This window comes from Undibacterium sp. Di26W (assembly GCF_049340265.1).
In the GTDB taxonomy this organism is placed as follows: Bacteria; Pseudomonadota; Gammaproteobacteria; order Burkholderiales; family Burkholderiaceae_D; genus Undibacterium.
The window spans coordinates 173,014-230,148 of the sequence record NZ_JBMPOR010000002.1 but is presented as its reverse complement, the minus strand read 5'-3'; the positions used below and the strand labels follow the sequence as shown (position 1 = coordinate 230,148).

General features: G+C 51.7%; 55 protein-coding genes (2 of these 55 cut by a window edge). 22 read left to right on the top strand and 33 right to left on the bottom strand.

The features are described 5' to 3' along the window. Positions 1 to 1,540, bottom strand: partial view of an MFS transporter gene (locus tag ACO0LM_RS03445; protein ID WP_423034360.1) — the 5' portion only. 125 nt of this gene lie to the left of the window's left edge; 1,540 of the gene's 1,665 nt are visible here — the first part of the coding sequence; it begins with the start codon at positions 1,538 to 1,540; its stop codon lies off the left edge, out of view. 454 nt (positions 1,541 to 1,994) lie between these two features. Here ACO0LM_RS03445 and ACO0LM_RS03440 point away from each other — a divergent pair, with 454 nt between their 5' ends. From ACO0LM_RS03440 to ACO0LM_RS03370, 15 genes are all read left to right on the top strand, one after another. Further along, positions 1,995 to 3,173: an acetyl-CoA C-acyltransferase gene (locus ACO0LM_RS03440; RefSeq protein ID WP_423034358.1), complete on the top strand. Its 1,179-nt coding sequence runs from the start codon at positions 1,995 to 1,997 to the stop codon at positions 3,171 to 3,173. Between the two features lie 195 nt (positions 3,174 to 3,368). Next, a complete protein-coding gene (locus ACO0LM_RS03435) occupies positions 3,369 to 5,186 on the top strand; it encodes an acyl-CoA dehydrogenase (RefSeq protein WP_423034356.1) in 1,818 nt (605 codons plus the stop codon). Positions 5,187 to 5,305: 119 nt separating this feature from the next. Beyond that, positions 5,306 to 6,100 carry an SDR family oxidoreductase gene (locus ACO0LM_RS03430; protein ID WP_423034354.1) on the top strand — a complete coding sequence of 265 codons (795 nt, stop codon included), beginning with the start codon at positions 5,306 to 5,308 and terminating at the stop codon, positions 6,098 to 6,100. An 11-nt stretch (positions 6,101 to 6,111) separates the two neighbouring features. Then, complete coding sequence (locus ACO0LM_RS03425) at positions 6,112 to 6,585, top strand: PaaI family thioesterase (protein WP_422986707.1); 474 nt, start codon at positions 6,112 to 6,114, stop codon at positions 6,583 to 6,585. A 105-nt stretch (positions 6,586 to 6,690) separates the two neighbouring features. After that, positions 6,691 to 7,947, top strand: a complete 1,257-nt coding sequence (locus ACO0LM_RS03420) for a serine hydrolase domain-containing protein (RefSeq protein WP_423034352.1) — start codon at positions 6,691 to 6,693, stop codon at positions 7,945 to 7,947. Positions 7,948 to 7,954: 7 nt separating this feature from the next. Then, positions 7,955 to 8,965 carry an NADP-dependent oxidoreductase gene (locus ACO0LM_RS03415; RefSeq protein WP_423034350.1) on the top strand — a complete coding sequence of 337 codons (1,011 nt, stop codon included), beginning with the start codon at positions 7,955 to 7,957 and terminating at the stop codon, positions 8,963 to 8,965. 50 nt (positions 8,966 to 9,015) lie between these two features. After that, complete coding sequence (locus ACO0LM_RS03410; protein WP_423034348.1) at positions 9,016 to 9,948, top strand: glutathione S-transferase family protein; 933 nt, start codon at positions 9,016 to 9,018, stop codon at positions 9,946 to 9,948. Positions 9,949 to 9,998: 50 nt separating this feature from the next. Further along, complete coding sequence (locus ACO0LM_RS03405) at positions 9,999 to 10,898, top strand: SDR family oxidoreductase (RefSeq protein ID WP_423034346.1); 900 nt, start codon at positions 9,999 to 10,001, stop codon at positions 10,896 to 10,898. 59 nt (positions 10,899 to 10,957) lie between these two features. Then, complete coding sequence (locus ACO0LM_RS03400; RefSeq protein WP_423034344.1) at positions 10,958 to 11,854, top strand: alpha/beta fold hydrolase; 897 nt, start codon at positions 10,958 to 10,960, stop codon at positions 11,852 to 11,854. Positions 11,855 to 11,859: 5 nt separating this feature from the next. After that, positions 11,860 to 12,303 carry an acyl-CoA thioesterase gene (locus ACO0LM_RS03395; protein WP_423034342.1) on the top strand — a complete coding sequence of 148 codons (444 nt, stop codon included), beginning with the start codon at positions 11,860 to 11,862 and terminating at the stop codon, positions 12,301 to 12,303. After that, positions 12,300 to 12,734 carry a GNAT family N-acetyltransferase gene (locus ACO0LM_RS03390; RefSeq protein ID WP_423034340.1) on the top strand — a complete coding sequence of 145 codons (435 nt, stop codon included), beginning with the start codon at positions 12,300 to 12,302 and terminating at the stop codon, positions 12,732 to 12,734. Before ACO0LM_RS03395 ends, ACO0LM_RS03390 begins: the two co-directional genes overlap by 4 nt. Positions 12,735 to 13,350: 616 nt before the next feature. Next, a complete protein-coding gene (locus tag ACO0LM_RS03385; RefSeq protein ID WP_423034338.1) occupies positions 13,351 to 15,099 on the top strand; it encodes a methyl-accepting chemotaxis protein in 1,749 nt (582 codons plus the stop codon). A 38-nt stretch (positions 15,100 to 15,137) separates the two neighbouring features. After that, positions 15,138 to 15,833: an adenylyl-sulfate kinase gene (gene cysC / locus ACO0LM_RS03380; RefSeq protein WP_423034336.1), complete on the top strand. Its 696-nt coding sequence runs from the start codon at positions 15,138 to 15,140 to the stop codon at positions 15,831 to 15,833. 29 nt (positions 15,834 to 15,862) lie between these two features. Next, complete coding sequence (locus ACO0LM_RS03375) at positions 15,863 to 16,873, top strand: hypothetical protein (RefSeq protein ID WP_423034334.1); 1,011 nt, start codon at positions 15,863 to 15,865, stop codon at positions 16,871 to 16,873. Positions 16,874 to 16,941: 68 nt separating this feature from the next. Continuing rightward, positions 16,942 to 18,012: a sulfotransferase family protein gene (locus ACO0LM_RS03370; protein ID WP_423034332.1), complete on the top strand. Its 1,071-nt coding sequence runs from the start codon at positions 16,942 to 16,944 to the stop codon at positions 18,010 to 18,012. A gap of 16 nt (positions 18,013 to 18,028) precedes the next feature. On the opposite strand, the gene ACO0LM_RS03365 is transcribed toward ACO0LM_RS03370, so the two are convergent. The 4 genes from ACO0LM_RS03365 to ACO0LM_RS03350 all read right to left on the bottom strand — a co-directional run bounded on the left by ACO0LM_RS03365 (position 18,029) and on the right by ACO0LM_RS03350 (position 20,556). Further along, positions 18,029 to 18,202, bottom strand: a complete 174-nt coding sequence (locus ACO0LM_RS03365; protein ID WP_423034330.1) for a hypothetical protein — start codon at positions 18,200 to 18,202, stop codon at positions 18,029 to 18,031. Positions 18,203 to 18,271: 69 nt separating this feature from the next. Continuing rightward, positions 18,272 to 19,078 carry an alpha/beta fold hydrolase gene (locus ACO0LM_RS03360; RefSeq protein WP_423034328.1) on the bottom strand — a complete coding sequence of 269 codons (807 nt, stop codon included), beginning with the start codon at positions 19,076 to 19,078 and terminating at the stop codon, positions 18,272 to 18,274. Between the two features lies 1 nt (position 19,079). Continuing rightward, on the bottom strand, positions 19,080 to 20,390 hold the full coding sequence (locus ACO0LM_RS03355) for an O-acetylhomoserine aminocarboxypropyltransferase (RefSeq protein ID WP_423034326.1): 1,311 nt from the start codon (positions 20,388 to 20,390) through the stop codon (positions 19,080 to 19,082). Then, positions 20,377 to 20,556, bottom strand: a complete 180-nt coding sequence (locus ACO0LM_RS03350; protein ID WP_423034324.1) for a hypothetical protein — start codon at positions 20,554 to 20,556, stop codon at positions 20,377 to 20,379. Before ACO0LM_RS03350 ends, ACO0LM_RS03355 begins: the two co-directional genes overlap by 14 nt. Here ACO0LM_RS03350 and ACO0LM_RS03345 point away from each other — a divergent pair. Further along, the gene (locus ACO0LM_RS03345) at positions 20,555 to 21,004 is read left to right on the top strand and encodes a CBS domain-containing protein (protein ID WP_186951531.1); all 450 of its coding nucleotides are present in this window, start codon (positions 20,555 to 20,557) and stop codon (positions 21,002 to 21,004) included. The genes ACO0LM_RS03350 and ACO0LM_RS03345 overlap by 2 nt on opposite strands. 85 nt (positions 21,005 to 21,089) lie before the next feature. Continuing rightward, complete coding sequence (locus ACO0LM_RS03340; protein ID WP_423034322.1) at positions 21,090 to 22,091, top strand: NAD(P)/FAD-dependent oxidoreductase; 1,002 nt, start codon at positions 21,090 to 21,092, stop codon at positions 22,089 to 22,091. 215 nt (positions 22,092 to 22,306) lie between these two features. Here the strand turns inward: ACO0LM_RS03340 and ACO0LM_RS03335 are convergent, their stop codons facing one another. The 6 genes from ACO0LM_RS03335 to ACO0LM_RS03310 form a co-directional block, all read right to left on the bottom strand. Beyond that, a complete protein-coding gene (locus ACO0LM_RS03335; protein WP_423034320.1) occupies positions 22,307 to 22,780 on the bottom strand; it encodes a cupin domain-containing protein in 474 nt (157 codons plus the stop codon). A gap of 66 nt (positions 22,781 to 22,846) precedes the next feature. Continuing rightward, on the bottom strand, positions 22,847 to 24,640 hold the full coding sequence (locus tag ACO0LM_RS03330; RefSeq protein ID WP_423034318.1) for an ABC transporter ATP-binding protein: 1,794 nt from the start codon (positions 24,638 to 24,640) through the stop codon (positions 22,847 to 22,849). Between the two features lie 167 nt (positions 24,641 to 24,807). Next, entirely contained in the window at positions 24,808 to 26,349 is a 1,542-nt protein-coding gene (lysS, locus tag ACO0LM_RS03325; protein WP_423034316.1) for a lysine--tRNA ligase, read from the bottom strand. A 91-nt stretch (positions 26,350 to 26,440) separates the two neighbouring features. Then, a protein-coding gene (gene prfB, locus ACO0LM_RS03320) for a peptide chain release factor 2 (RefSeq protein WP_423034314.1) occupies positions 26,441 to 27,545 on the bottom strand; the annotation gives its coding sequence in 2 pieces (ribosomal slippage) (positions 26,441 to 27,463 and positions 27,465 to 27,545; 1,104 coding nt in all). A 397-nt stretch (positions 27,546 to 27,942) separates the two neighbouring features. After that, the gene (locus ACO0LM_RS03315; RefSeq protein WP_423034312.1) at positions 27,943 to 28,224 is read right to left on the bottom strand and encodes a hypothetical protein; all 282 of its coding nucleotides are present in this window, start codon (positions 28,222 to 28,224) and stop codon (positions 27,943 to 27,945) included. A gap of 160 nt (positions 28,225 to 28,384) precedes the next feature. Further along, positions 28,385 to 30,724, bottom strand: coding sequence for a YgiQ family radical SAM protein (locus ACO0LM_RS03310; RefSeq protein ID WP_423034310.1), 2,340 nt, complete (start codon positions 30,722 to 30,724; stop codon positions 28,385 to 28,387). Positions 30,725 to 31,003: 279 nt separating this feature from the next. On the opposite strand from ACO0LM_RS03310, the gene dcd reads away from it, so the two are divergent. After that, the gene (gene dcd / locus ACO0LM_RS03305; protein WP_422982460.1) at positions 31,004 to 31,570 is read left to right on the top strand and encodes a dCTP deaminase; all 567 of its coding nucleotides are present in this window, start codon (positions 31,004 to 31,006) and stop codon (positions 31,568 to 31,570) included. Beyond that, positions 31,570 to 32,490, top strand: coding sequence for a glutaminase (locus tag ACO0LM_RS03300; RefSeq protein ID WP_423034308.1), 921 nt, complete (start codon positions 31,570 to 31,572; stop codon positions 32,488 to 32,490). The genes dcd and ACO0LM_RS03300 overlap by 1 nt, the downstream gene beginning before the upstream one ends. 93 nt (positions 32,491 to 32,583) lie before the next feature. Here the strand turns inward: ACO0LM_RS03300 and ACO0LM_RS03295 are convergent, their stop codons facing one another. From ACO0LM_RS03295 to ACO0LM_RS03200, 20 genes are all read right to left on the bottom strand, one after another. Next, positions 32,584 to 34,035: a DUF1501 domain-containing protein gene (locus ACO0LM_RS03295; protein ID WP_423034306.1), complete on the bottom strand. Its 1,452-nt coding sequence runs from the start codon at positions 34,033 to 34,035 to the stop codon at positions 32,584 to 32,586. Positions 34,036 to 34,047: 12 nt separating this feature from the next. Then, positions 34,048 to 36,540: a DUF1800 family protein gene (locus ACO0LM_RS03290; protein WP_423034304.1), complete on the bottom strand. Its 2,493-nt coding sequence runs from the start codon at positions 36,538 to 36,540 to the stop codon at positions 34,048 to 34,050. A gap of 318 nt (positions 36,541 to 36,858) precedes the next feature. Beyond that, complete coding sequence (locus tag ACO0LM_RS03285) at positions 36,859 to 37,785, bottom strand: flagellar brake protein (RefSeq protein ID WP_423034302.1); 927 nt, start codon at positions 37,783 to 37,785, stop codon at positions 36,859 to 36,861. A gap of 163 nt (positions 37,786 to 37,948) precedes the next feature. Beyond that, entirely contained in the window at positions 37,949 to 40,219 is a 2,271-nt protein-coding gene (locus tag ACO0LM_RS03280; RefSeq protein WP_423034300.1) for an Orn/Lys/Arg decarboxylase N-terminal domain-containing protein, read from the bottom strand. A 343-nt stretch (positions 40,220 to 40,562) separates the two neighbouring features. After that, a complete protein-coding gene (locus ACO0LM_RS03275; RefSeq protein ID WP_423034298.1) occupies positions 40,563 to 41,351 on the bottom strand; it encodes a MipA/OmpV family protein in 789 nt (262 codons plus the stop codon). A gap of 15 nt (positions 41,352 to 41,366) precedes the next feature. After that, complete coding sequence (locus tag ACO0LM_RS03270; protein WP_423034296.1) at positions 41,367 to 41,936, bottom strand: DUF4337 domain-containing protein; 570 nt, start codon at positions 41,934 to 41,936, stop codon at positions 41,367 to 41,369. Between the two features lie 7 nt (positions 41,937 to 41,943). Next, positions 41,944 to 42,426 carry a dihydrofolate reductase gene (locus tag ACO0LM_RS03265; RefSeq protein ID WP_423034294.1) on the bottom strand — a complete coding sequence of 161 codons (483 nt, stop codon included), beginning with the start codon at positions 42,424 to 42,426 and terminating at the stop codon, positions 41,944 to 41,946. Positions 42,427 to 42,468: 42 nt separating this feature from the next. Then, complete coding sequence (locus ACO0LM_RS03260) at positions 42,469 to 43,263, bottom strand: thymidylate synthase (RefSeq protein WP_422982442.1); 795 nt, start codon at positions 43,261 to 43,263, stop codon at positions 42,469 to 42,471. Between the two features lie 150 nt (positions 43,264 to 43,413). Continuing rightward, a complete protein-coding gene (locus ACO0LM_RS03255; RefSeq protein ID WP_423034292.1) occupies positions 43,414 to 44,925 on the bottom strand; it encodes a sensor histidine kinase in 1,512 nt (503 codons plus the stop codon). Between the two features lie 439 nt (positions 44,926 to 45,364). Further along, positions 45,365 to 45,556 (bottom strand): Fe-S cluster assembly protein IscX, encoded by a 192-nt coding sequence (gene iscX, locus ACO0LM_RS03250; RefSeq protein ID WP_423034290.1) that lies wholly within the window; start codon positions 45,554 to 45,556, stop codon positions 45,365 to 45,367. 78 nt (positions 45,557 to 45,634) lie between these two features. After that, complete coding sequence (gene fdx / locus ACO0LM_RS03245; protein WP_423034289.1) at positions 45,635 to 45,973, bottom strand: ISC system 2Fe-2S type ferredoxin; 339 nt, start codon at positions 45,971 to 45,973, stop codon at positions 45,635 to 45,637. A gap of 47 nt (positions 45,974 to 46,020) precedes the next feature. Further along, positions 46,021 to 47,886 (bottom strand): Fe-S protein assembly chaperone HscA, encoded by a 1,866-nt coding sequence (hscA, locus tag ACO0LM_RS03240; RefSeq protein ID WP_423034287.1) that lies wholly within the window; start codon positions 47,884 to 47,886, stop codon positions 46,021 to 46,023. A 73-nt stretch (positions 47,887 to 47,959) separates the two neighbouring features. Beyond that, complete coding sequence (hscB, locus tag ACO0LM_RS03235) at positions 47,960 to 48,463, bottom strand: Fe-S protein assembly co-chaperone HscB (RefSeq protein WP_423034285.1); 504 nt, start codon at positions 48,461 to 48,463, stop codon at positions 47,960 to 47,962. Between the two features lie 12 nt (positions 48,464 to 48,475). Next, the gene (gene iscA, locus ACO0LM_RS03230; protein ID WP_186945385.1) at positions 48,476 to 48,799 is read right to left on the bottom strand and encodes an iron-sulfur cluster assembly protein IscA; all 324 of its coding nucleotides are present in this window, start codon (positions 48,797 to 48,799) and stop codon (positions 48,476 to 48,478) included. Positions 48,800 to 48,873: 74 nt separating this feature from the next. Further along, on the bottom strand, positions 48,874 to 49,269 hold the full coding sequence (gene iscU / locus ACO0LM_RS03225) for a Fe-S cluster assembly scaffold IscU (protein WP_422982430.1): 396 nt from the start codon (positions 49,267 to 49,269) through the stop codon (positions 48,874 to 48,876). A gap of 51 nt (positions 49,270 to 49,320) precedes the next feature. After that, positions 49,321 to 50,574 carry an IscS subfamily cysteine desulfurase gene (locus ACO0LM_RS03220; protein ID WP_422982428.1) on the bottom strand — a complete coding sequence of 418 codons (1,254 nt, stop codon included), beginning with the start codon at positions 50,572 to 50,574 and terminating at the stop codon, positions 49,321 to 49,323. A gap of 16 nt (positions 50,575 to 50,590) precedes the next feature. After that, positions 50,591 to 51,073, bottom strand: coding sequence for a Fe-S cluster assembly transcriptional regulator IscR (gene iscR, locus ACO0LM_RS03215; protein WP_423011927.1), 483 nt, complete (start codon positions 51,071 to 51,073; stop codon positions 50,591 to 50,593). A 122-nt stretch (positions 51,074 to 51,195) separates the two neighbouring features. Further along, the gene (locus ACO0LM_RS03210; protein WP_423034283.1) at positions 51,196 to 51,492 is read right to left on the bottom strand and encodes a helix-hairpin-helix domain-containing protein; all 297 of its coding nucleotides are present in this window, start codon (positions 51,490 to 51,492) and stop codon (positions 51,196 to 51,198) included. A gap of 124 nt (positions 51,493 to 51,616) precedes the next feature. Further along, positions 51,617 to 53,128, bottom strand: a complete 1,512-nt coding sequence (locus ACO0LM_RS03205) for an aldehyde dehydrogenase family protein (protein ID WP_423034281.1) — start codon at positions 53,126 to 53,128, stop codon at positions 51,617 to 51,619. A gap of 168 nt (positions 53,129 to 53,296) precedes the next feature. Next, on the bottom strand, positions 53,297 to 54,397 hold the full coding sequence (locus ACO0LM_RS03200; protein WP_423034279.1) for a saccharopine dehydrogenase C-terminal domain-containing protein: 1,101 nt from the start codon (positions 54,395 to 54,397) through the stop codon (positions 53,297 to 53,299). Between the two features lie 171 nt (positions 54,398 to 54,568). Here ACO0LM_RS03200 and ACO0LM_RS03195 point away from each other — a divergent pair, with 171 nt between their 5' ends. Beyond that, a complete protein-coding gene (locus ACO0LM_RS03195) occupies positions 54,569 to 55,015 on the top strand; it encodes an Lrp/AsnC family transcriptional regulator (RefSeq protein WP_423034277.1) in 447 nt (148 codons plus the stop codon). Positions 55,016 to 55,122: 107 nt separating this feature from the next. Here ACO0LM_RS03195 and ACO0LM_RS03190 read toward each other — a convergent pair whose 3' ends face one another. Next, positions 55,123 to 55,467 (bottom strand): hypothetical protein, encoded by a 345-nt coding sequence (locus ACO0LM_RS03190; RefSeq protein WP_423034275.1) that lies wholly within the window; start codon positions 55,465 to 55,467, stop codon positions 55,123 to 55,125. Between the two features lie 78 nt (positions 55,468 to 55,545). Next, positions 55,546 to 55,860 (bottom strand): hypothetical protein, encoded by a 315-nt coding sequence (locus ACO0LM_RS03185; RefSeq protein ID WP_422982414.1) that lies wholly within the window; start codon positions 55,858 to 55,860, stop codon positions 55,546 to 55,548. Between the two features lie 123 nt (positions 55,861 to 55,983). On the opposite strand from ACO0LM_RS03185, the gene ACO0LM_RS03180 reads away from it, so the two are divergent. Further along, positions 55,984 to 56,199, top strand: coding sequence for a hypothetical protein (locus ACO0LM_RS03180; RefSeq protein ID WP_423034663.1), 216 nt, complete (start codon positions 55,984 to 55,986; stop codon positions 56,197 to 56,199). After that, positions 56,102 to 57,135, top strand: partial view of a hypothetical protein gene (locus ACO0LM_RS03175; protein WP_423034647.1) — the 5' portion only. 1,084 nt of this gene lie beyond the right edge of the window; 1,034 of the gene's 2,118 nt are visible here — the first part of the coding sequence; it begins with the start codon at positions 56,102 to 56,104; its stop codon lies beyond the right edge, outside the window. Before ACO0LM_RS03180 ends, ACO0LM_RS03175 begins: the two co-directional genes overlap by 98 nt.

The window sequence follows — 57,135 nt, the reverse complement described above, 5'->3', positions numbered from 1 at the left end:
CCAGCGCAAATGCCGTGGTTGGCAGCAAGCCACCAAACCAGCCGTTACCGATATGGTAAGGCAAGGACATGGATGTGTAGCGGATGCGGGTTGGGAACATTTCAACCAGCATGGCAGCGATAGGACCATATACCATTGTTACGTAGAGCACCAGGATGACCAGCAATAACAGCACCATAAGGTGGTTGATTTGCTCAGGGTCTGCCTTCGGAGGGTAGCCAGCGGCTTTGATGGCGTCACCCAGTTCTTTGGAGAAAGCCTTGTCTTTGGCAGTGGCTTCAGGTTTTGGCAAGCCATTAGCATTGTATGAAGCAATGACTTTGTCACCGACTTTGACGGAAGCGATGGTGCCTGCCGGAGCAATTTCGTTAGCGTAGTTGACCGAAGCGGCAGCCAGTTTTGCTTTAATGATATCGCATGAAGAGGTGAATTTCTTGGTGCCGGTAGGGTTGAACTGGAACTGGCAATCATCAGGATCAGCAGTAACCACGACTGGTGCGTTTTTCAGTGCTGCTTCCAGCGCTGGGTTGGCGTAATGCGTCAGTGCGCTGAAAATCGGGAAGTAGGTTATCGCAGCAATCAGGCAGCCTGCCAGAATGATTGGTTTACGGCCGATCTTGTCAGACAGGGAACCAAACACGAGAAAGAATGGGGTGCCGATGACCAGGGATATGGCGATCAGGATGTTGGCTGTCGGGCCATCCACTTTCAGGGTTTGCTGCAGGAAGAACAGCGCATAGAACTGACCTGTGTACCAGACCACTGCTTGACCTGCTGTCAGACCCACCAATGCCAGGATAACGATTTTCAGGTTTTTCCATTGTCCGAAAGATTCTGTCAAAGGTGCTTTGGAAGTTTTGCCTTCGGCCTTCATTTTGGCGAAAGCAGGGGATTCATTCATGGACAAACGGATCCACACCGAAACCGCCAGCAGGAAAACCGATACCAGGAAAGGAACACGCCAGCCCCAGGCGCCGAATGCTTCTTCGCCAATGGCAGTACGTGTGCCCAAAATCACCATCAGGGACAAAAACAGGCCCAATGTTGCTGTAGTCTGGATCCATGCAGTGAAAGCGCCACGCTTGCCATTTGGGGCATGTTCTGCCACATAGGTTGCTGCACCGCCATATTCACCGCCCAGCGCCAGACCTTGCAGAATACGCAGAGAGATCAGGATGACCGGCGCGACAATGCCGATGGTTTCATAGTTAGGCAGCAAGCCCACGCAGAAGGTGGAGCCACCCATGATCAGAATCGTGACCAGGAAAGTGTATTTACGACCTATCATGTCTCCAAGGCGACCGAATACCAGGGCACCAAAAGGGCGGACAATGAAACCGGCGGCAAATGCCAGCAGGGCGAAAATGAAAGCTGTATTGGGGTCAGTGCCGGCAAAGAACTGTTTGGCAATGATTGGGGCAAGTGAGCCGTATAGATAAAAGTCGTACCATTCAAAAACGGTCCCCAGCGAAGAAGCAAAGATAACCTTGCGTTCTTCTCCAGTCATGCCGCCTGACGTTGCGGTAGGTGCTGTCGCCATGCTTGTCTCCTGTTTTATGTATATAAGTGTGCTTAATAAAAATGGCTGGAAAAACTGATCGGAAAAATTCGATGAATATTTCAACATTTTTTTATTGCAAGCAAAGTGTGCAAGTTGAAACTTACGGCTTGCTTGCTCCAAACTTACAGAAACTTACGAATGATATTGATGAGATGTTCAATAAATAACAGTATTTGGGCGTAAAATGGAATTCAATAAATTTACGAACGGTCGTACTAAATTGTGATATTCTAGTTTTTGAGCTTGAATTGGCTTCGGCTATCGTCGATGCGGGGCAATTTCAGGCAGAAACGCTGATGTATGCTGAAGAATGGTTTTGGCGGGCAGGCTTGCAGCAAGGATGGCTGTAATATCCGCATCCCGGGCCATGTCGGCAAGTAATCCCTGCACTATCACGCTGCAATATAAAATACTTACACCATAGGAGATCTACATGTCTGATGCAGTTATCGTATCCACCGCACGTACCGGCCTGGCAAAATCCTGGAAGGGCGCTTTCAATATGACACATGGCGCCACACTGGGCGGACATGTACTCGACGCAGCTATTCAGCGCGCCAAGATCGATGCGGCAGAAGTGGAAGATGTGATCATGGGTTGCGCCACGCCTGAAGGCGCGACAGGCAGCAATATTGCCCGTCAGATTGCATTGCGTGGCGGTTGTCCGGTTACCACCGCTGGCATGACGGTGAACCGTTTTTGTTCATCCGGCTTGCAGACCATCGCGTTGGCAGCACAACGCATCATTGCGGGTGAAGGTGATGTCTATGCGGCAGGCGGTGTTGAATCCATTTCTTGCGTGCAAAACGAAGCGAATAGCCACATGATCGTGGAAACCTGGTTGAAACAGCACAAGCCAGAAGTCTATTGGCCTATGTTGCAAACAGCAGAAACGGTTGCCAAACGCTATGGTATCCCGCGTGAACGTCAGGATGAATACGGCGTACAAAGCCAGTTGCGTGCCGCTGCTGCACAAGCAGCCGGTTTGTTTGATGCCGAAATCGTACCGATGACAACCGTCATGGGCGTGGCAGACAAGGCCACCGGCATGCTGATTACCAAAGAAGTCACGATTTCTGCAGATGAAGGCATACGTGCAGATACTACACTCGAAGGCGTATCCAAAATCCGCACCGCTGTGCCAGGTGGTGTCATCACTGCCGGTAACGCCAGCCAGTTTTCTGACGGCGCATCGGTAGCCATCCTGATGAACAGCAAACTGGCAGAAGCAAAGGGTTTGCAACCACTGGGTATTTTCCGTGGCTTTGCGATTGCTGGTTGTGAACCGGATGAAATGGGTATAGGCCCGGTATTTGCGATTCCAAAATTGTTGAAAAAAGCCGGTTTGAAAGTCGAAGACATCGGTTTGTGGGAACTGAATGAAGCTTTTGCGGTACAGGTATTGTATTGTGCAGACAAGCTCGGCATCCCTATGGACAAGCTGAACGTCAACGGTGGTGCGATTGCGGTTGGCCATCCTTATGGCGTGTCCGGCGCACGTCTGACAGGCCATGCTCTAATCGAAGGCAAGCGTCGCGGCGCGAAATATGTGGTGGTAACCATGTGTATCGGTGGTGGCCAGGGCGCAGCGGGTTTGTTTGAAGTGGTTTAGGCTTGATAGCATGTTGGGTGCTCATACTGCCTTAGAGGCAGTTGAAAAATTAACCTGGCATTGTTGCGCCGTCTTGCCGTACTAAAGTACTGTCTGCGTCGGCGACGCCTAGCCATCTTAATTTTGCAACAGCCTCTTAGTTGTAGGGCAGTATGAGCAAGATTGGTATTTCATTTTTTCATCCAAAAAAACACCATGCAATCTAAAATTCTTCCCCGCCGCGATCTCGATTTTCTGCTATATGAATGGCTGAATGTAGAGTCGCTGAATCAAAGGCCACGTTTCGCCGACCATAATCGCGAGACCTTTAATGCGGCGCTGGATACTTGCGAACAAATCGCTACCGATTTGTTCGCCACCCATAATAAAAAAAATGACCAGAATGAGCCGCATTTCGATGGTGAAACCGTGCACATCATTCCCGAAGTCAAAACAGCGCTGAAAGCGTTTTGTGACGCGGGCCTGATGGCGGCAGGGCAGGATTTTGATGTCGGTGGCATGCAATTGCCCTGCGTGGTCGAAAAAGCCGGCTTTGCCTATTTTAAAGGCGCGAATGTCGGTACCGCGTCTTATCCTTTCCTGACCATCGGCAATGCCAATACCTTGCTTAAGTGCGGTACGCCAGAGCAGATTGAAACCTTTGTCAAACCCATGCTCGATGGCCGTTTCTTCGGCACCATGTGTCTGTCTGAACCACAGGCAGGTTCCAGCTTGTCGGACATCGTCACCCGGGCAGAACCGCAGGAAGACGGCACGTATCGTCTGACGGGCAACAAGATGTGGATATCTGCCGGTGAGCATGAGCTGGCAGAAAATATCGTCCATCTGGTATTGGCCAAGGTACCGGACGAAAACGGTAAACTGATAGCCGGCGTCAAAGGCATTTCACTTTTTATCGTACCCAAAAAGCTGGTCAACCCTGATGGCAGCCTGGGTGAGCGCAATGACGTGGTATTGGCCGGGCTGAACCATAAAATGGGTTATCGCGGCACCACCAATTGCCTGCTGAATTTTGGTGAAGGCAAGTTCAAGCCGCAAGGCAAGGCTGGTGCCATCGGTTACCTGGTCGGTACATTGCATCGTGGCATGGCGAATATGTTCCACATGATGAATGAAGCGCGCATAGGTGTCGGCCTGGGTGCGGTCATGCTGGGTTACACCGGTTATTTGCATGCGCTGGATTATGCGCGCAATCGTCCGCAAGGCCGTGCTCCACTGAACAAAGACCCGGTCGCACCGCAAGTGCCTATCATCCAGCATACGGATGTCAAACGCATGTTGCTGGCGCAAAAAACCTATGTGGAAGGTGGCCTGGCGCTGAACTTGTTCTGCGCCCGTCTGGTCGATGAAGAACGCACCGGCACGACGCCGGAAGCACGCATTCATGCGGCCCAGATGCTGGAAATATTGACGCCGATTGCCAAGTCCTGGCCTTCGCAATGGTGCCTGGAAGCGAATAATCTGGCGATACAGGTGCATGGCGGTTATGGTTATACGCGTGAATACAATGTTGAGCAGTTTTATCGCGACAACCGCCTGAACCCCATCCATGAAGGCACGCATGGCATACAGGGGCTGGATTTGCTGGGGCGCAAAGTTGTCATGCACGATGGCGCGGCGCTGGAAGCACTGGGTGAAGTCATGCACAAGACTTTGTCGCGTGCCACACATCATCCTGAACTGCTGGATTACACCAAATCGCTGGCGCGGGTACTGCAAAGGCTGGCAACAACGACACAGAAACTGCATGACTGCGGTGACACCAACAAGACCCTGGCCAATGCTTCACTGTATCTGGAAGTGTTTGGCCATGCCGTGGTGGCCTGGATCTGGCTGGAACAGGCCCTGCTTTGCCTAGGCAAGGAAGATCATCACGATGCAGATTTTTATGCCGGCAAACTGCAAGCCTGCAAATACTTCTTCCATTGGGAATTGCCACGCGTACATCCGCAACTGGATCTGCTTTCCAACATCGATGTGACCACCTATGAAATGCAGGATGCCTGGTTCTGAGGTGGACATCTTCCCCTGAGATTTTTAGTAAATAATTCCATAGCAAGAGACAGTGATGTATGTGTGCCGGTATGCGTGCACATGACATCCTGCCCACATAAAATAAACAGGAGACTAGCATGACGACAGCGACACGTTCAGTACAACAGTTATTCGATCTGCGCGGCAAGACCGCACTGGTGACCGGCGGATCACGCGGCCTTGGCCTGCAAATGGCAGAAGCCCTGGGCGAGCAGGGTGCCAAAGTGGTGCTGTCTTCACGCAAGCAATCTGACCTGGATGAAGCCGTTGCCCACCTGAAAAGCCGTGGCATCGATGCCAGTGCAATTGCTGCCGATCTGTCGAAAGATGCGTCAGTACAGCCATTGGTGGATGAAGCGCTGGCCCGCCTTGGGCATATCGATATCCTCATCAATAACGCTGGCGCGACCTGGGGTGCCCCGGCGGAAGATTATCCGGTCGATGCCTGGGACAAGGTCATGAACCTGAATATACGCAGCATCTTTTTGATTTCGCAGGCAGTCGGTAAGCGCTCTATGATACCGCGCAAGTATGGCCGCATCATCAATATTGCTTCGATTGCTGGCCTGGCTGGCAATGCGCCGGGCACCATGCAGACCATCGCCTACAATACCTCCAAGGCTGCCGTCATCAACTTCACCAGCACCCTGGCTGGTGAATGGGGTGTGCATGGCATTACGGTCAACGCGATTGCGCCGGGATTTTTTCCCTCCAGGATGACCAAGGGCATACTCGAACATCTGGGTGAAGAAAAACTTTGCCAGAAAGCCCCTTTGCAACGTATAGGTGATGACGAAGACCTGAAAGGCGTGGCCATGCTGTTTGCCAGCGATGCAGGAAAACATATTACCGGCCAGACCCTGGCCGTGGACGGTGGTGTGTCGGCGGTATGACGGAGACACACATGTCGCTTCCTGAAATTCCCGCGCTTCCCGCACTTTCTATTGCACAACCAACGCCGGTATTGAATCCGTTTTTGCATGACCTGGGTGTAGAGTTCCTGGAAATGGAAAATGGTCATGCACGACTGGCGCTGGATTTGAGCGAGCGCCATATGAATAGCTGGCATATCGCTCACGGCGGCGTCACCATGACCATGCTGGATGTGGTCATGGCGATGGCAGGACGTTCCCTCAGCAATGATTTGAAGGGCGTGGTGACGGTAGAAATGAAGACCACCTTCCTGCAGCCCGGCGGTGTGCCGGGTGGCCGTATGGAGGCTCGCGGCAAGGCTTTTCATCAATCCACCACCATGTGCTTTTGTGAGGGCGAAGTCTGGAACGGCGATAAGCTGATTGCCAAAGCCATGGGCACATTCAAGTATCTGCGACGCCTTAAATCTGGCGAGAATATGAAAAAACTGTACGGTAGTGATTAAAGCCAAAAAGTAGTGCCTGCAAGTCCAAAAAAAATATATATGGAGATCAACATGCAGCAGACTCGCTTTGCAGTTCTTTTCATAGCATTACTCGGCGGACCATTCATGAGCATATCTTCGGCACAAACTGCCTTGCCTGATGCTGAGGCAAGCGATCCGCAGAAACTGGGCTGGATGCAGGGTTTCCCGCCTGCGCCAGACAAAATTATCAAATTCGCCAATGGCAGTAATTATCAGTTTCCGCGCATGCGCTGGTCGTTTTCGCATGGGCGTGAACTGGGGCCAACCAGCAATGTCTGGCATGGGGCGGGCCCAGTCTCGGTCTTGCCCCTTGTTTCGCGTGAGCGCGAGCTGGATGCCATACAATTCCAAGATGAAAAAGGTTTCAGTGTTAGCTGGTCGTATATGCTGGCACATACTTATACAGACAGTGTTTTGGTGTTGCATAAAGGCAAAATCGTCTACGAGCGTTATCTTGGCATCAGCAGAGCTTACTTGCCGCATATCGCCATGTCGGTGACCAAGTCCTTTGTCGGCACCATGGCTGCGGCATTGGCTGCAGAGGGCAAGCTTGATCCCAATGCACCCGTCACACAATATATCCCCGAACTCAAAGAGACTGCATATGGCGATGCGACGGTGCGCCAGGTCATGGATATGACCATAGGCGTGCAGTATTCTGAAAATTATGCCGACCCCAAAGCTGAAGTCTGGGATTACGCCAGGGCAGGTGGCTTGCTGCCGACAGCAGCAACTTATGATGGCCCCAAAACTTTTTATGATTTCCTGGCGAAATTAAAAAAAGAAGGCAAGCATGACGAGGCTTTTGCCTACAAGACCGTGAATGCCGAAGTACTGGCCTGGATAGTCAAGCGGGCCACCGGGCAAAATCTGTCTGATTTATTGTCTGAACGTATCTGGCAAAAGCTGGGGCCGGAAAATGATGCGTATTTTGCGGTGGATGGTGTTGGTACCGAACAGGGCGGCGGTGGCTTGAACCTGACCTTGCGCGACATGGCACGCTTTGGTGAGATGATGCGTTTGAACGGCAAGTTCAATGGACAGCAAATCATTCCGGCAGCGGCAGTAGAAGATATACGCAAGGGTGGCGATCCGGCCAAATTTGCCAAGGCAGGCTATGCCACCTTGCCCGGTTATTCGTATCGCAATATGTGGTGGGTAGGGCATAACAGCCACCAGACATTTGAAGCCCGTGGCATACACGGACAACGTATTTATATCGACCCGGTGGCCGAAATGGTCATCGTTAAATTTTCTTCCCATCCCACTGCTGCCAATGGCGCGACTGACCCTGTCACTTATCGTGCTTTCCAGGCTTTGGCAAATCACTTGATGAAATGAGTAAACCATGACGACTAATTCTCAACTTGCATACCAACGTATCGTGCTGGCTTCCCGCCCTAAAGGCCAGGTTGTGCCGGAAAATTTCCGCCTTGAATCCTTGCCAGTGCCAGAACTCAAAGATGGTGAGCTACTGGTACGCAATCACTTCATGTCGCTTGACCCTTACATGCGCGGACGCATGGAAGATGCAAAAAGCTATGCTGCGCCGCAAGTCATAGGTGAAACCATGATAGGTGGCACCGTCGGTGAAGTGGTCGCCAGCAAGAATGCCAAATTCAACGTGGGTGACAAAGTCATAGGCATGCTGGGCTGGTCAGAAATGGGTGTGTCTGATGGCTTGCTGCTGCGTAAAGTCGATACCACCCACATCCCTTTATCTGCCTACCTGGGCTCAGTCGGCATGCCTGGCCTGACCGCCTGGTATGGCCTGACCCAGATCATGCAACCCAAAGCCGGTGAAACCATCGTGGTGTCTGCTGCCAGTGGTGCAGTGGGCAGCGTGGTTGGTCAGTTGGCCAAACAGATGGGGTGTCGTGTGGTGGGTATTGCTGGTGGCGTGGATAAATGTGCGTATGTCGTCAATGAACTGGGTTTTGATGCCTGTATCGATTACAAGGCGGGCAATCTGGAAGCCGATCTGGCAGCAGCAACACCGGATGGGATTGATGCCGTTTTTGAAAACGTCGGCGGCGATATTTTTGATGCCAGCCTGGCGCGCATGAATGCCTTTGGTCGTATCGCCTTGTGCGGTTTGATTGCCGGTTATAACGGTGAACAGATGAGTATCAAGAACGCCCGCGTATTCCTGACCATGCGTTTGACCATGCGCGGCTTCATCGTTTCCGAGCATATGGATTTGTGGCCGCAAGGTTTGAAAGAACTGGGTGGTCTGGTAGCGACGGGTAAATTGAAATTCCGTGAATCGGTCGCTGAAGGAATTGCCGCTGCGCCGGGGGCATTTATTGGTTTGTTGAAAGGCAAGAATTTCGGCAAGCAACTGGTGAAATTAATTTGATGTAACTGATGTAATTGATGTAAACCTACTAGCGAGCGCAGAGAGAATTCATGACCGATATGATCCTTCACAATTTTGCAATTTCCCCGTTTTCAGAAAAAATCCGTTTGATTTTCGGCTTTAAACAATTGAACTGGAAATCGGTCATGGTACCCATCATCATGCCCAAGCCGGATGTAACGGCATTGACCGGTGGTTACCGGCGCACACCCCTACTGCAAATAGGTGCTGATATTTATTGCGACACATCCCTGATTGCCGAGGTGCTGGAGAAACGCTCACCGGCACCTACGCTGTATCCCGCTGCCATCAACGGCATTGCGCGCAACCTGGCGCAATGGGCCGACAGTACCTTGTTCTGGACGGCAATTGTTTACGCATTTCAGCCGGCGGCCATTCCTTCCCTGTTCGGCAATATCAGCGCGGAAGAAATGCAGGCCTTCAGTGCTGACCGTGCCGCCATGCGTGGCAACATGCCACGTACCAGTTTGGGGGAAGCCAAAGGGCAGCTCAGTGAATATTTAAGACGCCTGGAAAACATGCTCAGTGGTGATGCGCCATTTCTATTGGGAGCGCAAGCCAGCATTGCAGATTTCTCTGTCTACCAGGCGTTGTGGCTGATACGTATTGCACCAGCAATCAACACTATCTTTGATGCTTATCCAAAGCTGTTGAAATGGATGGATCTGGTTGCCGCTTTTGGACACCACCAGTCAGAAGTTCTGAGTAGCGCAGACGCACTGGACGTTGCAAGGAGTGCGCAAAGCTTTGATATAGATGGGCGCAACTTTGTTGATAACCATGGCATACCTTTGGGTGAGCAGGTAGCCATTATGCCGACGGACTATGCGCTGGACCCGGTCGTGGGTGAGTTGGTGATTGCCAGTGAAAACGAATTGGCTGTGCGTCGTCAAGATGCGCGCGCGGGAACAGTGGTCGTGCATTTTCCACGTGTAGGGTTCCAGATGAAACGCGCAAAATAAATTCAGGCAAACTACGCAATAAATTAAATAAGCCAATTACAGGAGACAACATGAAAGTATTTAAAGACAGAGTAGCTGTGATCACCGGTGGTGCCAGTGGTTTTGGCCGGGAATTTGCGATCATCGGTGCGCGCCTGGGCATGAAACTGGTGCTGGCTGATGTACAGCAGGATGCCCTGGATAAAACCAAGGCTGAACTGGAGGCGCAAGGCGCACAGGTTCTGGCCATGCGTTGCGATGTACGTCATGCTGAGGAAGTGCAGGCATTGGCCGATGCCACGATGGAAAAATTTGGTGCCGTGCATCTGGTATTCAATAATGCAGGTGTCGGCTCTGGTGGCCTGGTGTGGGAAAATACCCAGGCTGACTGGGAATGGGTATTGGGTGTCAATCTTTGGGGGGTCATTCATGGCGTGCGTATCTTCACCAACCTGATGCTGGAATGCGCCAGGAAAGACCCGCAATTTGAAGGGCACATCGTCAATACCGCGTCGATGGCCGGTATGTTGAATGCGCCGACCATGGGTGTGTATAACGTTTCCAAGCATGCGGTCGTGTCTTTGTCAGAATCCCTATACCAGGATTTGAAACTGGTGGAAGCACCGATAGGTGCTTCTGTGCTGTGCCCGTATTTCGTGCCTACCGGCATTTCGCAATCGCATAGAAACCGTCCGGAAGATGTGCCATGTTCTGCACCCACTGCCAGCCAAAGGGCAGCGCAGGCGATGTCAGACAAGGCGGTGACTTCTGGCAAGGTGACGGCGCAAGAAGTGGCTGAAAACACCTTCAAGGCGATTGCTGACGAACAGTTCTATATCTTCTCTCATCCAGGTGCCCTGGGTAATGTGCAGGAACGTATGGAAGACATCGTCCTGCAACGTAACCCGGGTGATCCTTACAAGGCAGCGCCGCATATTCGTGACATGCTCAGGGCCAAGCTCAAGGCATAAGCAAAATATAAGCAAGATGCAAGTTCGCATCCACCTACAAGCATCAGGGAGAAGTATCAATGACAGCCGAGATTCAAAGCAATCAGTTTGCCGCACTGGACAATGGTACCCGCCTGCATTTTGCCAGTGCTGGTGAACGCGGTCGACCGCTGATCCTGTTTGTGCATGGTTTTCCAGAATTCTGGTACGAATGGTCGGCCCAGTTAGCCGAATTTGGGCAAGACCATTTTGCCGTGGCACCGGATTTGCGTGGTTTTAATTTGTCAGACATGCCTGCTGATGTTACCGCCTACAAGGCCAGGCATATTGTCGATGACCTGCGTTTGCTGATTGCCCACTTGGGTTATCAGCAAGCCACGGTCGTCGCGCATGACTGGGGGGGGGCGGTATGCTGGAATATGGCGATTGCCCTGCCTGCCTTGTTTGAAAAACTGATCATCATCAATTCACCGCATCCGTATCTGTTCATGCAGGCACTGGCGACTGATCCTGCGCAAAAGGCGTCGAGTGAATACATGAACTGGCTGCGCAACCCTGGTTCTGAAGAAGCGCTTGCCAAAGATGATTTTGCGCTCATGGATGGTTTCTTCAATGGCATGGGGCAGGGCGAGGCAAACTGGTTTGATGCCGATACCAAGGCTGCGTATCATGCTTGCTGGGCGCGTGGTTTGACTGGTGGCGTCAATTATTACCGCGCTTCACCATTACATCCGCCGACGGACAAAAATCCGGGGCCGCTGCAATTGAATCTGAACCCGGCTGATTTCCAGGTGAAGGTGCCCACCCGTGTCATCTGGGGTGAAAACGACAAGGCACTGCCCAAGACTTTACTGGATGGCCTGGAGAATTTTGTCGATGACATCCAGATACAGCGTATTGCTGAAGGTTCACACTGGGTCATCCATGAGCAACCAGAACGCATCAACCGTCTCATCCGTCAATTTTTGCAGAGTTAAGGACTATGGCCAAAGCAGATTTTGCTTTCTTTCATCGCTTGCGGGTGCGCTGGTCAGAAGTCGATATGCAAGCCATCGTCTTCAATGGCAATTATCTCAATTATTTTGATGTGGCTTTTACTGAATACTGGCGCGCCATCGGCTTGCCGAATGTGATCGCACAGGCAGCCGAAGGCAAAGAGTTGTTTGCCCGTAAATCCACTATTGAATACATGGCACCGGCCAGGTTTGATGATGAACTGGATATCGGTGTGCGTTGTGCCAGTATTGGTCGTTCTTCCATGCAATTCATCCTCGAAATTTATCTTGGTGAACATCATTTGATATCTGGTGAGCTGGTGTATGTGTATGCTGATACCGAAAAACGCAAGGCAGTTGCCGTCACTGATACATGGCGTGCGATAATTTCATCCTTTGAAACGCACAAGCCTGCCGATACCCGAACATGAATACTGAAAACCTGCGCCTGGTCATTGCCGACTGGGCTAGCTTGCAAAAAGATGCCCAGGCCATACGCTACGCGGTCTTTGTCATCGAGCAAAAAATTCCCGCTGAACTGGAATGGGATGCCGCTGACGCACAATGCGTGCATGCGGTGGCCTATGATGGCAGTGGCAAGCCAGTGGGAACTGGCCGTCTTTTACCCGATGCCCATATCGGTCGCATGGCAGTGCTGGCAGAGGCCAGGGGCCTGGGCATAGGCGCGCAGATTTTACGTGCCCTGATGGAACAGGCAAAAGCCAGGGGCGAGCCATCTGTGCGCCTGAATGCACAACAGTCAGCAGAGAATTTTTATCTCAAGGAAGGCTATGTACGGGATGGTGAGCTGTTTGAAGAAGCTGGCATTCCCCATGTCAGCATGGTCTATCTGTTTGCCTGATTGCTTTCTGTATTGATGCAATGCCGCCTTGGCCAAAACGGCAGGGTGGCATTGTCATTTCAAGTCTTGTCACTTCTTCTGACTGAGCAAAACGGATTTTCCCACTGATTATTTTTCTGCCCCTGCGGTATCTCCTCTCCCTTCATTTCTTATTTTTTCATCTAGATCTAGCTGCTTCCGGCCTTGCATTTATTGCTGAATGCCCAGGTTTTCATTGTGGAGCAATCGCGCCATTTTTAAACTGGTCTTATATATGTATGAAAGTCGGTATGAAATTCCGTATGTAATTTGCAACACGTACTTACGTAAATAATAGGGATTTAATTAACAAAAATCATAAATTGCAATATTGACATTATAAAAACATACACTACAATACAAGCTGATATATATTAAACAAATATGGTTATTTGATTTTTGCTACTAAGGATTTGATGATGATAGTTAGAGTTAATCCATTTAAGTAATTGATATTAAACGGAAATAAAAAAATTCACAATATTTAATAATTTCCTTGTAGCATCAAAATCTATGTGGCAATATAAGCTTATGCATTAATTTGCAGTTGCCCGGATTCAGTCACACTTTTAGCTGACTCACGTTTTTGGGAGAAATCATGACTATTGAAAACTCGAAGGTCTCGACCCGACTCATTACTGGTTTTGGACTGGTATTGGGCTTGTTGCTGGTGGTTTTGTTGTTGGGAACTACCTATATGGCAAAGATGCATCAGCGTCTGGAAGAGATTGCCAACGTCAATAATGTGCAATCCAAGCTGGCATCGACGATGTACCTGACGGTGACCGAGCGCGCCCTGGCATTGCGCAATCTGATTCTCCTGTCCGACGCTGCCGAAATTCAAATAGAGGTCAATCGCATCAAGGCACAGACAAAGAAATATGCTGATGCGGAAGAAAAATTGACCAAGATGATCAATGAAGATCCCAATGCTTCTTCAGCGCAGATCGCTTTGCTGGGAAGCATCCGGGATCAAGCCAAACTGTCTGAACCTTTCGTCACCAAAGTAGCTGAATTAGGTGTCAACAAGCAAGCTGAAGAAGCATACAAGATGCTACGCTTCGAGTTCCGTCCGATACAAAGAAAATGGTGGGACTTGCTGAATGACTTTATCTCTGATGAAGAAAAGCAGAATGCAGAAGCGATTACACAGGCAGAGCTTGACTATGCTAGTGCAAAAAAACTCATGTATATATTTGGTGCCGTTGCGTTGTTAGTCGGCATGTTGGCATCCTGGCTCATCGTCAGGAGCCTGTTGAAGCAACTGGGTGGCGAACCTCACTATGCTGTCACGATTGCCCAGAGAATCGCAGCGGGTGATTTGTCTGTGCCGATACGCTTGGCCGAAAAAGACACGCAGAGCCTCATGTATGCCATGCAGGAAATGCAAGGTGGTCTGGCCGGTATTGTCGGACAGGTGCGTTCTGGTACCGATACGATAGCAACGGCATCCAGACAGATTGCATCCGGCAATATGGATCTGTCTTCACGCACTGAGCAACAGGCTGGCTCACTGGAAGAGACGGCTTCTTCGATGGAAGAACTGACTTCGACCGTCAAACAAAATGCGGACAGTGCCAGGCAGGCCAATTTGCTGGCGCAATCAGCGTCGGATGTGGCCGTCAAGGGCGGTACCGTGGTGTCCGAGGTGGTGCAAACCATGGGTTCCATCAATACATCTTCGCGCAAGATTGTCGATATTATCGGTGTCATTGACAGCATTGCGTTTCAAACCAATATCCTGGCGCTGAATGCTGCAGTGGAAGCTGCACGTGCCGGTGAGCAGGGACGCGGTTTTGCGGTGGTGGCAACCGAAGTCCGTAACCTGGCGCAGCGCTCGGCCGAGGCAGCACGGGAAATCAAGTTGCTGATCGATGATTCGGTCACCAAAGTGGGTATCGGGGCAAAACTGGTTGATCAGGCTGGCGTCACGATGGAAGAAATTGTGGTCAGTATCAAACGCGTGACCAGCATCATGACTGAAATCATGATGGCCAGCCAGGAGCAGACCGCAGGGATAGAACAGATTAATGAAGCCATCGTACAGATGGATGATGTGACCCAGCAAAATGCTGCCCTGGTGGAAGAAGCTGCGGCGGCCGCCAGTGCCTTGCAAAATCAGGCAGATGATTTGTCAGAACTGGTTAGCACGTTCCAGCTCGCTTCCGGAAAATTTACAGAACCTGGCTGGCGTGAACCTGTGGCCGACGACAAGAAAGTCATACCACTGATCAAAAAAGCGACACTGGAAAAAAATAAAACGCCTGTCAAACAGATCAAGCGGGTTACTGCTGGTAGCACTAGCGCAGCGCGTAAAACTGACACGCAGGACTGGGAAGAATTCTGAAAGTAAACAAGGTCTTTGTTGAATCGGGAGTCGGAAAAATGCAAGCAAGCACAACAGCACTGGAAGAAGCACCGGCAGACAATGTGCCGGTTGAGCGCAGAAGCAAATTTGGTCGCTTTGTGCACAATCCTCAGTCGCGTGGAGGGGACATCAACTGGCATTATGGCACCGTCACGTCGATAGCACGTGAGAGGTTGCTGCACCAGAGTCCAGCCACCTTATGGCTGACCGGCTTGAGTGGTGCAGGCAAATCAACGCTGGCATACGCACTGGAAAAACTCTTGCTGGAACGTGGGCATTGCTGCTTTGTGGTGGATGGCGATAACCTGCGGCATCACCTCAACAGTGACCTGGGTTTTTCACCACATGACAGGCGTGAAAATATCCGCAGGGCGGCAGAGGTTGCCCACCTGCTCAATGAAGCGGGCATGATCGTCATTACTGCTTTTATTTCCCCATTCCAGGCTGACCGGGCCATGGCGAAAGAAATCATCGGTGAAGAGCGTTTCATTGAAGTACATGTCAGTACGCCTGGCATAGTCTGTGAAAGACGCGACCCCAAAGGCCTGTATGCAAAAGCGCGCAGGGGTGAGATACCCGAATTTACCGGCATCTCTGCACCCTATGAAGCGCCGTTGAATCCTGATCTGGAACTCAATTCTGAGTTGCACACGATAGAAGACGCGGCAGAAAAACTGTACGCACACATGATAGGGCTGTGCTATATCAAATAGCGCAAATAGTGCAAATAGCGGAAAAATCCATGTCTGCCGATACCGACAATTCAGTGCATGCCTATGATGCGTTCAATGGTGACGCTGATGGCATTTGTGCCTTGCATCAACTCAGGCTGGCAGAGCCGCGTCAGGCAAAGTTAATTACCGGTGCCAAGCGGGACATTGATTTGCTGAGTCGTTTCGCGGCAAAGCCAGGTGATTTGCTGACCGTGCTGGATATCTCTCTGGACAGCAATATCGTGGCACTGCGCCAGCATCTTGCCGCCGGTGCAGATATTACGTATTTTGATCACCATGCAGCGACGCAGGCTTTTACCCATGAACATTTGCATCTGCATTGCGATATGGCCGCCGATGTCTGTAGCAGCATACTGGTCAATCGCCATTTGAACGGCAAACATGGGAAGTGGGCGGTAGTCGCAGCCTTTGGCGACAATTTGCCAGAAGTGGCCCATGCCATTGCCAGCCACGCTGGGCTGAATGCGTTACAGCGCGGCCAATTGCAAGAACTTGGCATACTGCTCAATTACAACGCTTATGGTGAATCGGTGGACGATTTGCATTTTCACCCCGAAGCCTTGTATCAGGCCGTGCATGGCTATGTGGATCCTTTTGATTTTGTGAGCAATGCCTTGCCATTTTCTGTGCTGCGCAATGCCTATGCCAGTGACATGGCGGCCATGCAGGGTTTGAGAGCCTATGTGCAAAACGACTTGTCAGCCATCTATATCTTGCCAACGCAAGCTTGGGCCAGGCGTGTTTCAGGCATTTTGGCCAATCAATTAACGCAAGAGCAGCGTGGAAAATCCTTTGCCGTGCTGACTGCAAAGCCGGATGGCAGTTATGTCGTCAGTGTGCGTTCAGGTGACGCAGACAATTGCCCGGCAAATCAATTCTGTTCTGCGTTTGCCAGCGGTGGCGGGCGACGTGGCGCAGGTGGCATCAATCATTTACCAGCATCAGAAGTGGATAGTTTTGTACAAACTTTTATTGGCTATTTTGAGAAGATGGAAAAACCGCAGCTCAGCTTGTCATAGGCTGACAGGCAGGTAAGGCGGTCTTCCAGATTCAGACCTTACAGATATTTAAGCATGGGGAGAGCATCATGGCAGAAACACATAGCGTGACCAGCGTACAAAAAGTGGCGACCGCCAGCAAGCGACCAACTCCTGTATTGATGATACCCTTGCGACGCTGTGGCAGTCATGCCCTGCGTTTGCGGCTGAATAACAGCGAAGAATTTTATTCGCCTTATCCCCTGCATATTGTCGACTTCATGCCTCTGGTACCACGCTACGGTAATCTGGACGATGACGAAAACTATTTCCGCCTGGTGGTCGATGTGGTTGGTTTACAGGCGGCCAGCATGGTGAAGTGGAAGGACATGGTGTTTGATCCGGTGGATGTCTTTGAATCGATCAAAGATGACAAGCGTAGCGTGCACAGGATATTGTGGGAACTGTTGCTACGCACGGGTGAGCATCACCATGCCAGCATCGTCATGGATAAATCGCTGGATAGCGTGCATTATGCAGAAGAGCTGTTGCAACTTTTCCCGAATATGCTGTTCCTGAATGTGGTGCGGGACCCCCGGGCCCAGGTTGCGTCCATGAACAAGGCCATCATTCATGATTATGATTCCACCCTGAATGCCATGGCCTGGCTGGAAGCGCATCAACTGTCACGCGAGATCATACAACGTCATCCTGACCAGGTATTGACGATACGTTATGAAGACTTTTTAAGTAACCAGGAAACAGTCTTGCGGGCGATTTGTAAATTTTTCGATATTACATTTTTACCGGAAATGCTGGATGTCACCCGTTCTGCCGAAGCGCAACAAATATCCCATATGTCAGCCCTGTGGGAAACCAATCGTTTCCCGCCGGTCATGGCGAACAAAGACAAATTCAAGCAACAGTTGAGCATGCGCGAAATCGAAGTCATAGAAAGCCTGACCAAGGAATTCATGCAATTGTATGGATATGAGTTGATGACCGATGCCAATCTGGAATTGAGCCAGGAAGTCCTGGCCTCTGCCAAGGAAAAATCCAGCAAGGGCAGGGAAGTGGCCTGGGATACCCTGAAGCATGATAACTACAAGGACTATGTCCTGCGTCGTTTCAGGGCGGATTACCTGGCTGGCCTCAACCAGCGCCTGCCTATGCATGCATAGCAATGAAGGTTTAAAACTATACTAATGTAGCCATGATGCCGGCCCCTATCACCAGGGTGCCGGCTATTCTTTCTGTAATCACCGCACACCTTTCCTGTGTTGCCCAATGGCTGGCTTTGCTGGCCAGCATGCCATATTCCAGCGGGATGAAAAATTCCGGAATGATGGAGCAGGCTGCCAGTATCAGCATCAAGGCGCTGCAGAATATCCTTCTACCGCTGAGCACAACGCCATCATTGTCATCTTTTTAGTGCCATCCTCATGGCCTGGCAAAGTTGAGCAGCGCCGTCAAGACTTGATCGGCTTGCTCGGCCATCAACGAATGACCACAGTTTTCTATGATGGTTTGCTGGCTGTGGGCGATGGCCTTACTGAGAAGCAGGCTGGCCTTGACAGGTGTCATCATGTCTTTTTTACCGAGGATGAACAGGGTGGGGCAACGCACCGCCAGCGCTGCCACTTCACCATTGGTATAGGCGTTGCAGGCAGCAAAGTCGGTATGGAATACTTTATCCGGATTGATGGCAGAAATACGCTGCATCAAACGCTGGCTGACACCCATGACATAAAACCCCGGGCCCGGACAGGATGGCTTGTGGGCAATCGACGTGTGTGACCAGATATTCACCATATCAATGGCAGTTTGTTCTTCGTCACGCGCTGCATTCAACAGCGTATCCGACACCCGCATGGGGTAGGCGGTGCCGACCATGGTCAGCTTGTTGACACGCGCTGGCGCTTTGTAGCAAGCCTCCAGGGCGATCAATGAACCCATGCTGTGTCCTACCAGCGTCGCTTGCGCTACGCCTGCCACATCCAGCAAGGCGAGTAGCCAGTCGGCCATCTGTTCCACGCTGCTTAGTGTTGCCCCTTTGCTGCGTCCATGGCCGGGCAAGTCGACTGCCAGTACATTAAAACCGTGGTGGGCGAGATAGCGCGTCTGCAAACCCCAGACTGAATGATCATTCTGGGCACCGTGGATGAATACTACCGTTGCCTGTGCCGGATTGAAGTTTTTGCCTCCGGTATAACAATAGGCTGCCTGGCCATTTACCTGGAAAATCATCTCAGGCTCCTTTCTGGGCCGCTTTCAGGCCGCGTGTCAGGTCGTCGATCAAGTCGTCTGCATCTTCCAGTCCTATGGACAGGCGCATGGTGCCTTCATTTATTCCGGATGCAAGCAATTGTTCTGCCGGTACCCGGAAATGCGTGGTGGACGCCGGATGGATGACAAGTGATTTTGCATCGCCTACATTGGCAAGATGGGAAAAGATATTGAGTGCTTCGACAAAACGCTGGCCCGCAGCGCGATCAGCTTTCAGGTTGAATGAAAATACGGCACCGCAACCTTTGGGTAGCAGGGTTTTTGCCAGTGCATGGTCAGGATGAGATGCTAGTTCAGGGTAAGAGACTGAAGCCACCGCCGGATGTGTCACCAGGAAGTCGACGATCTTGCGGGTATTGGCGACATGCCTGTCCATGCGCAAGCCTAAAGTTTCTATGCCTTGCAAGATGTTGAAGGCATTGTGCGGACTCATGCAGGCACCAAAATCACGCAAGCCTTCGCGTCTGGCCCTTAACGAGAATGCTGCAACGGTAGATTCTTCCGAGAAAACCATGCCATGAAATCCATCATAGGGTTCGCATAGTTCGGCAAAGCGCCCCGTTTTTTCATAGGCAGCCTGCCAGTCAAATGTACCGCCATCCACCAATAAGCCACCGATAGCCGTGCCATGACCACAGAGGAATTTGGTGGCAGAATGAAACACCAGGTCGGCACCATGCTCAAATGGTTTAAGCAAATACGGGGTGGTAAACGTGGCATCCACCATTAAGGGCAGATAATTCTCATGCGCAATGGCTGCTACGGCAGGTATATTCAATACATCGAGACCCGGGTTGCCCAGGGTCTCGGCAAATAATACCTTGGTATTCGGACGTATGGCGGCGCGCCAGGCATCCAGGTCGCGTGGATCAACAAAGGTGGTTTCTATGCCAAACCGCTTCATGGTGTAGGCCAGCAGGTTTTGCGAGCCGCCATACAGAGCACGTGAAGCCACCACATGGGAACCGGCACCGGCAATGGTGCACAGGCCCAGATGCATGGCAGCTTGCCCACTGGCAACGGCGATGCCGGCAACACCGCCTTCCAGTGCAGCAATTCTTTCTTCCAGTACGGCATTGGTAGGATTCGATATGCGTGAATACACGTGGCCAGCGCGTTCCATATTAAAAAGTGAGGCCGCGTGATCAGAATCCTTGAAAACAAAAGAAGAGGTAAGATAGATGGGTGTGGCACGCGCCCCGGTGGTCGGGTCTGGCGCAGCGCCAGCATGCAGGGATAGGGTGTCAAAGCCGTGGTATTTAGGTCCGCTCATGGGGGAGACTCTCCATATAGTGAGGCAGCAATGCTACCATCGCTGCTGTCTTGCTTGCAAAATCCGCGTGTTTCTGCAGGAAAAATATTTTACGTGCTGGATTTTTTGCAAGGCTTGCGATACATTGCAAATAACGACCACAAAAATACAAAGAGAGGGGCATCATGAAAGTCTCAGAGATACTTCAAGTGAAGGGCAACATACTTTTCACGATCACGCCTGATATCCCTATTACCGAAGCGGTCAGTGTCATGGAAGAGAAAGATATTGGTTCTCTGGTTGTGATGGAGTACGGCGATCTGGTTGGCATACTGACCTTTCGCGAGGTGATACGTGCGATTCATAAAAACCAGGGCTCGCTGGGCGCGGGTACAGTGCGCAAATACATGGATGACCATCCGCTGACTGTGACCCCAGAAACTGAAGTCAATGAAGTGCGTCGCATGATGCTGGAAAAACACTCGCGTTACCTGCCTGTCATGGATGCGAAAACCCTGCTCGGGGTGATTTCATTCTACGATGTGGCGAGAGCCGTGCTGGAAGCGCAAAGCTTCGAAAACAAGATGCTGAAGGCATATATCCGCGATTGGCCAGTTGAAGAAAACGAGCAGTGATCAAGGATGCCTGATCAAATTTAAATGGACGCCCGCAAGCACGCTAAGCGGGCGTTTTTTATTGTCTCAAATTAAGGGAAATACTATGCATATCGCTGTTGTTGGTGCAGGATTATCAGGTTTGACCGTTGCGCGGCAATTGCAATCGCAAGGCCATCATGTCACCGTGTATGAAAAAAGCATGGGTGTCAGTGGCCGCATGAGTACCAGGCAAACTGAACTGGGGGGCTTTGATCATGGCGCGCAATATTTCACCGCGACATCGGACCGTTTCAAGAAGGAGATTCAGGACTGGAAAAAATTTGGCTGGGTAGTGCCATGGACCGCCAAGCTGGCGACGCTCGATGCCGGTGTCAGCAAGGCGGCTGGTCGTACTGGCACCCGTTATGTGCCGGTGCCGGGCATGAGTGCCCTCTGCAAACAGCTTGCTCACGGGCTGGATATCCGTACCGAGCAACAGGTCACTGCACTGGAAAGCCAGGGTAAGCAATGGCTGTTGTCGGTGCAATCCAGTACGGTTCCCATCGCTGCTACGGCTGGCCCTTTCGATGGGGTCATCCTGGCCATACCTGCAGACCAGGCAGAAGTCTTACTGTCGGTTGCACCTGCCATGGCAAAACAGGCCAGGCAAGCCAGGCTGGCACCATGCTGGACCCTGATGCTGGGCTTTCAGAGTTCGCTTGATCTGCCATATGACGGTGCCTGGGTCAACCAGTCGCGCCTGGGCTGGATTGCTCATGACGATGCGAAACCCTTGCATCGTGCCGGTGAACGCTGGGTTTGCCATGCGACACCCGCCTGGAGCCGTGAGCATCTGGAAGATGATGCAGAGCGCGTCAAGGAAAAACTGACCAAGGCTTTTCATGAAGCGACCGGTTCCCGCATACAGCCTATCCATGCAGTGGCCCATCGCTGGCGCTATGCGCAGGCAGAAAGCCCACTGGCCGTGGATTGCCTGTGGAATGACAAGCAACGCCTGGGCGTTTGTGGTGACTGGTTTGCTGCAGGCCTGGAGGGGGCGGGCAGAGTGGAAAATGCTTTCCTGAGTGCCCTGGCGCTGGCCAAGGCAGTGACCTGGAAGGGCTAAAAACCTGTTTACGATCTTACTGCGCGGGCGTGATCGGGGCTCATGCGCTGCTCAAAATGCTCATGTACTTAAGTACATTCCGCTTTTTGCGCTGCTCTTCACTCCCGCTGACGCACGCACACTGGCTCGCTACAGATCGTAAACAGGTTTTAAGTTAAATTCAGCATGGGGCAGGTCGCACAAGCTGAGCGGCCTGCCTCAGCTTGCTGCTTGGATCAGCCTAGCAATTTGGCTAACCCACGGGCTGGCTGGCCGGCATCATGCAGGGTCCAGGTTTTGCGTATGTTCTTGGGGACATGCCACAGTGCTGTCGTACCTGCGCGGAAAAAAGCCGTTTCACCGGGCTTGAGTGAAAAATGCTTGCCCTGATACTCAATATCCACCCCGCCATCGAGGACATAGATGGTTTCATCGAGCTGGTAATGCCATTCAAAGGTCGAGGGGCCATCGCATTCAAAGATACCAGAAGTGGTTTTGCCGTCATGCGACTTGAAAAATTCTGTCGCCCTGAAGTTGGGATTGCCTTCCTTGATCCAGGTCGGATCAACCTCAAAAGCCTTGACCGGCATGCTGATGGCCACGCTGCTGGCAGGCGCGACCTGGGTCACGTAGGCAATCGCCTGGTATGAGGTAATACCAAGCAGGGTCATCAGACCTGCCGCCACACCTATGGTAAGAGATTTCTTCATGCGATATCCACTCCTTGGCGCGAGAGTAACATTATCTTCCGGCATCGGATGAAAAATATCGTCAAATCATGTATGGGTATGGCTTCTCTCGCCAGTTTGCAAACGCCACAGGGCAGCATAGCCACCATCGAGGCTTAACAATTCTTCATGGGTACCGCTTTCCACTATTTTGCCTGCTTCCAGCAAATGGATGCAATCGGCCTGGCGTACTGTGGACAGGCGATGGGCAATCACGATGGTGCTGCGGTTGCGGCTGACCACATCCAGGCTGCGCTGGATAGCGGCTTCGGTTTCATTGTCGACGGCACTGGTGGCTTCATCCAGGATCAGGATGGGAGGATTTTTCAGGATCGCTCTGGCCAATGCCAGACGCTGGCGTTGGCCGCCAGATAATTTTTGCCCGCGTTCACCGATGCGGGTGGCAAAACCCAGTGGCAGTCTGGAAATGAATTCCGTGGCTTCGGCGGCTTGTGCGGCTTCGGCAATGGCGGCATCGCTGGCACCTTGCACGCCATAGGCAATATTGTCGGCTATGGTGCCATCCGTCAGGAAGCTGTCTTGGGCCACATAGCCGATAGCACGGCGTAAATCCTGCAAATTCAATTCGCTGATTTCATTCCCGTCCAGGGTAATGCGGCCGGATGTGGGTGAATAAAAGCGCAACAGCAGTTTGACCAGCGTGGATTTGCCTGAACCGGTGGAGCCGACAAAGGCGATGGTTTTACCGGCAGGGATGTGCAGGTTGATTTGTTGCAGGGTTTTTTGTTCACCATAGGCAAATTCAACTGCGTCAAAACGCAATTCACCTTTGACCTGGTCTGGCGCTACATGCTTGCCTTCATAAGTGATATTGATTTTGGTGTCCAGCAGGCCCATGGCCCGGTCAATTGCGGACATCGAGCGTTGATACATGTCGGCGACCTCTGCCAGCCCCGTCATTGGCCACAACAGGCGCTGGGTCAGGTAGACCAGTACAGAATAGGCACCGACCGCCAGTTCGCCCTGCAAGGTCAGCCAGCCACCGTACACCAGGGTGGCGGTGAAGCCAGCCAGGATCGCCATGCGGATGACGGGTGTGATTGCCGAACTGATGGCAATGGCGCGCGTATTTGCCTGCCTGTAGGCATCACTGGCTTCGGCGATATGGTTTTTTTCAAAACTCTCGGTGGCGAAGGCCTTGATGGTGGCCAGACCCAGCAAATTATTATTCAACCTGGCACTGATGTCGCCGGCAGCTTCGCGTACTTCTGAATAGCGTGGAGCCAGACGTTTTTGAAACCAGAAGGCACCAATGAGAATGGCCGGTACCGGCAACAAGGAGATCACTGCCAGCGAAGGTTGCAGCGCGAAAAATACGGCGCTGACCATGATGGATGAACAGATGACCTGAATGATCTGATTCGCACCACCATTCAGGAAGCGCTCCATCTGGTTGATGTCTTCATTCAGGATGGACATCAGATTACCAGTGCGCTGGTTTTCGAAATACGCCATTTCCAGTTTTTGTACATGGTCATAGGCATCTAGCCGCAAGTCATGTTGCAGATTCTGGGCAAGCTTGCGCCATTTCAGCGACAGCAGATATTCAAACCAGGATTCACCACCCCAGATAAGTGCATTCACCACACCCAGGAACATCAGTTGGTGCCAGGTATCGGTAATGCCAAAGCCGCCCAGGACCCGTTTCGCCAGAAAACTCTTGTCGCCATTGATGACAATATCCACGGCAACGCCGATTAATACTTCAGGCAGAACATCAAAAAATTTATTCAGGATGGAGTAAATCGTCGCCATCCGGAAATCGCTACGATAGGCGCTGGCGTAATGCAGGAGTTTTTTTAATGGATGGATAGTCGGCATGGTTTGCTTGGCAGAAGATGAAACTAAAGAATGAGACTAAAGAATAAAGCGAAAAAAATAAGCGAAAGAGGGTGTCAGGTGACATCACTATTAAAAACAAAAAGGGGCTGCAGATTCTACAGTCCCTTTCCCATTTCCGCTTGCGATGCAATCGCTGCGACTGAAGTTTAATCTTCGCGGCGCAGATGCGGGAACAAAATCACGTCACGAATGTTCGGTGAATCGGTAATCAACATCATCAAACGGTCTATGCCTATGCCGCAACCGCCAGTCGGTGGCAGGCCATATTCCAGGGCGCGGATGTAATCGGCGTCGTAGTACATGGCTTCTTCATCACCGGCATCCTTGGCCGCAACCTGTGCCTGGAAGCGTGCTGCCTGGTCTTCGGCGTCATTCAATTCCGAGAAGCCATTGGCGATTTCACGACCGGTCATGAACAGCTCGAAACGTTCGGTAATGCCAGCGACGGTATCTGACGCACGTGCCAGTGGCGAGACTTCGACCGGGTAATCGATGATATAGGTCGGGTCCCACAACTGGGCTTCGGCGGTTTCTTCAAACAGGGCCAGTTGCAATGCACCCAGACCGGCAGTGGCGAAAGGCTTGACGCCGAATTTCAGCAATTCTGCCTTGATGAATTCAGCATCATGCAATTGTTCATTGGTGTAATTGGGCGCGTATTTGTTGATGGCGGCAACGATGGTCAGACGCTGGAAGGGTTTGCTCAAATCCAGTTCACGGCCTTGATAAGTCAACACGGCTGTACCATGTGCATCTTCAGCCGCCTTGCGGATGACTTGTTCAGTGAAGTCCATCAGCCATTTGTAATCGACGTAGGCTGCATAGAATTCCATCATCGTGAATTCCGGATTATGGCGTGGTGACACCCCTTCATTGCGGAAGTTGCGATTGACTTCAAACACGCGGTCAAATCCACCGACCACCAGACGCTTCAGGTACAGTTCAGGCGCGATACGCAAATACATTTGCATGTCCAGCGCATTGTGATGGGTGATAAAAGGTTTGGCTGCGGCACCACCAGGTATCACATGCAACATCGGTGTTTCCACTTCCATGAACTCATTGCTGTTCATGAATGTGCGGATGGAGTTCATGGCTGCCGTGCGCGCCTTGAAAGTGCGGCGCGTGTCTTCGCTCATGATGAGGTCGACATAGCGCTGGCGGTACTTGGTTTCTTGATTGGCCAGGCCGTGGAATTTGTCTGGCAATGGGCGCAGGGACTTGGTGAGCAAACGCAGTGTCGTGACCTTGACGGTCAATTCATCTGTCTTGGTTTTGAACAAGACACCAACAACACCAAGGATATCACCCAGGTCATATTGATGGAAGGCTTCCATTTCGGCTTCGCCGGTTTTGTCGGTAGTGATATACAGTTGCATGCGACCATCTGCTTTGATACCAGAAGCATCCTGCAATGTGGCAAACGCAGCTTTCTTGCCAGCAGAGCGGCTTAACATCAAGCGACCGGCAACGCTGACTTCGACGTTCAGCGCTTCCAGTTCTTCGCGTGTCTTTGTCGCGTATTGCTGGTGCAGATCGGCGGCTTTGTGTTGCGGGCGGAAGTCATTCGGGAAGGCGATGCCTTTGCTGCGGATGGCATCCAGTTTAGCGCGACGCACAGCAATGACAGAGTGTTCGTCAACTGCTACTTCTTCGGCTGGTGCAGCATTGTTATTGATATCAGACATAATTTTCCCTAAGGGAGGGCAGGCATCTGGCCCGCAGGTTTTGATTCTTTAAGGCTGCGCAGGCGATCGCCTGCGCAATGTACACGCTGTATTACACGCCTTGCTTTAAGGATGCTGCAATGAATTCATCCAGGTCACCATCCAGAATCGCCTTGGTGTTGCCAGATTCGAAATTGGTACGCAAATCCTTGATGCGGGATTGATCCAGTACATACGAGCGGATCTGGTGGCCCCAGCCGACATCGGTCTTGGAATCTTCCAGGTTCTGCTTTTCGCTCATGCGCTTGCGCAGCTCAAGTTCAAACAGCTTGGCCTTCAGCATTTCCCAGGCTTCGGCACGGTTCCTGTGCTGGCTGCGGTCATTCTGGCATTGAACAACAATACCGGACGGGCCATGCGTCAAACGTACAGCGGAATCGGTTTTATTAATATGCTGACCACCGGCACCAGAGGCGCGGTAAGTATCGGTACGCACATCTGCCGGGTTGATGTCGATCTCAAACGAATCATCCACTTCAGGATACACAAACAGGCTGGAGAATGACGTATGGCGGCCATTGTTGGAATCAAATGGTGACTTGCGTACCAGGCGGTGTACGCCGGTTTCCGTGCGCAAGTAGCCATAGGCGTATTCGCCTTCGACCTTCAAAGTGGCGGTCTTGATGCCGGCGATGTCGCCGTCCGACTGTTCCATGATTTCAACTTTGAAGCCCTTGCGTTCGCAATAGCGCAAATATTGACGCAGCAGCATCGACGCCCAATCCTGCGCTTCAGTACCACCGGCACCAGCCTGGATGTCGATAAAGCAGTTGTTCGGGTCCATGGGATTGTTGAACATGCGACGAAATTCCATGCCCTCGACGAGTTCAAGCAGGCTTTGGGCATCAAGCTCTATCGCTTCCAGGGTATCGTCATCGTTTTCTTCGCGCGCCATGGCGAACAGGTCGTTGGCATCACGCAGGCCGCTGTCGGCCTTGATGAGGGTATTGACGACTGTTTCCAGGGATTTTTTTTCTTTACCTAATTCCTGGGCGCGTTTGGGATCATTCCAGACGGCGGGGTCTTCCAGTTCGGCGTTGACTTGTTCGAGTTTCTCTGACTTGATATCGAAGTCAAAGATACCTCCGGAGTTCGGCTTCGCGGACGGTCAGGTCGGCGAGCAGGGCGGACAGGCTATTGAGGCGTTCAGCTTCCATGATAGGTATTCTTTTCTAATGCAATCAAACCTTGCATTATACCTTGGCATGCGGCTGCATGAGTGAATTCGACAGCGTACTTATGCATAAACTGCAAGAATACCGGCTGAAACGCAGGCCGTGACGGTCTTTACGGATGGCGACTTGTACTTGTTGAAACAAATAGGGCTTAGAACGTGTTTACGATCTGTAGCGAGCGAGTGTACGTGCATCAGCGGGGTAAGGGTAACAAAAACGCAGCGCAAAAAGCGGAATGTACTGTAGTACATGAGCATTTTGAGCAGCGCATGAGCTCCGATCACGCTCGCGCAGTAAGATCGTAAACACGTTCTTACGCAAAACTGCCCCAAAGCGTTGCAACGCCTCTCCCAGCCGTGTACTACAATTCAGCGCCTTGTCACCAGACTGATTTGCTGACCGTCGGTATGGTATCCCTGTGGCTTTCCATCCATTTGGCCAGGTGGTTTTTAAAGCAGGGTGGGCAGATGTGGTATTGCGTCAGGGTGGATTGCCCGCCATTGGGGAAGGATTCTTCCTCTTCCAGGCTGACTGTAGTGATGATCTTTTCATGTTCCTTGCTGCCCCAGTTTTCATCCCAGCGGGATTCGGCACCGCAGACATCACAGGTGAGCTTGTCGAACACTTCTTCGGTATGCTCAAGTATCAGAACTGTTTTCATGTGCTTCATACTGTCTCCTTGCTGTTTTGGCCTGAAGTTGCTGCAAGCAATAAATTGATTCTACATCAGTGGTAAAGCAGGGAAAGGAAATGCTAAAAAAAAGCTGTGTTTTCCAACACAGCTTTGATTTTTGTCTGGCTTTGATAGCCTTGGGGCAAATTTAGCGCCGCCCGGATTTGCTGCTGGTAGCTGCCTTGGGCTTGCTTGACTTGTAGGCAAGGGCTGGGCGGCCTGCAGCCGGTGCCGCTGTTTTCATGGCAGGTTTGACCCCGGTACCTGCTTGTGGGCGCGTTGCCGGTTTTTTGCCAAAAGTATCTATTTTGGGCGCAGCAACCCGCCTACCATTCGCCACACCGCTTTCATCGATGGTGATGGGAATATGGGGTTGACGGGAGGGGATCAAATGGCGTGGCCCGCTACCTATCAAATCACGCCGCCCCATGCGTTGCAGGGCTTCGTGGATGATTTCCCAGTTTTCCGGCGCGTGATAGCGCAACAGGGCTTTGTGCAGTTTGCGTACCTTGCCTGAACGTGCAGTTTCTACCACTTCAGAATCTGCCGTCACTTTCTTCAGCGGATTCTTGCGTGTGTGGTACATGGTGGTGGCCAACGCCATCGGTGTCGGCATGAAAGTCTGCACCTGATCCAGCTTGAAATCATTTTTCTTGAGCCAGATCGCCAGGTTCACCATGTCTTCGTCGGTAGAGCCTGGGTGGGCTGCGATGAAGTAAGGGATCAGGTATTGTTCCTTGCCCGCTTCTTTTGAATACTTCTGGAACATCGCCTTGAATTCATCATAGCTGCCTATGCCGGGCTTCATCATTTTAGATAAGGTATCGGCTTCGGTATGTTCTGGCGCAATCTTCAGCAGGCCGCCAACGTGATGGGTTACCAGTTCTTTTACATATTCGGGTGAGCGCACAGCCAGGTCATACCGCAGGCCTGAGCTGACCAGGATCTTCTTGATGCCAGGAAGGGCGCGCGCCTTGCGGTAAATCGAAATCAGCTTGCTATGGTCAGTGCCCAGGTTCGAACAGATGCCTGGGTAGACGCAGGACAGACGACGGCAGGATTCTTCTATCTTTTTGTCCTTGCAGGCCAGTCGGTACATGTTGGCAGTGGGGCCCCCCAGATCAGAAATCGTGCCGGTGAAACCTTTGACCTTGTCGCGGATTTCTTCTATCTCGCGCAAAATCGACGGTTCGGAACGGCTTTGTATGATGCGGCCTTCATGTTCAGTGATGGAGCAGAAGGTGCAGCCGCCAAAACAGCCGCGCATGATATTCACTGAGAAACGTATCATTTCCCATGCCGGTATGCGTGACTTGCCATAGGCCGGGTGCGGCGCACGCGCATAGGCACGGTCATACACGCCATCCATCTCATCCATGGCCAGTGGCAGCGGTGGCGGGTTCAGCCATACGTCGCGGTCGCCATGGCCCTGCACCAGCGCCTTGGCATTGCCGGGATTGGCTTCCAGATGAAAGACACGGGACGCGTGGGCGTACAGTACGGCATCGTCCTTGATTTCATCAAAGGATGGTAGGCGTATGACGGATTTGTGCTGCTTGTTGCGTAGCATGATCTGGCGCTCTTCGCGGCTCATGATGCGTATGGCCTGTTGCTGGACAACATCCACTTTCAATTCCTTGACGACGCTGTCTGCGGTGCTTGCCGGCGTGGTAGCGTCAGTCGTGCCGGTGGCACATTTTGCTTCTTTTTCCGGCATCATGGCATACGGGTCGGTATGCGCTTCGAGTTTGCCAGGGGTATCGATTTTGACGGAATTGATTTCCGTCCATTCTTCATCCGGCAGCCAGCCACGCGGTGTCATAAATGCCGTACCACGCAAGTCGCGGATATCCTTGATTGCTTCACCCTGGGCCAGTCGGTGAGTCAGATCGATCAGGGCGCGTTCCGCATTGCCGAACAACAGGATGTCTGCCTTGGAATCTGGTAGTACCGAGCGACGTACTTTGTCAGACCAGTAGTCATAGTGGGCAATGCGACGCAGGCTGGCTTCTATGCTGCCGACCACGATATTGGCATCAGGGAAGGCTTCACGCGCACGCTGGGCGTACACCACCAGTGCACGATCCGGGCGCTTGGTGCGATCGCCATCGGGTGTATAGGCATCTTCTGAACGTATTTTCCTGTCTGCGGTATACCGATTGACCATGGAATCCATATTGCCGGCAGTGATGCCGAAATACAGGTTTGGTTTGCCCAAAGCGCGGAAGGCATCGGCTGATTGCCAGTCAGGCTGGCTGATGATGCCAACCCGGAAACCATGATGTTCCAGCAAGCGGCCAATCAGGGCCATGCCAAAACTGGGGTGATCGATATAGGCATCACCCGTTACCAGGATGACATCGCAGCTATCCCAGCCCAGTACATCCATTTCGGCGCGCGACATGGGTAAAAAAGGTGCGGTATTTTTTCCGCCAACTTCGGGGCGGAAACGTGGGAATGAGAATAGATTTTTAGGCTGAGCGTTCATGGGCGGAATTGTACCGGAAACCTGTGGATTTTGCTCGCGTCAAAGGAAATTCTTCTGAAAAATCAAAAGCTTGCATAAAATATGGATGGACTTTTTATTAACTAATTTATGCGCCAGGATCGCCAGCCTGGCGCGGCCGCCAGGTGTCTGAAGCTTGCGTTGTGAACTGTCGGACCGAAATCACCTCGAATTTGTTTGTGTTTTCCAGAGCTAATTCCATATTAGATATAGCTGTTTTCGCGTAAAATCGCGCCAATATTAATGTGGCAGGAGAAGTATATGAGTATCAAATCAGACAAGTGGATACGCCGTATGGCTCAACAGACTGGCATGATAGAGCCGTTTGAACCTGGCCAGGTGCGTGAGCGCGATGGCAACCGCATCGTCAGCTATGGCACTTCTTCGTATGGTTACGATATACGCTGTGCCGACGAATTCAAGATTTTTACCAATATCAACAGCACTATCGTTGATCCGAAAAACTTCGATGAAAAGTCTTTCGTGGATTTCAAGGGCGATGTCTGCATCATCCCACCAAATTCATTTGCGCTGGCGCGCACCATGGAATATTTCCGCATACCGCGTAGTGTATTGACGATTTGCCTGGGAAAATCAACCTATGCCCGTTGTGGCATCATCGTCAATGTCACACCGTTCGAACCAGAATGGGAAGGCTATGTCACGCTGGAATTTTCCAATACCACACCATTGCCAGCCAAGATTTATGCCGGCGAAGGTTGTGCCCAGGTACTGTTCTTTGAGAGTGATGAAGTTTGTGAAACCTCATACAAAGACCGTGGAGGTAAATATCAGGGGCAAGTTGGCGTGACGCTGCCAAAAACCTGATGCAGCCCGATTACACCGCAATCCTCGAGACGATTTTTGCGGAAGTTCAACCCCTGTTGTCACAAGGGAAGGTTGCTTCATACATTCCGGAATTGTCTAAAGTATCTGCCCAGCATTTTGGCATGGCAGTGTATTGCCTGGACGGCCGCACTTATTCCATCGGTGATGGCCAGCAAAAATTTTCGCTGCAAAGCGTGACGAAGCTGTTTGCGCTGGCGCTGGCATTTGCACGTGAGGGTGACGCCATCTGGGAAAGAGTGGGGCGCGAGCCTTCAGGCAATCCCTTCAATTCCCTGGTGCAGCTTGAGTATGAAAAAGGCAAGCCGCGTAATCCCTTTATCAATGCTGGCGCACTGGTTATGACAGATATCCTGTCAGGTCGTTTTGTGCAGTCGGATATCGCGGTGTTACAGTTTGCCCGCACCATCGTCGGTGAAAATACGGTGGATTTTGACATGGCCGTTGCCCAGTCGGAACGAATGACGGCGCATCGCAATTATGCAATTGCCCATTTGATGAAAGATTTTGGCAACCTGCATAATCCTGTCAAGGCTGTCATCGACAGCTATTGCCGCCAATGCTCGATTACCATGACTTGTGCGGAACTGGCCAAGGCCGGCAGCTTCTTGGCCAATCATGGCACGATTCCATGGAGTGGTTTGCAAATACTGGACCCCAGCTCTGCCAAGCGTTTGAATGCACTGATGCTGACCTGCGGTACCTATGACGCGGCAGGTGATTTTGCCTACCGTGTGGGCTTGCCGGCCAAGAGTGGTGTCGGCGGCGGCATACTGGCGCTGGTGCCGGGCGAGCTGGCCGTGGCTGTCTGGTCGCCGGGTTTGGATGCGACTGGCAATTCACTGGCTGGCACGTATGCGCTGGAACGCTTTACCACCCTGACTGCCAGATCGATTTTTTGATTGCTGCTGGCTGGCATCAATCATCAACCAGCGATAAAACAAAAAGCCCCTGTTGCATACATCTGCAACAGGGGCTTTTTGTTGGTCGAAATTCTAGCCCAGGAAGCCCAGGTTGCGGTTGGAAAAATTCGCGATATTCGGGAAGACATCGCTGATCTGCGAGGTGCTGAGGCCAAACCAGTTCGCCAGTGTGGCGCCATACTGATCAACTGAAATCTGCGGCAGCAGGCTGCCAGAACCCACATCCAGCGTATGCTTCAGGCCAGTGACCGGGAAGTCGCCATAAATGTTATTGCCCTTGACTGCGCCACCAATGACGAAGTGATGCGAGCCCCAGCCATGATCAGTGCCATCGCCGTTACTGGTAAAGGTTCTGCCAAAATCGGAAGCGGTAAACATGGTGACCTGGTTACGCATATCAGTGCCTTGCAAACTACCCATGACACCATCGAAATAAGTGATTGCATGCGACAGTCTTGCCATCAGATCGGCATGGGCGGTGCGCTGGAAATCATGGGTATCAAAACCACCGAGACTGACAAAGAATACCTGGCGTTGTGCACCAAGAGCGCTGCGTCCGGCGATGATGCGGGCCACGGTTTGCAATTGTGAGGCCAGCGCATTGTTTGCCAGGCCACCCGTGTTGGGGTTGGTATATTGCGTGGGATTCGGCACTCCGGTACCACCCGCCGGCGCCATGGCCGGACTGAGCAGGCTTTGCGCGTTAATTGAGCGGTTAGTGACGTTGGCATGTTCTTTCTGGAACAGGTTGCTGCTGTCGGTCGAGATGATGGACTTCAGCGGATTGCCTGCCGTGGTAGAGCCAAACAGGGTGCCAGTGAGGGCGCCTATTGGTACCGCGCCAGATGCGCTGACCTGGTATTGATTGACGGTACGGCCAGACAAGAATACCGCATTGCCTGATGCAGAAATTGCCGTAAAAACCGGATAGGCATTGCTGGCCGCCAGCAGATCACCCATACGTCCGCCCCAGCCATAAGCAGCACCTTCAGGTGCATACGCTTGCCACAGCGATTGCTGGTCATTATGGGAAAACAGCTTGGGGGGCAGCGGTACACTGGCAGCCTTGTACTGCTGCAGCGTGGTAGGTACGATCAAGGGGCCGACATTGCTGACAATGGCCACGCGGCCACTGTCGAACAGGGTTTTTAATGAACCCAGGGCAGGGTGCAGCGCGAAACTGCGTCCTGCCTGTGTCGTGTTGGGTGTAATCGGTAATACACCGCCGCTGCTGCCCACCGGTGGCAGCGCAATAGAGCCAGCTTCATTGGTGGTGCGTACTGTGGTGTACTGGGTCCATGAGGTACTGTCGGTTGCCAGCACGGTATTCGCATGGTCATTGGCACCATACAGGAACAGGCAGATCAGGGCCTTGTAGCCGCCGGTAGAGGTCTGTGCAGCGGCGGAGCCGATGGTGGCCAGGTTCAGGGCAAATGGCAGGCTGGCGCTGCCGATGGTGCCGGCTGCACCCAATGCGGACGAATAGCGTAAGAACTGACGGCGTGAAGCATTAACTTTAGTCATGATGGATCCCCTTTATTTTTGGACCAGATATTCAGGTGATGCCATAGTCAGGAATGTCGCCAGATAAACACGGTTCTTTTTCGCTGCATCTGCATTGGCAGTGTTATTGGTGGGAATGGTGACGGAATTAACGGCAGTCAGTATCTGACTGCGTAGCCCGCTGCTCATCTGATTTGCCATCAGCAGTAAATTCAATTGGTCCAGCATTTGATCCGGTGTTGCGGCCAGGGCAATCATGCTGGTGTAGTCAGCCTTGACGTCACGTGAAGAGCCTGTGCCGTTTGGAATAATATCGCGCATGAAATTCAAATAGCCGACTACCGACGTCTCGGCGGTAATCTGCATTTCTGGTGACACCAGCCCGGCTGTGGCAATGCCGGAGTTGGGTGGCACATAACCCGGGCGATAGAAATTGAAAACGGTAGGTGAACGCATCGGCGTTTCAGACAGGCCGCTCAGCGGATCATCCAGACTGGTCATCAGGAAGCGGCCGGAAGTGGAGTTGACACTGAAAGAGCGCATCCAGTTTGCCAGACGCAATACCGGCTCACGCAATTTGCCGGTGTTGGCATACGCCAGTGTGGCATCGTTGCGCGCTTCATTGTCCAGCAAGACGGCTTTGACGACGGCGCGCATATCACCCCTGACACCCTGGCCATTATTGTTGAAGGCAGCGGCGACGCGTGACACATATTGCGGGCTCGGATTGCTGGTCACCAGGCGCTGTATCAATTGCTTGCCGAAGAAAGGGCCGACGTTTGGATGATTGAACAGGGTATCCAGTGCAGTTTTCAGGCTGGCTTCCGGGTTGGCCGCAGATTGCGCGGGAATGGTGATACCCAGGAAGCTCTTGGCTGAAATCGAATGGTATTTCGGGTAGCTCTGCATAGGCAGCCAGTCCCGGTTCGGATCGGCATTGCCGCCAAAGAAACGGGAGTCGCTCTTGTCCGGACCAGCCCAGCTCCAGCCGGTGAAGACCTTGGCCAGGCCACTGATGTCGGTGCTGGAATAGGTTTCCACTGGCTTACCTGCATTCAGTACATAGCTGCCATCCTGATTCAACTGATACAGGCCTATGGTAAACAACTGCATGACTTCGCGCGCATAGTTTTCATCAGGTACCTGGGTGCCGGATTCTTTCTGGTTGCGCAGGGAAGTCAGGTAGTTACCCATCATCGGATGCAGGGTCACAGATTCCAGCAGATTGCGGAAATTACCAAAGGCATTGGCACCCAGCGTATCGTAATAAGCAGCAACGCCACGCGGATAGTTGGCCACGTTGCTGTCCTGAAAAGAGACAACAAAGATTTGCGAGAGGGCAAAGGTGGTGCGCTGGCGTAACTGATCATCACCCTTGATGCCCTGCTGCCAGAAGGATTCAAAGAAATTGTTTTGACTCAGGTCGCTCAAACCATTGATGAAGCCTGCTGCCTGGGCATCCATGTAGCTGCGGTGCAGTTTTTGCGGCATGGCAAACTGTTTGTCTATCCAGGCGTCATAACTACTGCTGGTCAGGCCATTGATGTCGTTGTTGGTGGCACCAAAACTGGCTTGTGCCAGGAAGCGCGAAGCCTGTGCCGGTGTTGGCGCATTGCTGTTGACGGCCTGAAAGCCGACCAGTGACTGTATGAGCCCATTGGCAACGCTGGTATCGGTAGCCGATATGGTTGCCGCCAGCGTCATTCCCTTGGTGATGGAATCTGCGGTCTGGATATAACTCAGCCCTTGCTGAATAGAAAAATTCTTGGCAACGCTGTCCTTGTTGTCCAGCAGGCTGCTGATCCAGCCATACACAGGGTCGCCGGCATAACCATGTGCGGCAATCAGCATGGAACGCACCACATTGCCACGGCTTACCGTGCCATTTGCCAGGCCATTCACCCAGTAGTCCAGTCCGGCTTTATCCGGGGGGGTGCGACTTAGTACGTTTTTATACACGACCGTGACGAAATCGGCGTTGGTCATGTTGGGTAGATAGCCGGTCAGTGCAGCATCCTGTATGGCAGCGATATAAAAAGATTCACCGATCTTTTCTATGCTTACACCGCTCTTGAACTGATTGATCCAGTATGCCAGTCCATTGGCATCGGGAATCCGGTTGAAGTAGGCAACATACAGTTCAATAATGGCGTTCAGATCTGCCGCCGAGATGGTGGTCGAGAGGTCGGCGATGATCAGGTTGACGGATACATCAGTGAACAGTAATTGCTGGATACCAGCTGCAATGCTGGTAGTGCCATCGCTGCCTACATTGTCTTTGACTGTGTAGCCGCCAGTGACTTTGGTAATGGTGTAATTGGAGCGGTTGCCGTTGAAGGTGACCGTTGTGCTTGATACCACCGGTGCCGGCGCAAACAGACGCTCCAGCACACTGGGTGCAGCGGGTGGCGGATTATTTGCCGTATTGGTGCTACTGGTTTTTTCGTCACCACCGCAGGCGCTGAGCGCCAGAACGAACAGGGTGAGAAGGTAGTGTTTGCGTGTGATGAGCCGGATAGGTGGCATATTGACTCCTGATTATCCATTCCGGAGAATTTCATTTGGGAAAGCCAATTCTAATCCAAGGGTCTTTACGTGACCCCCATAAAGTGTAACAAAGGGTGAAGTTTCACTCAAACTGATAGGGAGTGTAACAAGGCGTAAGCTGGTGGGGGCGATGTGCCGATGTTCTCACAGTGGAGAGAGGCTTTGCTGACCTTATTGTCTTTGTATGCCTGCGACAACAACAGATGTCACAAGTATCAGTTCAGACACATGCCGCGTGTAAATTAATGTAGCGGTGATAATGATATTGCTAAGTTGTATGAACTTAATTGCAAGGACTTAGTCCATTTCCGCCAGGGTCTGATGGACAAAGGCAGAGAGTATCAATTTCGATTGTGCCGATACATCAACGAATTCAAAACCATGCCTGAATTCCAGGCCGTTCTCGGTAGGGGCTTGCGAACGCAATACGAAATTCAGCGTCAGGTATTCGTCGTTTCCAGCAGCACTGACCTTGAATTTGATGACACCCGAATCCCCTTTTTTACCGAGTGCTTTTTTAATCACACCGGATGCCCCACCCATACTCAGATCGCCCAGTGTGGTTGCTGCCGTTTGTTCCGGGTCGCCTATGGTGACAGAGGCAATGATTTTGACCGAGGCACGTGAACCCTGACGTATGGTAGAGCAGCGTACTTGTTTGGGGTAAGTGAGGTGCAGATAAGCATGAGGGGTATACACCGATTTGATGGCAGATGCCGTGAAGGCATACGCTCTTTTACCCGGAAAAGCACGGACAATAAAAGTCTGGCCATCTCTGATAATCACGGCCTTGCCATCGATGGTCGGTGCCGTAATCAGGATGGACATGTTTTTGACAAAACCGATCAGTTTTACCGTGTATCTGGTGGCGGCACTGTCGTGAACTTGCAGATACAGGGTTTCGCCGACATTCCAGCGCACACTGTCAAGCTCCATCAACGTGTCTTTGCTTGATTCAGGTGGTGGGGCAGCAGCGGCAATAGTGCCGGACTGGGGGGACGCTGTTCGTGACACGGGCGTCATCTTTGAAGGAATGGTGTCCCACATGGCGTCCGGATTGCAATAGCCGTGTTCAAGCAGGCCATTCAGTTGATTCTGGGTTTCTACCTTGACACCAGAGGCCATCAATAAATGCCCCTGCTCATCATAAATAGGCCAGGGTACAGTCTGGCCTACACTGATTTCAGTATGTTTGATTGGCATTAATCCTATTGTGCTGCCCATGTCCTGTTTCCGTAATCTTGATTATCAGACGGATTGTATACTGAAAACTATTGTAAATTAATTGTGATGTTGTTGCTTTGCATAATAAAAAAGCACTCGTTACTTTAATTCAGTAACAAGTGCTTTTTAGTAAATAAAATTGCCTGACGGACAGATACTGGTCCTACTTGACTGCTTCGGCGCTAGATTTGACGCAATCAACAAAATACCCGCGCTTACCGTCGATTTCAGCCTTCACCAAGCCATGGCAATCGGTTTCAAAGCCAGGGAATCTCTCGTTGAAATCGCGGACAAAACGCAGATAATCCACGATGGTGCGGTTGAAGCGCTCACCAGGAATCAGCAGCGGGATGCCGGGTGGGTAAGGCGTCAGCAAAATAGCAGTGACGCGGCCTTCCAGTTCATCGATGGATACCCTTTCGGTTTCGCGGTGGGCCATCATGGCAAAGGCATCTGAAGGTTTCATGGCCGGTTGCATGTCGGACAAATACATTTCTGTCGTTAAACGTGCGACGTCATGGCCTTTATAGGCTTCATGTATGCCCTGGCACAGTTCTTTCAGGCCCACGCCTTCATAGCGAGGGTTTGCGGCAGCAAATTCCGGCAAGATGCGCCACATAGGCTGATTCTTGTCGTAATCATCCTTGAACTGTTGCAAAGCAGTCAGCAGGGTATTCCAGCGGCCCTTGGTGATGCCGATGGTGAACATGATAAAGAACGAGTACAGGCCGCATTTCTCAACGATAACGCCATGTTCGGCCAGGTATTTGGTAACGATGGAAGCGGGGATGCCGGTTTCGCCAAATTTACCTTCCAGCGACAGGCCCGGTGTTACGATGGTGGCCTTGATCGGGTCGAGCATGTTGAAGCCCGGTGCCAGTTTGCCGAAACCATGCCAGTCATCTTCGGCGCGTATCATCCAGTCTTCGCGTGAGCCTATGCCGTCTGCGGCAAATTCTTCTGGTCCCCAGACCTGGAACCACCAGTCCTTACCCCATTCCTGGTCCACCTTGCGCATGGCGCGGCGGAAATCCAGTGCTTCGAGGATGGATTCTTCCACCAGTGCGGTACCGCCTGGCGCTTCCATCATCGCCGCAGCGATATCGCAGGATGCGATGATCGAGTATTGCGGTGAAGTCGATGTATGCATCAGGTATGCTTCATTGAAGCTGTCACGGTCCAGTTTGCGCGACTCGGATTCACGCACCAGAATTTGCGATGCCTGTGAGATACCGGCCAGCAGTTTATGCGTGGACTGGGTCGAGAAAATCATCGATTTTTTTGCACGTGGCCGGTCTTTGCCGATGGCATGCATGTCTTTGTAAAAGTCATGGAAGGTCGCATGCGGCAACCATGCTTCGTCGAAGTGCAGGGTATCGATTTCACCGTCCAGCAAATCTTTCAATACTTCGACGTTGTACAGCACGCCGTCGTAAGTGGACTGGGTGATGGTCAGGATGCGTGGTTTCTTGTTCTTGGCTTCACGCGCAAAAGGATTGGCCTCTATCTTTTTCTGTATGCTTTCCATGCTGAATTCTTCCAGCGGAATAGGGCCGATGATGCCGAGGTGATTGCGGGTCGGCATCAGGAAAACCGGTATCGCACCACACATGATAATGGAATGCAAAATGGATTTATGGCAGTTGCGGTCGACCACGACGATGTCGCCAGGGGCCACGGTAGAATGCCAGACCATCTTGTTGGATGTCGAGGTGCCATTGGTCACGAAGTAGCAATGATCAGCATTGAAAATGCGCGCTGCATTGCGTTCGGAAGCGGCGACCGGGCCGGTATGATCCAGCAATTGCCCCAATTCTTCCACCGCATTGCAAACGTCGGCGCGCAGCATGTTTTCACCAAAAAACTGGTGGAACATCTGGCCTATCGGTGACTTCAGGAAGGCCACACCACCCGAATGACCAGGGCAGTGCCAGGAATAGGAACCATCATTTGCATAGTGCACCAGGGCGCGGAAAAACGGCGGTGCCAGCCCATCCAGGTAAGAGCGTGCTTCGCGGATGATATGGCGCGCCACGAATTCCGGTGTGTCTTCAAACATGTGAATGAAGCCGTGTAATTCGCGCAGGATGTCGTTCGGGATATGGCGTGAAGTGCGGGTTTCACCGTACAGATAAATCGGAATGTCCGCATTCTTGTAGCGGATTTCTTCGACGAAGGCGCGCAGGGATTTCAGTGCGTAGTCGGTTTCTTCGTCGGTGCCATCACCAAATTCTTCATCGTCAATCGACAGGATGAAGGCAGAGGCGCGTGATTGTTGCTGGGCAAACTGAGACAGGTCGCCATAACTGGTGACACCCAATACTTCCATGCCTTCGGATTCAATGGCATCAGCCAGGGCGCGTATACCCAGACCAGAGGTATTTTCGGAACGGAAATCTTCGTCGATGATGACGATGGGGAAGCGGAATTTCATGGAGGTCTCCAAAAAAGCTTGGTACAAGGGAGACGCCTGGGCAAGTTAAATCAACCGCTTGCGCGCCGAAAAATTCAAAGAAGCGAATTCTCTCAGATATGTGGGGACGAATGTGAAAAAATACGCAGGATTGGGGCAGGAAAAGCAAAATTTCATCTGATTGTCATCAAAACCCGATCTGCACCATATCTTGCATTGTCAAACCGGGGCAGACATGAATATTATTTAAAAAGCCATGCCGGTTTTGCTGTCGTTGTGTCAATAATTACGTCAAGAATTGCGTCAATAAAAAAGAGTGCCTGATGACAGGCACTCTTTTTGAGAAGCATGCTGACTTCTATGATTAGAACCGATATGTCGCCGCAGAAAATATAGTGACAGGTGTCTTCTGGAAGATGAACGGGCTCTTGCTTGCATCGCCACTCAGGCGACTGACAGAGGCGCCGCTGACCAGGGACCAGTTGCCGTCGATATTCCAGTGCCAGGTCGCACCCAGTTTGATGTCAGAAATGCCAGATGATGGCGTATATTGTGCATAACCGCTGATAGCAGACTGCGAAGGTGTGACACCAAAATACGACTGCATATAGGCCGTATTAGCCCAGTTTGCTGTCAGGCTGGCTGACAGGCGGTTTTGCGGATTCAGCGCGGTCGTGGCACGTCCACCAAAACTGACCTGCAGGCCCTTATGATCCACGCCAGAACCATAACGGATGGAAGAGGCCAGCGAATAATTCTGGTCTATATTGTAATTGACAAAAGCACCAGTTTCCAATGCGGTATTAACATCGCCAAGGCCACGCAGTTTGGATGAGCGCGATTCATCCCGCGCAGCTTCCAGCGACAGGCGCAGGCCATATTGCAGGCTGGGGTTTTTGGAAAAATTATAGCCAAGGCCGTTGACGGCACTAAAAAATGCACCATTCTTCCATTGTGCATCAAACATCGGGTAGGCTGCCAAGCGGCGCTCATTGGAACCAGTGTACTTAGGTATGTAGAGTGCAACTGCACCCAGAGAAAAATTCACATCCTTAGGCAAATAGGGATAAGGCACCAATTGCACCAGTTGTGAGGTCTGGGCCTGCGCTGTACAGGCTGCCGCCAGCAATGCGATCCCGAGTATTTTTTTCATCTTTTTCTCACTCAATTAAATGTGGAACCAGGCAAGTCCTGCCAGAATAGCACCCACACCAGCCACGCCATAAGAGCCATATTGCAACCACTTCTTTTTAGTCAACAAAGTGATTGCTGCCAGTGAAATGGCGATCTGTACGGCTGTCATTGCCTGTGCCCAGCGGTGATGCTGGTGCAATGCTGCTTCGGACCTGTGTTCCCATTCCTTGCTATCTTCTTCCAGTGCTTCCGCTTTTTTCTTGATCTCTTCCTTTTCAGATTTGTAGCGACTAACTTCGGAGCGATATTTTTCCGCATCGGCACCGGGTAATACCATTGCTAATTCTGCCAGATTTTGCTTGTTGGACTTCGACTGATAAAAATTCCACTGGTTCGACGCTTCGGTTTTTTTAATTGCCGATTCATTCTTGAACATGGCTGCATCATTCTGAGTCGCGCCGCCTTCATAGCCAAACAGTGCACCAACCGTTGCCATGATCGCTGTCATGACAGCTATCCTGCTTGAAAAATCATCATTGCTGTGTGCCGCATGTTCTAATTCATGGTCGTGTGGGCCATGTACGTGAAAACCGTGTCCTGACATAGTAATCCTAAATCTTTTTGTAAGTCACAAAAGCGAAGTGTAAATTTTTTTCTTCTGAGTAACATTCTTCTCTCGCTGCCTGTTTCCATAGTAATGGATCGATGGCCGGGAAAAAAGTATCACACTCAAATGTCTGTTGTATTTCTGTAACGATCAGCGTATCTGCCAGATGCAGGCTTTGCTGATAAATTTCTGCGCCACCGATAATGAAGGCGAGGTCATCGCCTGCCAGCACCTGTGCCTCGTGCAGTGAGGCGACGCTTTCCGTGCCGGCATGCTGCCATTCGCGGTTTCTTGTTACGATGATATTGCGTCTTTGCGGCAAAGGGCGGCCTATGGACTCGAACGTCTTTCTGCCCATGATAATGCTGTGGCCGCTGGTCGTGCGTTTGAAATGGGCCAGATCCTCGGGAAGGCGCCAGGGCAGCGTATTGTTGATACCAATGCCCCGTTTTTTATCAGTCGCAACGATAATCGTTAATGATGACATGCTGATGAATCCTCGTTTTCAGACTGTGTTTCAGACTGGGTTTCAGACCGCGACCGGTGCTTTGATGGCAGGGTGGAACTGGTAGTTTTCAAACGCAAAGTCATCGTATTGATAATCAAATAAAGTGTCTGGTTGACGTTTTATTACCAATTGAGGCAAGGGGAAGCTGGTGCGCGACAATTGTTCATTAACCTGATCCATATGATTGGAATACAGGTGACAATCGCCACCGGTCCATACAAAATCACCCACACCAAGGCCAGCCTGCTGCGCCATCATATGAGTAAGTAGGGCATAGGAAGCGATATTAAAAGGTACACCCAGGAAAATATCTGCACTACGCTGATACAGCTGGCAAGACAATTTTCCATCTGCCACATAAAACTGGAAGAGTGCGTGGCAGGGTGGCAGCTTCATTTGTGGAATGTCAGCCACATTCCAGGCTGACACGATCATGCGGCGAGAATCAGGATTGTTCCTGATCTGATCCAGCACTTGTTTAATCTGGTCGATATGTTCACCGCCCGGCGTAGGCCAGTTGCGCCATTGCGAGCCATAGACCGGACCAAGATCGCCCTTGTCGTCGGCCCACTCATCCCAGATGGATACGCCGTTATCCTTGAGGTATTTGATGTTGGTGGAGCCTGCCAGAAACCAGATCAGTTCATGAACGATGGATTTCAAGTGCAGCTTTTTGGTCGTCACCAGAGGAAAACCCGCATTCAAGTCAAAGCGCATCTGGTAACCGAAAACGGACAGGGTGCCGGTACCGGTGCGGTCAGTTTTGCTTGTGCCATGGTCTTTCACATGACGCATGAAGTCTAGGTATTGATGCATGAAGGATGTAAATCGCTATATTGTTCAGGGCTGGCGGACTGAAGTGCAAGTGTTTTTCATTGTGCAAAACACCATAATGTTTCAATTCTTATAGTGCGCCAGTATACCTTAGTGGTGCGCAAATTGGCTTGAGCAGGCCAAGTTAACTTTTTAGCGCTTGCTCAATAGGGGATTGGATGGTTCCGGTTCGCCGGGGGCGATAAGGGGCAATTTGATTTCAAAACGGGTGCCAACGCCGACCACGCTGGATGCATGAATGCTGCCACCCAGGACATTCGAAATGATATTGAAGGTGATGCTGAGCCCAAGGCCGCTACCACCCTGGCCGAATTTAGTGGTGAAAAACGGCTCGAAAATACGGTTGATGATATCGGCGGGTATGCCTTTGCCATTATCTTCAAAAACGATCATGACTTGTTCATCCTGTTTTTCGGCGGTACAGCACATATGACCTTCTTCCTGGCCTTCCAGACCGTGGGCCACGGCATTATTGACCAGATTGGTGAATACCTGGCCCAGTAGGCCGGGGTAACTGTCCAGCTGTATGTCGGCAGGGATATTCAGTTCTAGCGTGTACGGTGTTTTTCTTAGGCTGGAATGCAGCAGGGCGGTCAGCTCTTGCAGCATGACCAGCAAGGCAAACTGGCGGCGCTGGGCGCTGGACTGGTCTACCGCGACTTGTTTGAAGTCGCCCACCAGATGGGCGGATTGCTGCAGGCCGCGCAACAAAAGTTTGGTGGAATCGAGTGCGGTGGCGGCATAACGCGTCAGGTCAGAGCGGCGCATTTTGCCTTCTTCCACCATTTTCACTAAGTAACGGGTTTCTTCTTCCAGCGTGCTGGCAACCAGCAGGCAGTTGCCCAATGGGGTATTGAGTTCATGCGCGACGCCAGCCACCATGGAACCCAGGGCCGCCATGCGTTCTACCCTGGCCAGTTCGGCCTGGGCTGAATTAACGTTTGTCAACGCGGTTTCCAGTTCCTGGGTTCTTTGCCTGACTTTGGATTCCAGTGTCCCTGAATATTCGAGCAACTGCTGGTTCTTGATTTCCAGTTCCCTGAATGAACGTTGCAATGCCTGGCGTGTTGCTTCCAGGCTGGTTGCCAGATGGCCCAGTTCATCTTCGCGGTTCAGGGCGATAGGGTCGTTCAATTCGCCATTCGCCAACCGGTCTGATTCGCCCATCAGAATTCTGACTGGCTGTACCAATCGCCATTGCAGTACCACCAGAATAAAAATGATGGCCAATATCAAAGACAAAACGGCGGTCGTGACATAGCGGCGGAAATCGGAGGCCAGACTCTCTTGCAATAAATCTTCTGCCAGGGTCAGTCTGACCTGGCCAATAACTTGTCCGCCATGCTTGATTTCCCTTTCCATGCTGGTAAAGGGACCTTTCTGCGTTTGCTTGCGGGTGTCGTTCTTGATGAATTCCTTGCGGTCGGGCAGGGTGATGACTTCGATGGTGGCGACCCTGGGGTCGGAATACACGACTTCGCTGGAAATGTTGGCAATTTCAGGTGTGATCTGCCACAGCGGCTCACTCAGGATGACGGACAGGATTTCGACCAGTCGATTATGGTCTTCCGCATTGCGCGCCTGCGCTGCCGTTTCTATCGTATGCAGATGGTAGGGAATCAGGATGGCAGCAGGGACGGTCAACCCGAATACGACAGCTAGAATGATCGCAAGTCTGAGCGTAATTCTGCTGCGTAGCGCGGATAAGAGATGTCTAAACTGCATTCCAAGATCCTTGTGCAACACTTCCCGGGAGGGTTAGCCAGGTTGAGCATAGGGCTATGCACAACTGACCATCATTTACTGATCAGCGACAGACAAACTCATAGAACTTACGCAAAACCGAGAATGCATCTTAGTATTGTTGATGAAATGGTTTCTACGAATACCACTAAAATACTAAAAGGTTTTTTGCGTTTCAGCAAGATATCATTCTCATGATGAAAATATATTTTCAAATGCTGTGGGCTGGCAGGCACAAGGCGGGGACAGATTGCATTGGGGTAAGTGATTTTGCCAGTCACGGCAATGCAATCTCATTAAGAGGAACTTTAAGAGGAGCTTTAAGGGGATTTGTTTGCTTCTATCTTTCTTCTATCCAGGCCATTTGTATGGCTTCCAGGATCTTTTCGCCGCCACGCTGGTGGTCATCATCGAAATCTTCCAGTTCCACGATCCAGTTGTGCAAGTCGGTGAAGCGCAGCGTTAGCGGATCGATGTCTGGAAATTTGTCGCACAAGGCTTCGGCGATTCTGTAGGTGTCTGTCCATTTCATGGCGGGCTCCGGCGTATTCGGGGCAGGCGATTTTACGCCTGGCGGGCGTAAGGCTTGCTTGATTTTGCTTAGTTTTACTTAATGGTTTTCACGTGCATGGTTGATCGTGTATTTGGGGATTTCTATGGTGATATCCTGTTTGCCCAGCTTGACCTGGCAAGACAGGCGTGACGTGGCTTCCAGGCCCCAGGCAGCATCCAGCAAATCTTCTTCATCGTCGGTGGATGCATTCAATGAATTAAAACCTTCGCGCACTACCACATGGCAAGTAGTGCAAGCGCAAGACATTTCGCAGGCGTGTTCGATTTCGACATCGCTTTCAACCAGGGCTTCGCACAGGGATTTGCCTTCGGGCGCATCAATGACTGTGCCTTCAGGGCAAAGCTGGGGATGGGGCAGGACTATGATTTGGGGCATGTTGTTCTCGTTAACTCAGTATTTTGGTAGTGGATGCTGCTGCGCCATCAGGCAATCTCATCCAGTTTTTTGCCGGCCAGTGCGCTGCGCACGCTCTTGTCCATGCGGCGCGCAGCGAATTCTTCGGTACCTTGTGCCAGCTTGTCGATAGCTTCATGCAATAACTGATGATCCTTGCCATCCATCTGGCTGGCCACTTGTTCCATCAATGCTTTGATCTGCACTTGTTCGGCATCGTCCAGTAGCTGCGCGTCGGCATTCAAGGCGGACTGTGTGGCCAGCAAGATGCGTTCTGCTTCGACCACTTCTTCACGCAAGGCACGTTCCTGCATATCGGCATCTGCTGACGTGAAGGAATCTTGCAGCATGCGGGTGATTTCATCGTCGGCCAGGCCATACGAGGGTTTGACGGTAATTGCCGCTTCCACGCCGGACCTCAGCTCACGTGCGGATACCGACAGCAGTCCGTCTGCATCCACCTGGTAAGTGATGCGTATGCGTGCCGCGCCAGCCGCCATGGGAGGAATGCCGCGCAATTCAAAGCGCGCCAGTGAGCGGCATTCGCTCACCAGTTCCCGTTCGCCTTGTACTACATGGATGGCCATGGCGGTTTGCCCATCCTTGAAGGTGGTAAATTCCTGTGCGCGGGCACAAGGGATGGTGGAATTACGCGGGATGACTTTTTCAGCCAACCCACCCATGGTTTCCACCCCCAGTGATAGCGGGATCACATCCAGCAGCAGCCAGTCGTCGCCAGGGGCGCGATTGCCGGCCAGCAGATTCGCCTGTATCGCCGCACCCAGTGCTACCACCTTGTCGGGGTCAATGTTTGCCAGCGGGGTGGTCTGGAAAAATTCACCAACGGCCTTGCGTACATGGGGCATGCGCGTCGCACCGCCGACCAGTACCACACCGTCGATATCATCCACCGTCAGGCTGGCGTCGCGCAGGGCTTTGCGGCAAGGCGTAGTCGTTTTCGTCACCAGGTTTTGCGTCATTTCGGCAAATGCTGCTGCGCTGATCTGCAAATGCACGGATTCGCCAGAATTCAGTTTCGCATCAATATAGGTACTGGGCTTGCTCGACAAAGTCTCTTTGGCTTCACGGGCTTTGACCATCAGGGTGCTGGTATCTTCGTCAGACAGTGGTGCCAGTTTGGATTCCTGCAAGATCCAGCAAAACAGGCGGTGATCAAAATCATCGCCACCCAGGGCAGAATCACCACCGGTAGCCAGGACTTCGAATACACCCTTGCTCATTTTTAAAATGGAGATGTCGAACGTGCCACCACCCAGGTCATACACGGCATACACACCTTCAGATGCATTGTCGAGACCGTAGGCAATCGCTGCTGCCGTAGGCTCATTCAGCAGGCGCAAGACATTCAGTCCGGCCAGTTTGGCTGCATCCTTGGTGGCCTGCCTTTGGGCATCATCGAAATAGGCTGGAACGGTAATGACGGCACCCACCAGATCATCGCCCAAAGCATCTTCTGCGGTTTGCCGCAGAGTGGCCAGGATTTGCGCCGATACTTCCACCGGGCTCTTGATGCCAGCCACGGTTTTTAGCTTCACCATGCCAGGTTCATCATGAAAATCATACGGCAGATTTTCAGCATAGGCGATGTCTTTCAAGCCACGCCCCATGAAGCGCTTTACTGAAGCGATGGTATTCCTGGGATCATTGGTTTGCTCGGCCAGGGCCTTGAAGCCGATATGCGCATGACCATTCGGCAGATAACGTACTACTGACGGCAGCAGAGGGCGGCCTTCTTCGTCATTCAATACTTCAGGGATGCTATTGCGTACGGTTGCAACCAGAGAATTGGTCGTGCCCAGATCTATGCCTACTGCCAGCCTGTGCTGGTGTGGGGCGGTGGACATGCCAGGTTCTGAAATCTGCAGTAATGCCATGATGAAATAAGGGATGGCGATGCATCCAAAAAGGGCAAACCAATGCGGGACGGATTTGCCGGGTTATTCGAAATTACTCGTCGAGAGCAGCGATATCGGCAATAAATTTTTCCAGAAACATGCAGGCGCGGATTTGTTGTGCGGCTTCTTGAAACTGACGCTGGTCCAGCGCATTGCCAACGGTATGCAATTGCGTTCTTAGTGCACTGTTCAATTCACGTTCCAGACGCAACAGGGCGGCCTGATTATTCTCGCGTCGTGCATCATCAAAGGCTTCGCGCCATTCCATCTGCTGCATCAGGAAGGCGCCAGGCATGGACGTATTGGATTCTGTCTGCAAATCCACGCCCTGTAATTCGCATAGATAGCGTGCACGTTTCAGCGGTTTTTTCAGTGTCTGGTAGGCCTCATTGGCACGCGTTGCCCATTGCATGGCGACACGTTTTTCAGCTTCACCGGCCTGTACAAACTTGTCCGGATGCACCTGGTTCTGCACTTCACGGTAAGCTGCATCCAGTTGTCCCTGATCAAGCGCAAACCGCTGCGGCAACTGAAACAGCTCAAAATGATTCTGCATCTGCACCGACCCTTAAATTCTGAAGCTTTCGCCACAACCGCATTCGTCCTTGACGTTGGGGTTGTAGAATTTAAAGCCTTCGTTCAAGCCTTCGCGGGCAAAGTCGAGTTCAGTACCATCGATATACGGCAGGCTTTTTGGATCAACAAACACCTTGACGCCGTGTGATTCAAAAATTTGATCATCGTTGCCAATTTCATCCACATATTCCAGTTTGTACGCCATGCCTGAGCAGCCGGTGGTACGTACACCAAAGCGCAGGCCTATGCCTTTGCCGCGGCGTTCCATATAACGGGTGACGTGTTTTGCCGCTTTTTCTGTGAGTGTGATAGCCATGTTGATTCCAGTTCTCGCTGCCGATATTGCTTTTGTTATGCTTGTTAGGATGCTGCTTGCAATGCTGGTTAAGCTCAGGCGTTCTGTGCTGCGCCGTGCTTGTTTTTGTAATCCAGCACCGCAGCCTTGATTGCATCTTCTGCCAGGATGGAGCAGTGAATCTTGACCGGTGGCAGTGCCAGTTCTTCAGCGATTGCCGTGTTCTTGATTTCCAGTGCCTGATCCAGCGTCTTGCCCTTGACCCATTCAGTCACCAGGGAAGAGGAGGCAATCGCAGAGCCGCAGCCATAGGTCTTGAATTTGGCATCCTGGATGACGCCATCAGCGCCGACCTTGATTTGCAGTTTCATGACGTCGCCGCAGGCAGGTGCGCCAACCATGCCGGTACCTACCGTGTCATCACCTTTTTCAAAGGCACCGACATTGCGTGGATTTTCGTAGTGATCCAAAACTTTTTCAGAGTAAGCCATTTTGATGCTCCTTAAATTCGTTTTCTTAAATACGTTTTTTCAAACGCGAAATTAATGTGCTGCCCACTGGATGGTGGAGATATCAATGCCATCTTTATACATATCCCACAGAGGCGACAATTCGCGCAGCTTGGCGACCTTGGTCTTGAGCAGGTCGATGGTAAAGTCGATGTCTTCTTCCGTCGTGAAACGGCCAATGGTAAAACGGATAGAGCTGTGCGCCAGTTCGTCGCTGCGGCCCAGTGCGCGCAAGACATACGACGGTTCCAGGCTGGCAGAGGTACAGGCAGAGCCGGATGATACGGCGATATCCTTGATCGCCATGATCAGGGATTCGCCTTCAACATAATTGAAGCTGACATTCAGGTTGTGCGGCACACGATGTTCCATGTCACCATTGACATAGGTTTCTTCGATTTCTTTCAAGCCATTCGCCAGGCGATCGCGCATGGCGCGTACATGGGCCAGTTCGCTATCCATTTCTTCCTTGGCGATACGAAAGGCTTCGCCCATGCCAGCAATCTGGTGCGGTGCCAGCGTACCCGAACGGAAGCCACGCTCATGGCCACCACCGTGCATCTGGGCTTCCAGGCGTACCCGAGGTTTGCGACGGATGTACAGTGCGCCTATGCCTTTTGGACCATAGGTTTTATGGGCAGAGAAAGATACCAGGTCAACCTTGGTGTTTTCCAGGTCGATATGCACCTTGCCGGTGGCCTGAGCCGCATCGGAATGGAACACGATGCCTTTTTCGCGACACAGCTCGCCAATTTCAGCGATAGGCTGGATCACGCCGATTTCATTGTTGACCCACATCACCGAGACCAGGATGGTGTCAGGGCGTATAGCTGCTTTCAGTTGCTCTACCGTGATCAGGCCGTCATCGCCTGGTTGCAGATAGGTAGCTTCAAAGCCCTGGCGTTCCAGTTCACGCACGGTATCAAGCACAGCTTTATGCTCGGTTTTAACCGTGATGATGTGCTTGCCCTTGGATTTGTAAAAATTGGCTGCACCCTTGAGCGCCAGGTTATTGCTCTCTGTTGCGCCAGACGTCCAGACGATTTCACGCGGATCTGCATTGACCAGATCGGCCACTTGCGCACGCGCATCTTCCACTGCTTTTTCAGCTTCCCAGCCATACATGTGGCTGCGCGAGGCGGGGTTGCCATACTGCGCACGCAGGAAAGGGATCATCTTGTCGGCCACGCGTGGGTCGACTGGCGTCGTCGCCGAATAATCCATGTAGATAGGGAAATGCGGTGACTTCAGTGTGTCCAGCAGGCTTTTTTCCAAAGGGGCGTTCATTAAAAACTCCAAATATTCAAGAGGCGATGTGGCTGGCATGCGAATGATGCATGACGACAACATGGTTTTCCGAGGCTTTCTGTCTTTGCTGATTGACCAGATCCTGGAGTGAAACGGAATCCAGGTAATCGACCATTTTGGCGTTCAGCGTCGCCCATAAGTCATGCGTCATGCAATGCAGGCCGTTTTCGTGGTCGCTGCCATGGCAATTGCCCTTGCCGCCGCATTGGGTGGCATCCAGAGGCTCGTCCACCGCGATGATGATGTCGGCAACAGTCACATTTTGTGCCTTGCGGGCAAGATTGTAACCGCCGCCAGGCCCGCGCACGGATTCAACGATCTCATGGCGACGCAATTTGCCAAACAATTGCTCAAGATAAGACAGGGAAATGTCCTGGCGCTGGCTGATGCCGGCCAGGGTCACAGGTCCCTTATCCTGGCGCAGGGCCAGGTCTATCATTGCAGTGACGGCGAAACGTCCTTTGGTGGTCAGGCGCATAAATTACTCCGGGGTACTCCACGCAAGAAAAAGTTGAATGCCCTGAATTGTTGAGCATTTTACTCAAGTATAGCAAACTTGAGTAATTTTGTCAGGAATAGGCTTGGAACCTGTTTACAATCTTACTGCGAGGAGGGGGATGCGAGGTAAGCTTTGCGCTCTGCGGTGTAGTGCCACCAGGCCAGCGGCGGCTCACCATCCATGAATTTTACTATGGAAATGAAAACGTCGTAGACACAGGGGTCATGTCTGACTTTGGTCACGGCACACAGTTCATCATACATCTGGTAGGGATCGCGCCCTTTTAGCTGTTGTGGATCAGTGATGCCCAGCAGGTGCAAGTCAGCAACGGTTGCTTTGCCGACATTCGGCAATTGCTCCAATTGCCTGATATCGTCACAAGTGAGTGCTTTTTTCATAATTCTTTTTGCTGATCCGGCCACGCGAGTTTCTGAATATGAAATTGTAAGGCGAATTCTTGATGCCATAAAGTTAAAGACCGCCAAACGGCGGTCTTTTTAAGTTGAATAAATTTGATCTGGATCAAATATCAAAGCTGATGCCCTGCGCCAGCGGCAGGGAATTGCTGTAATTGAAAGTGTTGGTGGTGCGGCGCATATAGGCTTTCCAGGCGTCGGAACCGGATTCACGACCGCCACCAGTTTCTTTTTCCCCCCCAAAAGCACCGCCGATTTCTGCGCCTGAAGGGCCGATGTTGACATTGGCGATGCCGCAGTCACTGCCGGCAGCCGATACGAATATCTCGGCTTCACGCATGTCGGTAGTGAATATCGAAGATGACAGACCTTGCGGCACTTCATTATTCAGGTAGATAGCTTGCTGCAAATCGCTGTAACGCACGATGTACATGATGGGCGCAAAGGTTTCATGGTGCATGGATGCGGTTTGGCCTGGCATTTCTACCAGGGCAGGGCTGACGTAATAGCCATTCTCATTACCGGCAACGATAGTGCGTTCGCCACCAAACACCTTGCCTTGTTCGGACTTGGCAATCGCCAATGCACTTTGCATGGCATCGAAGGATGCAGCATCAATCAACGGTCCGACAAGGGTGGTTTTGTCCAGCGGATTACCTACTGGCAGACCGGCATAGATTTTCTTCAGGCGCGGTACCAGGGTATCGTAAATGCTGTCATGTACGAACAGGCGGCGCAGGGTGGTGCAGCGTTGGCCGGCAGTGCCGACGGCGGAGAAGGTGATGGCGCGAACAGCCATTTCCAGGTCTGCACTAGGGGCGACGATCATGGCATTATTGCCGCCCAGTTCCAATATGGTGCGGGCCAGGCGTTTGGCGCAGGTTTCGGCAACCTGGCGGCCCATACGGGTGCTGCCGGTGGCGCTGACCAGGGCCACGCGTTTGTCTTCCACCATCTGGGCACCGGTATCGCGCGCGCCTATGATCAATTCAGCCAATCCGGCTGGGGCATCACTGCCAAACCGGGCCACTGCCTTCATGAACAGGGCATGCGTAGCGATCGCCGTCAGCGGGGTTTTTTCAGATGGTTTCCAGGTCACGCTATTGCCGCAGACAAAAGCCAGCGCTGCATTCCACGCCCACACTGCGACGGGGAAGTTGAAGGCAGATATGATGCCTACGACACCAATAGGATGCCATTGTTCCATCATGCGATGGCCGGGGCGTTCGGAAGCGATGGTCAGGCCATAGAGTTGACGTGACAGGCCAACGGCAAAATCACAGATATCGATCATTTCCTGTACTTCACCCAGGCCTTCTTGCAAAATTTTGCCGGCTTCCAGTGTCACCAACTGGCCCAGCGCCTGTTTATGGGTGCGCAGTTCTTCGCCAAACAGGCGTACCAGCTCGCCACGACGTGGGGCAGGGATATTACGCCATTGCAAAAATGCAGCGTGGGCGCGGTCTATGCGCTGTTTGACTTCTGCTGCCGTATCGGTGCGCAGGCTGGCCAGAACCTGACCATCTATGGGGGAAATACTGTGGATGTCGCTTCCCTGGTAATCACTCAACTGGATGTCGAGTTCTTTTAGTATGGTTTGCAGAGTAGTGTTATTCATCTTGTGTGCCTTGATACTTTGCCAGCTTCATCAGGCTTGCTTATGGAAAACCGGATGAGCTTGCGTTTATAGTGGATAGGCTTGACGCCAGAACCGACATTGTAGCGCTGGTGCCAGCCTTATGCCTTGATCTCTTGCATTGATAGCTAATTGGGATGCTTATTCTGATTATGCTGATCCTGTTGCGTAATATTGACCAAAGCGATTGGCCAAAAAGTCGGACAGATCTGTCTGTTCCTGGCGCACCAGACCATGCTGCGGCAATTTGCCAGTGACTACCAGATCGACCATGGTGCAGATGCCGGAAGCGGTGGTCAGTTGTATCGCGGACAGTAACTGATCATTGACTTGTTGGGCATAGATTTTCTTGGCATAGGACTCCTGCTCCAGGCGGCCATCACGCATGCCGACGACGCTGACGAAGACCAGTACTACGTCCTGTTTGGTCATGGGGATGGCGGTTTCCAGGACTTCTTTCAAAATCGGGCGGCGTTCCAGTTTACCCAGTTGCAAGTCGCGTATCAATACTTTGACGATGTCGCGGTGACCGGGATAGCGCACGGTCTTGTAATTCAGGTTTTGTACCTTGCCTTCCAGACTTTCGCACAAGGTGCCCAGGCCGCCAGAGGTGTTGAAGGCTTCGTAATCAATGCCGTCCAGCGAGAAATGTTCGATTTCTTCGAGGGCTGCGGTTTCACGCAATTCGCCATCAACGATGGCTTCACATGGATTGCAATACTCATTGATCAGGCCGTCGGTACTCCAGGTCAGGTTGTATTTGAGTGCATTGTTGGGGAAGGTGGGCAGGGCACCGACGCGCATGCTGACATCGCGCAGGGTTTCAAAACGTTTGGCGACATCATTGGCAACGATGGAGATAAAACCAGGTGCAAGGCCACATTGCGGGACAAAGGCGCAGTCCGCGCCTTCAGCCAGTTGTTTGACGATGCGTGTGCTTTCCACGTCTTCAGTCAGGTCAAAATAATGGGAATTGGCTTCACGCGCGGCACCGGCGATGATGGGCGTCAAGAAGTAAGGGCAGGCCGACATGGTTACCTTGTGCCCGCGAATCAGTTCGGTGACGGCGGCTTTGTCGCCCAGATCAGCCTGGACGATGCTGGTATTCGGGAAGCCCGCCTGTTCCACGTATTTCAGACGTTCAGGGTCACGGTCGGCGACCGTGACTTGATAGTCGCCGGTATGGGACAGCAAATTGAGAATTGCATCACCAATTTTGCCTGCGCCCAAAAGTATCAATTTCGTTGCCATGTCCGTCTCCAAAGCCTGATGTAAAAGTGTTGTTAATGTATTATTTAATTATTGTTGAAACCGTTCAGGTTGAAGTCTAAGCCTTAGTTTTGTCAGATAATAGCGACTAAATTATCGTCAATATGCATGGTCATACGATAATATGTAGTGTATATAAAACGAAATGACGAAATGAAACCTGATCTTGATGACATTGATCATAAAATCCTGGCTTTGCTGATGGACAATGCACGGCTGCCGGTGACCAGTATCGCCAAGGCGGTTGGTATTGCCCGTACTACTGTCATCGCCAGGATTGCCGCGCTGGAAAAGCGGGATGTGATAGCCGGTTATGGCTTGAAGCTCAACCACAAGCAGGCGCAACCTGCTGTCAGGGCCTATGTGGGCCTGTCGGTAGAGGCGCGTTATGCACCGGCATTAATCAGGCATCTGCAGCAATTGCCAGAAACAGAAACCTTGTGCGCTGTCAGTGGGGCCATCGACTATATGCTGACCTTGCGTTGCCCGAGTACCGAAATCCTGGACAAGTTGCTGGATCAGATTGGCGCGCTTGACGGCGTCAGGCAAACCTCAACCTCGATTATTTTGAGCAAGCGTATAGACAGAGGAGCTTTGTAGCGCAAGAAGAGTGCACTGAAAACACAAATGCCGCATACAGGAACGCGGCATTTCATAGAGAGAATCATGCAGGCAGATGCATGGGCACCTGTGCGTAAAGATAGAAATCAGGTACTGCTGGCTGACTTCGCCTGTGCTTTTTTATCTTCGGCAACAGTTTTCTTGGGTTGTGGCGCAGGAGCAGGCTGCACATTGTCAGAAAAATGCATATTGGTCTGTTGCAGTATCTGCAGATGCACTGAAGCTCGGTCCACACCGCTTCTGTCCAGTTGCACCTGTGCCTGCGGCGTGGCGGCGCTTGGTGCTTCCGGCATGATTTCCGGGTTTGCAGACTTGTCCTGCGGATCGTATTGGCTTGGCACAGAAGCCATGGACATCAGTTCCTGGCTATAAGCAAGGCCACCCAGCAGGGCAGAAGTAAGCACGCAGAAGACGATGGATTTTTTTAACATGATTGCCTGCTAGAAAATAAGTGCTGCGACAAACCGGAGTAATTGCTTAAATAAAATATAATTATTTCATTATAGATGTTAAACAAGCAATTGCGGTTTTTTATGCGTGCGCATCTTTGCTTGCTGAATTTGTCTGTCTTGCTGATCAAAGGCAAGTTTTTCGTCATTGCTCAGGCGTTTCGCCGCGATAAAGACGGTATGCACTTTGTTTCCAGCTTGTTCGAGATCAAAAGCGATTTTTTGTTGTTCAGTCAGTCTTGGTGCTGAGATTGTAACTGTTGCAACATGATTGCTTGCATTCAGTTTATTAATATATTTTGCTACTGGCACTATGGTAGCAGCAAATACAGCAATGGTTAACACAGTTAAATTGGTTTTCTTGACGATATTCATGCTATTTCTCCTTTTGACCTTCAGTGATCTTGCTATGCTTGCACTGTAATGGCCGGTGAGAACGGCTTCCAGTCGTTTGCGACGAAATGCAGAAAGTCTGGGATGAAATTCAAGAAATGAAACATGAACGGTATGGCCGTCTTTGCAAGAAAAACTATTTTTTGCAATGCAAAGCACAGTAATTGGCCCACCACTATTCAAATTTGGAGCCGCTATGGCAGCAATGGTAGTAATGGTATTAATGGTAGTAAGGCGAAAGACAAGACGACCTGCAATTTTATGGGGCTTGCTAGCAGCATTGCCATTGCTGGCACAGGCCCAGCTACCAGCCTGGGGTGACTATCCAGCTTTACCCCAGCCACTTGCTGCTGCCAGGGGCCTAAGTAATACAAATAATGCAAATAATATAAATAACGCTAGCGAAAATGCTGATGCATTGCGCTTTCTTGAATCCTTGAGTGATGCTCAGGTGCGCGCATGGATGAAGCGGCAAACCGATTTTAGCCAGACGCTCATTTCCCGCATCAACGGCAGGGATGCTTTGCTGGCCAGGCTCAGAAACCTGCAGGCGCAAGATTATAGTGCTGGCAATCTGACAGAAGTGCGTGGGAGGCAGTTTTTTGTCAAACCCACTGGCGACGGCAGGCCTGGTCTATTCATGCGTAATGCCAGTACGGCTGGCGAAAAAATACTCATGCTGGCTGAAGTCGGGCGGAGCATCAGTTTTTTCAGCCCTTCACCCGATGGCAATCATGTCGCCGTCGGTGTGCTGTCAACTGATGGCCGCCGACAGCATAGCCTGCGCATCATCAAGAGCGCGGATGCCAGTGTGCTGAAAGATGATCTGGGAAATATCCCTGTCAATGCCAGGGAAGTAAGTTGGAAGGCGGATGGCAGTGCGCTGTTCTTCCCTAAAAGCGCAGGCAAGGCCGATGCTGAAAATGGCACTGTCTGGCTGCACGTGCTGGGAACCAAATCAAGGGAAGACCAGGCACTGATCGGTGCCGGAGTCAGCAAGAACCGGAAATTTGCCGCCACCGACACCATCACACTCAAGACTGCAGCCAATTCGGCTTTTGTACTGGCTGAGGTCCGTCATGGAAATGCTCCTGATCGCAGCCTGTATCTGGTCAGGCAAGACCAGTTGAAGGGCGCTGCTACGGCCTGGCAACGCCTGGGCAGCCCAACTGACAAGATTAAAAACGACTGGTTGTCGGGCGAAAGCCTGTACCTGGTCTCGACTAAAAAGAAGGCCGCTGGGGCCATTTTGAAACT

Excerpts from the sequence above, each read along its gene's own strand:
- ACO0LM_RS03190 (WP_423034275.1), bottom strand. The coding sequence starts at position 55,467 with ATGTTAAAAAAATCCATCGTCTTCTGCGTGCTTACTTCTGCCCTGCTG.
- ACO0LM_RS03415 (WP_423034350.1), top strand. The coding sequence starts at position 7,955 with ATGACGACTAATTCTCAACTTGCATACCAACGTATCGTGCTGGCTTCC.
- ACO0LM_RS03340 (WP_423034322.1), top strand. The coding sequence starts at position 21,090 with ATGCATATCGCTGTTGTTGGTGCAGGATTATCAGGTTTGACCGTTGCG.
- iscA (WP_186945385.1), bottom strand. The coding sequence starts at position 48,799 with ATGGCTATCACACTCACAGAAAAAGCGGCAAAACACGTCACCCGTTAT.
- ACO0LM_RS03430 (WP_423034354.1), top strand. The coding sequence starts at position 5,306 with ATGACGACAGCGACACGTTCAGTACAACAGTTATTCGATCTGCGCGGC.
- ACO0LM_RS03270 (WP_423034296.1), bottom strand. The coding sequence starts at position 41,936 with ATGTCAGGACACGGTTTTCACGTACATGGCCCACACGACCATGAATTA.
- ACO0LM_RS03330 (WP_423034318.1), bottom strand. The coding sequence starts at position 24,640 with ATGCCGACTATCCATCCATTAAAAAAACTCCTGCATTACGCCAGCGCC.
- ACO0LM_RS03350 (WP_423034324.1), bottom strand. The coding sequence starts at position 20,556 with ATGATGCCCCTCTCTTTGTATTTTTGTGGTCGTTATTTGCAATGTATC.
- ACO0LM_RS03210 (WP_423034283.1), bottom strand. The coding sequence starts at position 51,492 with ATGAAAAAAGCACTCACTTGTGACGATATCAGGCAATTGGAGCAATTG.
- ACO0LM_RS03345 (WP_186951531.1), top strand. The coding sequence starts at position 20,555 with ATGAAAGTCTCAGAGATACTTCAAGTGAAGGGCAACATACTTTTCACG.
- ACO0LM_RS03280 (WP_423034300.1), bottom strand. The coding sequence starts at position 40,219 with ATGAAATTCCGCTTCCCCATCGTCATCATCGACGAAGATTTCCGTTCC.
- hscA (WP_423034287.1), bottom strand. The coding sequence starts at position 47,886 with ATGGCATTACTGCAGATTTCAGAACCTGGCATGTCCACCGCCCCACAC.
- ACO0LM_RS03405 (WP_423034346.1), top strand. The coding sequence starts at position 9,999 with ATGAAAGTATTTAAAGACAGAGTAGCTGTGATCACCGGTGGTGCCAGT.
- ACO0LM_RS03180 (WP_423034663.1), top strand. The coding sequence starts at position 55,984 with ATGAACGGTATGGCCGTCTTTGCAAGAAAAACTATTTTTTGCAATGCA.
- ACO0LM_RS03435 (WP_423034356.1), top strand. The coding sequence starts at position 3,369 with ATGCAATCTAAAATTCTTCCCCGCCGCGATCTCGATTTTCTGCTATAT.
- ACO0LM_RS03315 (WP_423034312.1), bottom strand. The coding sequence starts at position 28,224 with ATGAAAACAGTTCTGATACTTGAGCATACCGAAGAAGTGTTCGACAAG.
- cysC (WP_423034336.1), top strand. The coding sequence starts at position 15,138 with ATGCAAGCAAGCACAACAGCACTGGAAGAAGCACCGGCAGACAATGTG.
- ACO0LM_RS03420 (WP_423034352.1), top strand. The coding sequence starts at position 6,691 with ATGAGCATATCTTCGGCACAAACTGCCTTGCCTGATGCTGAGGCAAGC.
- ACO0LM_RS03265 (WP_423034294.1), bottom strand. The coding sequence starts at position 42,426 with ATGTCATCATTAACGATTATCGTTGCGACTGATAAAAAACGGGGCATT.
- ACO0LM_RS03300 (WP_423034308.1), top strand. The coding sequence starts at position 31,570 with ATGCAGCCCGATTACACCGCAATCCTCGAGACGATTTTTGCGGAAGTT.
- fdx (WP_423034289.1), bottom strand. The coding sequence starts at position 45,973 with ATGCCCCAAATCATAGTCCTGCCCCATCCCCAGCTTTGCCCTGAAGGC.
- ACO0LM_RS03385 (WP_423034338.1), top strand. The coding sequence starts at position 13,351 with ATGACTATTGAAAACTCGAAGGTCTCGACCCGACTCATTACTGGTTTT.
- dcd (WP_422982460.1), top strand. The coding sequence starts at position 31,004 with ATGAGTATCAAATCAGACAAGTGGATACGCCGTATGGCTCAACAGACT.
- ACO0LM_RS03200 (WP_423034279.1), bottom strand. The coding sequence starts at position 54,397 with ATGGCAACGAAATTGATACTTTTGGGCGCAGGCAAAATTGGTGATGCA.
- ACO0LM_RS03220 (WP_422982428.1), bottom strand. The coding sequence starts at position 50,574 with ATGAACGCCCCTTTGGAAAAAAGCCTGCTGGACACACTGAAGTCACCG.
- lysS (WP_423034316.1), bottom strand. The coding sequence starts at position 26,349 with ATGTCTGATATCAATAACAATGCTGCACCAGCCGAAGAAGTAGCAGTT.
- ACO0LM_RS03400 (WP_423034344.1), top strand. The coding sequence starts at position 10,958 with ATGACAGCCGAGATTCAAAGCAATCAGTTTGCCGCACTGGACAATGGT.
- ACO0LM_RS03260 (WP_422982442.1), bottom strand. The coding sequence starts at position 43,263 with ATGCATCAATACCTAGACTTCATGCGTCATGTGAAAGACCATGGCACA.
- hscB (WP_423034285.1), bottom strand. The coding sequence starts at position 48,463 with ATGCAGAATCATTTTGAGCTGTTTCAGTTGCCGCAGCGGTTTGCGCTT.
- ACO0LM_RS03185 (WP_422982414.1), bottom strand. The coding sequence starts at position 55,860 with ATGAATATCGTCAAGAAAACCAATTTAACTGTGTTAACCATTGCTGTA.
- ACO0LM_RS03410 (WP_423034348.1), top strand. The coding sequence starts at position 9,016 with ATGACCGATATGATCCTTCACAATTTTGCAATTTCCCCGTTTTCAGAA.
- ACO0LM_RS03285 (WP_423034302.1), bottom strand. The coding sequence starts at position 37,785 with ATGGGCAGCACAATAGGATTAATGCCAATCAAACATACTGAAATCAGT.
- ACO0LM_RS03375 (WP_423034334.1), top strand. The coding sequence starts at position 15,863 with ATGTCTGCCGATACCGACAATTCAGTGCATGCCTATGATGCGTTCAAT.
- ACO0LM_RS03335 (WP_423034320.1), bottom strand. The coding sequence starts at position 22,780 with ATGAAGAAATCTCTTACCATAGGTGTGGCGGCAGGTCTGATGACCCTG.
- iscR (WP_423011927.1), bottom strand. The coding sequence starts at position 51,073 with ATGCGCCTGACCACCAAAGGACGTTTCGCCGTCACTGCAATGATAGAC.
- ACO0LM_RS03295 (WP_423034306.1), bottom strand. The coding sequence starts at position 34,035 with ATGACTAAAGTTAATGCTTCACGCCGTCAGTTCTTACGCTATTCGTCC.
- ACO0LM_RS03395 (WP_423034342.1), top strand. The coding sequence starts at position 11,860 with ATGGCCAAAGCAGATTTTGCTTTCTTTCATCGCTTGCGGGTGCGCTGG.
- ACO0LM_RS03365 (WP_423034330.1), bottom strand. The coding sequence starts at position 18,202 with ATGCTGATACTGGCAGCCTGCTCCATCATTCCGGAATTTTTCATCCCG.
- ACO0LM_RS03355 (WP_423034326.1), bottom strand. The coding sequence starts at position 20,390 with ATGAGCGGACCTAAATACCACGGCTTTGACACCCTATCCCTGCATGCT.
- ACO0LM_RS03310 (WP_423034310.1), bottom strand. The coding sequence starts at position 30,724 with ATGAACGCTCAGCCTAAAAATCTATTCTCATTCCCACGTTTCCGCCCC.
- iscX (WP_423034290.1), bottom strand. The coding sequence starts at position 45,556 with ATGAAATGGACAGACACCTACAGAATCGCCGAAGCCTTGTGCGACAAA.
- ACO0LM_RS03360 (WP_423034328.1), bottom strand. The coding sequence starts at position 19,078 with ATGATTTTCCAGGTAAATGGCCAGGCAGCCTATTGTTATACCGGAGGC.
- ACO0LM_RS03370 (WP_423034332.1), top strand. The coding sequence starts at position 16,942 with ATGGCAGAAACACATAGCGTGACCAGCGTACAAAAAGTGGCGACCGCC.
- ACO0LM_RS03440 (WP_423034358.1), top strand. The coding sequence starts at position 1,995 with ATGTCTGATGCAGTTATCGTATCCACCGCACGTACCGGCCTGGCAAAA.
- ACO0LM_RS03290 (WP_423034304.1), bottom strand. The coding sequence starts at position 36,540 with ATGCCACCTATCCGGCTCATCACACGCAAACACTACCTTCTCACCCTG.
- ACO0LM_RS03195 (WP_423034277.1), top strand. The coding sequence starts at position 54,569 with ATGAAACCTGATCTTGATGACATTGATCATAAAATCCTGGCTTTGCTG.
- ACO0LM_RS03275 (WP_423034298.1), bottom strand. The coding sequence starts at position 41,351 with ATGAAAAAAATACTCGGGATCGCATTGCTGGCGGCAGCCTGTACAGCG.
- ACO0LM_RS03390 (WP_423034340.1), top strand. The coding sequence starts at position 12,300 with ATGAATACTGAAAACCTGCGCCTGGTCATTGCCGACTGGGCTAGCTTG.
- ACO0LM_RS03205 (WP_423034281.1), bottom strand. The coding sequence starts at position 53,128 with ATGAATAACACTACTCTGCAAACCATACTAAAAGAACTCGACATCCAG.
- ACO0LM_RS03425 (WP_422986707.1), top strand. The coding sequence starts at position 6,112 with ATGTCGCTTCCTGAAATTCCCGCGCTTCCCGCACTTTCTATTGCACAA.
- iscU (WP_422982430.1), bottom strand. The coding sequence starts at position 49,269 with ATGGCTTACTCTGAAAAAGTTTTGGATCACTACGAAAATCCACGCAAT.